The following is a 57256-nucleotide window of genomic DNA, read 5'->3' on the forward strand; positions in this document are numbered from 1 at the left end:
CTGGTGGCGGAAGACTTGAATCCTATCAATGGGCAGTTGGCACCCTGATGCTGCGCTGGCTGGACAAACTGCCGCTCACCTGGCTCGCCCTGTTGGCCGGCTGGCTGGCGGTAGCACCACTGGTTCCCGAGCCGCACTTGGTCGAGAAGCTGCGCATGCTCGGCCACGGCACCTTGGTGCGCCCGCTGGACGTGTTTGACCTGCTCATGCACGCCGTGCCGTTGCTGGTGTTGGTGGCCAAGCTGTGGCGTATGGTGCACTTGCGCAAGAAGCCTTGATTTAATAGTGAAAACGGCCTTGCAGTCCGTGGATATTGCGCGAACAGCTCCTAAATTCATAGTGAATGTGACAACTGTAGGGTGCCAAAGCTAGCCGCCCAAGCGCCCCGCTACCATCAGGCGCATGCCGCATTTTTTCTCCCGCCTGCAAGAGGGCAACCCGCGCAGCATCACCGCCATGCTGCTGGCCGTGGCGTTCTTCTCGGCCATGGATACGCTCATCAAAGCCCTGTCTGCCCACTACCCGCCGCTGCAGATTGCTGCGATGCGCGGTGCCCTCACGCTGCCACTCATTGCGCTGTGGATTCAGTGGCGCGGTGCCTGGGTCGAGGTCTGGCGCGCGCGCTGGCCGCTGCACCTGCTGCGCGGCGCGCTGGTCATTGCCATGCTGGTGCTGTTTACCGTGGGTGTGCGCGGCCTGCCGCTTACCAATGCCTACACCCTGATGTTCTTCGCGCCACTGCTTATCACCGTGCTGGCCTGGCCGGTGTTGGGCGAGCGCGTGCCGCGCGCGCACTGGTGGGCCGTGGGCGGCGGCCTGCTGGGCGTTCTGGTAGCGCTGCGCCCCAGTGCCGAGGGCTTTGCCAGCTGGGCCGGCCTGGCCGTGCTGGGTGCGGCGGTGTGTTACGCCGTGTCGGCCGTGGTTACGCGGCTGGCCAGCCGCACCGATTCGAAAGACAGCCTGGTGCTGTGGGTCATGGTGATATTGACGGTGGTGGCTGGTGCGCTGGCCGCGCCGCAGTGGCTGCCACTGCGTGCCCAAGACCTGGGCCTGTGGGCCGGGCTGGCGGCGTCGGGCTTCCTGGGCCAGCTGGCCATTACCGAGGCCTTCCGCCATGGGCAAGCCAGCGCCGTGGCCCCGTTTGAATACACCGCTTTGGCCTGGAGCCTGGGCATCGATTGGGCGCTATGGCAGCTGCTGCCCGACGGCTTCACGCTGCTGGGTGCCGCCATCATCGTGGGCAGTGGCCTGTATGTGCTGCGGCATGAACAGGTGCACGCCACGGCAGAGCACCCCTAGGTACTAGCCCCTGTCGTGGAACACTGGCGGCAACACTTGCGCAAAGGTTTCATGTAAGTGGCGCCACAGCATGGGCCGTGAACCAGCGGTCATTCTCCGAGTAGGCACTGCCGCACACACCGTTGTAGTTGATGGTTAGTTCCTCGCCAGTCAGGATGGCACACTCTGCCACAAACAGGATGCATTGGTTATCGGCATCCGCCTGATAGCGCAGGTTGGCCGGACTGGCGTGGTTGTAGAGTCCGCCATAGCCCAGCGCAATGGCCTGTCCCTCGTGCACCCCTGTGAGGCCTTTCCAGCTGAATGTGTATTTCTGCAGCAGGGGAGGCAGGTCATAGTGCGAGCAATCAAGCACCAGCACCGGCGCGCGCTCAACCACCTCGCCAACGGCAAAGTCACGGGCAGCAAACACGCCTCGCCCGCGCGGGGTGCCGGTGTCCTGCACCCATACCGGGGCGGCCCCAATCTTCAAGTGCATGCGGGTCCTCCTAAATTCTTATGCCGTGCGTTTCTCACATGGCGCTCTCAGGCAAAGAGGGCGGCAGGGGAATCGGTAAAGGCAGGACAAACTCGGGCCCAGCCTTGGCCGTATCGGCTCCGGCCGTGCTGCGATTCAAAGTGCCTGCCGGTGCCGCCTTGCCGTCGTCGCTAGGTGGTGCTGGATTGGCCCCCTTGGCTTGGTCGCTGCCCTTAGCTTCGTCGTCACCGCGAGGTGCCGCGCCAGAACCTTTGGCCATGTCAGCGCCCTTGGCATCATCACGTGGTGCTGGATTGGCTCCCTTGGCTTGGTCACTGCCCTTGGCGTCGTCGTCACCGCGTGGTGCCGTACCAGAACCTTTAGCTAGATCGGCGCCCTTCGCATCGTCACGTGGCGCGGGAGTGGAGCCCTTGGCTAGGTCAGCACCCTTTGCGTCATCCTCGCCGCGAGGTGCCGTACCAGAACCTTTAGCTAGATCGGCGCCCTTGGCGTCATCTCGTGGCGCGGGAGTGGAGCCCTTGGCTAGGTCAGCACCCTTTGCGCCATCCTCGCCGCGAGGTGCCGCATTGGAGCCTTTTGCCATATCGGCGCCCTTGGCATCGTCGCGCGGCGCGGGAGTGGCACCCTTGGCTTGGTCGCTGCCTTTCGCATCGTCGTCACCACGCGGTGCCGCATTGGAGCCTTTGGCCATGTCAGCGCCCTTGGCATCATCTCGTGGTGCTGGACTGGAGCCTTTGGCTTGGTCACTGCCCTTCGCGTCGTCGTCACCACGCGGTGCCGTACCAGAACCTTTAGCTAGATCGGCGCCCTTCGCATCGTCGTCACCACGCGGTGCCGCATTGGAGCCTTTGGCCATGTCAGCGCCCTTGGCATCATCACGTGGCGCTGGACTGGACCCCTTGGCTTGGTCACTGCCCTTCGCGTCGTCGTCACCACGCGGTGCCGCATTGGAGCCTTTGGCCATGTCAGCGCCCTTGGCATCATCACGTGGTGCTGGACTGGAGCCTTTGGCTTGGTCACTGCCCTTTGCGTCGTCGTCACCACGCGGTGCCGCATTGGAGCCTTTGGCCATGTCAGCGCCCTTGGCATCATCACGTGGTGCTGGACTGGAGCCTTTGGCTTGGTCACTGCCCTTTGCGTCGTCGTCACTCCGAGGCGCCGCGCCAGAACCTTTGGCCATATCGGCGCCCTTGGCATCGTCACGTGGCGCGGGAGTGGCGCCCTTGGCTAGATCAGCACCTTTCGCGTCGTCGTCACCGCGTGGTGCCGCGCCAGAACCTTTGGCCATATCGGCACCCTTAGCATCGTCATCGCCACGCGGTGCCGGATTAGAGCCTTTGGCTTGGTCACTGCCCTTGGCGTCGTCGTCGCGTGGTGCGGGATTGGCACCCTTGGCTAGGTCAGCACCCTTTGCGTCATCCTCGCCGCGAGGTGCCGCGCCAGAACCTTTGGCTTGATCGCTGCCTTTGGCATCATCGTCGCGTGGTGCTGGACTGGAGCCCTTGGCTTGGTCACTGCCCTTCGCGTCATCGTTGTCGCCTGGTGCGGGGGCACCTTTCGCGTCGTCACTACCCTTCGCCGGGTCATTGCCCTTGGCGGAATCGGAGGCGCCCTTGGCCGGGTCGGCGGGTTGCGGCTTCTCGGTGGTCGTGGTCTTGCTGAGGGTCACGTCGGCCTTGATGCCCAGGGCCACATTGGTGTTGCTGTCCTTGACGGCCTTGTTGGTGGTCTGCCCTCCCACCTGTAGCTGGCTACCACCGGCACCCGCGATGCTGGCACTCTCGTTGAGCAGGTTACCACCGGTACGCAGCGTGCTGCTGCCACCGCTGCTGATCGAGACCTTTTCGTTGGTGCTGCTTTCGTTGAGTGCGAAGTCCACGGCACCGCTGAGGTTGGCCTTGGTCGTGGTTTTGGTCTGGGTGGCCGAGTCTTCTTTCTTGCGGTCAAGGCCTACGCCCAGCTGCACGCCGGCCGACACGTTGCTGGCGGTGCTGGTGGCAGCGCGCAGGTTGGTGTTGCCCTTGGCATCGAGTACGGTATTCCCGCCGCTCTGGATGCGCGTGCCTTCCAGGTCGATGTCCGCGCCACTGCGCAGTTGCGTGCCCTGGCCGCTGCGGATGCTGCCGGCGGTCTTGGTATTGCTCTGTGCGGTACTCTGGCTGTAGCCACCCGCAACCTCGAACATGCCACCGGTTTCCTTGCTGCCGTCGGCGCCGGCTTTGCCGCCCGTGCTCATGCCCAGCGTGACGGAGGCGTTGGCGTTGTGCGTGGTCGAACTGCTCTTGTCTTCCGCCGCGAGGATAGAGAGCTTGCCGCCGGCATCGATGCTGGTGCTGCCCGCGGAGTCGATGCTGGTGCCCTTGAGTGTCATGTCCCCGCTGCTCTTGAGGCGGGTGTTGCCGCCGGCTACGATGGCACCGGCCACATCGGTACTGCGGCTGGCTTGGCCCACCGTGGTGTCTGCCGCCACGCTGACACTGCCGCCGACCACGCTTTGTGCATTGACGTTGACGCTGACAACGGCACCCACATTCACGTTGAGCGCGCTGCTGCTCTGCGTGTTTTGGGCAGCCTTGTAGTCCAGGGTCTTGGCGCCAATGTCGACGTCGCCGCCGGCTTGGATGCGCGTGCCCTCCAGCGTGGTGCTGCCGCTGGATTGGCTGCTGAAGTTCTTGCCCACAGTGATGTTGGAGGTGACGGCCTTGCTGGCGTTCTCGCTGGCCATGCTAGTCTGCGAGCTAACGCTGACACGCCCACCGACCGAGGCGTCGTAGCCAGCGCCGGTGCTCACACCCGCATTGGCAGACGCGCCCGCATACATGCCGACCTTGGCCGAGTTGTCCAGCGTGCGGCTGCTGCTGTAGCTGGTATCGCGCGCTGCCAGGGACTCGATCTCGCTAGCCGACTGGGTCATGGAGCCGCCCACCGCGATCTGTGTGCCCACATCGCTGATCTTGCCGGTGGCGGTGCGGTTGAGATCGCCGCCCGCACGGATGCTGGAAGTGACCGCCGTGCTGCTGCCCGAGACGGTGGACTGGTCCACATTGCGCGCCTGGTAGCCCATGCCAATCTCGGCGGAGGCGCCCGCCTTGGCATTGGCCTGTGCTTCGGCGTTGGCACCGCTGCTAGCTTCCAGGTACAGGCCGGCCGAGGTGGTGTTGCGCGTGGAGCTGGTTTCCTTGCGGTCCGCCGCTGCGCTGAAGCGCATGTTCACCGCCTTGAGGTCGACATTGCCGCCGGCTGCAATGTCCGAGCCCTGGACACTGATGTCGGTGGCCGTGATGGCCATGTTGCCACCTGCGCTGATCTGCGACTTGTTGTTGGTCGTGCTCAGGCTGCTGTCGGTGCCAGTCTGCACGCGCAGCAGGTCCAGCGTGTTGCTGGAGCCGGCCGAAGCCGAGGCGCTGGCGGAGGGCAGCAGTGCGCCGGCACCGGCCTGCGCCGCGGCGCCGGCTTCGGCCTTGTTGGTGCTGTTGGCCATGAGGCCGACCTTGGTGTTGGTCGTCGTCGTAGTGCTGGTGGAAATGTTCTCCGAGGTCCGTACGTCCAGCGTCTTGGTCTGCAGGGCTAGGTTGCCACCGGCCGCCAGTGTGCTGCCTTCGAGGGTGACCTTGTCGCTGGCCTGCACGCTGAGATTGCCCCCGCTCTTGAGGCTGGAAGCGCTGTTGCGGATGTTGAGCGAATCGGTGCGCGACTGCGTGCTGTCCACAAAGGCGATGCCGGTCTCGCTATTGGCCGAGGCTGATGCATTGGCACTGCCGTTGACTCCGGCGGCGCCCGTACTGCCGCTGGCGCCCGCGCCCGCGGCCACGCTGTTGTTCGAGCTGGCCATGAGGCCGACGTTGGTCTGCTCGCTGCGGACCGTGCGCGTCTCGATGTCTTTGCCGGCCAGCAGTTCGAGCTGCTTGGCCGCCACAGCCATACTGCCTTTGGCGTCGACGCTGGAGCCCTGGATGGTGATCTTGTCGGTCGCCACCATCTGGGCGTTGCCGCCGATGTTGAGCGCCGAGGCCACGTTCTTCTGCGACAGCGCGTCGGTGCTGGTCTTCTCGGTGGACAGGAAGGCCAGGCCGCCAGCGCCCTGCGCGCCAGCCTGTGCACTGCCGCCGACATCGCCAGACGCGCCGTTGCGTGCGGCCACGCCGGTTGCGCTGCCGCTGGCACTGCTGTTGCTGCTGCCGCTGCCGCCGACAATCTTGAGGATGCTGGTGGTCTCAGTTTCGGTGTGCGTTTCCACGCCCTCCTTGCCGGCCAGGATCTTGATGTTCTGGGCTTTGAGTGCGGCGTCCTTGGCTACGTCGAGCTTGGAGCCCTGCAACGTGATGTCCTTGCCGGCCTGCGCCACCAGGCTGCCGCCTACATTCATGTTGCTGGCAACGTTCTGGCTGACGGTCTCGGTGCTCTTGGTGGTCGAGGTGCCCCACAGGCCGCCGCCAACGAACAGACCTTCTTCCTTGGTCTGCGTTTTGGTTTCGGTGCTGTTGGTGCGGTTGATGATCTGCACATCCTCCTTGGCCAGCAGCACCGCGTCCTTGCCGACTTGGATGTTGGTGCCGGCCAAAGTGATGCTCTTGTCGGACACGATAGCCAGGTTGCCGCCTACGTTGAGGCCGGACTGCACCTGCTCCACCGTGGTGGTTTGGGTGCTGCTCTCCTTGGACCGCAAAAAGCCCTTTTCGGACGACTGGCTGGAACTGGTGGAACGCTTCTCGATGGTGTCAAACACCACGCCGTTGCCCGCTTTGAGCAGTGCGTCGCCGCCGGCATTGACCTGGGCACCGATCACGCTGATCTTGTCGCTGGCGACCAGGGCCAGATCTTTGGTGGCGCTGATGCTAGCCACCGGACCGATGGTGGTTCCATTGCCATTGCGGCTGGACAGGGTCTTGTTGACGATGCTGCCACTCTCCGAAACCAGTGTGACATCGCCGCCCTGGATAGTGCCCGAGAGGTTGACGATGTCCCCCTTGCTGACGATCACCGCCGTCTGGTTACCGCTGATGGTGCCGCCCTTATTGGTCAGGCTGTCAACCTTCATGGCTAGATTGTCGGCTTCAATGACGACACCACGCGCCACGCTGTCGCGCGTCTTGGCCGAAAGGTAGACCACCGGAACCAGCACGCGCTGGCCCTGCACAGTGCTTTCCACCATCCATAGCATGTCGCTCTGCAGTTGGTTGAGCTGGGCCTCGGTCGGCGCCATGCCCAGCACCAGGCCAAGCGACCCGCGCTGTGCGGCCGCGTTGTCCATCAGCTTTTTCATCTGCTCGCTGGTCGAGCTGTTGCCGCGCAACAGCTCCTTGCCGGTCTGCGCCACCAGCTGCTGCTGCACCAGATAGGCCTCGTAGCCAGCGTCGCCCAGGCGCTTGAGGATGGTGTCGGGGCTGTAGCCCAGCTGCTGGGCCAAGTAGTCCGAGCTGACCGAGTTGACCGGGGCGTTGAGGTACCTCGGGTTGGTCTCGATCAGGTAGTTCGCGTTAGGCGTGGGCGAGACGACGAAGCGGCCGTTCGGATTGCTCGGCAGCGTGAAGTTGATGCCACCAAAACTGATGGCGCTGGCCGCGCCGACACTGCCGCCGGACGCATTGCTGCTGCCGCCGACCACACCGTTGACTTGGCTGGTGTTGTCGGTCGGTGCCTGTGAACTGATGGTGCCGTCGCGGCCGGCGTTGACGGTAAAGGCTTGCTTGCTGCCCACCGAGTTCAGCGTGACGGCGACATTGGAAATAATGACCGAGGAATTGCCGTTGCTGCCAAACACGCCCACGCCCGGGGTGGCCGAGGTGCCGCTATTGCTGCTGAGGTGCACATTGCCCAGATTGGCGGCCGAATACATTGCAAAATCCGGGCCCGCACCGCCTTGTCCACCGGCGAAGAAGTTCAGCCAGTGATAGTAGTGATTCCAGTCATCGATGTAGGTTTCGGTAGGTGCAGGAACGTCAGAGTTGACAAAAGTGGCGCCTGCTCCGGCACGGCCTTCGAGTCGCACGGTATTTGCCGAAATGACGGCACGCCGGTTGATTGCAGTGACGAAGTCAAACAGGCGCACGGTGCCACCGGCCAGGATCTGGGGTTTGTAAGGTTGCGCACCGTTGTAGGCCTTGGTGCGCGACCACTGCGCGTTGTTGTCCGCGAGCAGGGTTGTACTGGAGTAGACCCAATCCCAGCCGGCGTCGTTGAACGTGCTGTCCGCCGTGGCGTTGGAGATGTCTTCGGCCTTGACACTAACGTCGCCCAGCGCGCGGATACTGCCGTTGTTGATGAGGCGCTGCGCCTCGATGGCGATGCTGCCGTCGGCATCGATGGTGCCGGTCGCACCGGACAGGGTGCCGAAGTTCTTGACCATGCCCTCCGCATTCAGGAGCAGATTGTGGCCGCTCCAGATGGCGCCCTTGTTGTTGATGTTGCCGACCACGGAGATCTGTGCATCATTGCGTGCCGAAAAGCCGCCTGTAATTTCGTTGGTCACACTGGTGGCCACAAAGTTCAGGTCATTCCCGGAGAAGACCAAGCCTTTGTTGGTCACTGAGTTGTTGATTTGGATATCGGCCAGACCGCTGCCACCTGTGGCGCCCAGTACGCTCGAGCGACTGCCCTTTATGAGCAAGTTGGCGGAGCGTACCGTCAGGTTGCGCTTCGCAGCTAGGCTACCGCCATCTTCGATGCCAAAGCCATTACTGCGGATTGTGACGTCCTGACCCACATTCATGGCGCCATCGCCAATATTCAGGGTGATGTTGTCGCTATCGCTGTAGCCGGCCACGTCCAGCGTGCCCTGGCTCTCGACGCGACTTTTGTTGTAGAACATGGCCAGCGTGTTGGCGCTGCCGCCACGCACCCGGATGTCGCCATTGGCCAGAATGTTGGCATTGGCGTTGTTGTCAATGCGGGTAGTGGCGGTGAGGTCCATGGCGCCGAGCGACTGAATGGTGCCATCGTTGGTGATGGTGTCAGCGACCAGGCCACCGCGGCCGGATGAAGCGGTGGCCAGCGTGATGAAGCCGCCTACATCGTTGTGCAACGTACCGCTGGCGCTAATGACGGAGTTGGCCGAGCCTCCACCCTGGATGTTTCCGGCGTTCTCCACATTTCCAAGGTTCTCCAGCTGCAGGCGATCCGCAGCCACCAGACTACCGGCTTGGTTGCGCATGTGGATTCCCGCACTGTTGAGGCTCAGCGTGGCCTTGCTGTAGACCTTGCCGCTATTGTCAAAGCCATAGCCCGAGGCCGGGTTGCTGCTCAGGGCCAGGCTCAGGTTGCCAGCCGCCCATACCAGTTTTTTGTTCTCCAGGCTGGCAGCCTGCACTGTCGCGTTGCTGGCCGACTGCAGGGTGCCGCTGTTGGTCAATGCGCCACTGAGTGTGAGTGTGTCGCCGCTGCCGGCGCTGTTCGAAAGAATCCAGGTTCCGCTGTTGTCCAAGCTGGCCAGTTGCACATCGCTGGCGCTGTTGGCCTGTATCCAGCCCTTGCTGGGGTCGTTGGCGTTGGCGATATTGCTGGCGCTCGCGGCCCGCAGCCGCAGGTCCCCGTCGGTGTAGAGCGTACCGCTGTTGCTGAAGCTGCCGCTGGCGGCGCCATTGGCATCGGCGATGTCGAGCTGGCTGGCGCCATAGATGTTGCCGCTGTTGGTAAGTCCGTTGCTGCGCAGCGTGGCCGCACCACTGCTGGCCACCAGCGTGCCTTTGTTGTCCAGCGTACCGTTGCTGTTGGCCCGCAGACTGGCGCCCTTGAGGACGGCACCGCTCTCATTGCTCAGGGTGCCACTGCCGGCGTCCAGGCTCAGCGCGGCCGCGCTCTGGATGCGCGCATTGCTGCGGTTGACCAGACCTTGGTCGGTCTGTAGCGTCAGCGCGGCTGCGCCCAGCACCGCACCGCGGTTGTCCACGCTGTTGGCCTGCACTGTGGCAGCGTTGGCCGACTGCAGGGTGCCGCTGTTGGTCAGTGCGCCACTGAGCGTGAGCGTGTCGCCGCTGCCAGCGCTGCTCGAAAGAATCCAGGTGCCGCTGTTGTCCAGGCTGGCCAGTTGCACATCACTGGCGCTGTTGGCCTGTACCCAGCCCTTGCTGGGGTCGTTGGCGTTGGCGATATTGCTGGCGCTCGCGGCCCGCAGCCGCAGGTCTCCGCCGGTGTAAAGCGTACCGCTGTTGCTGAAGCTGCCGCTGGCGGCGCCATTCGCATCGGCGATGTCGAGCTGGCTGGCACCATACATGGTGCCGCTGTTGACCAGGCCATTGCTGCGCACGCGAGTGCGGCCGGCTGCGGCCGTGACCGAGCCCGCGTTATCCACGGCCTGGGCGGCGCGCAGGTCGATATTGCCATTTCGCGAGATCAGCCCTTGGGCGGCATCGGCCTCAGTGCGCAGAGTGCCGGCCGACTCGAGCGTCAGGTCCCCATTGGCGCCGACCTTGGCTTTGCCCAGTTGCATGTTGCCGCTTTGCGTGCGCAGCGTGAGGTTGCCATCCGACAGCAGCTCAGCGCCATTGTTGCCAATGGCCAGCGCGCCCAGGTTTGCAGTGACGCTGCTGACGCCGCGCCACTGCGTGCCGTCGATGCTGCTGTTGCCGCTGGTGTTCAGGTTCAGCGCGCCGCCGGCAAAGCGCAGGTTGTTGTTGCTCTGTGCGGAGTTGCTGGCGTTGTCGCTCAGCATTTGACCGGTCAGCGCCAGTGCGCCACTGGCTACCAGCGCGCCGCCGCTCAAGGCCACGCCGCCTTGGCTGGCTTCCAGCGCAATATCGCGCCCGGCAGTGAGCGCGCTGTCGCTGGCGCTCAGCGCGGTGCTTGCATTGCTGCTGGTGCGTACGTTGAGGTCGCGCTGGGCCGACACGCTGTTGCGCAGCTCGATCGTGCCCGCGGCTGTGAGCGTGAAATCGCCGCTGCTGGCTGCGGCGTCGCCCCGCATGCGCACGCCCACCCCGCTTTCATTGGCGATGAGCTGGATACTGTTGGCATACATGCCGCCCAGGGCGGCCGTGTCGATGGCGTAGCTGGGAGCTGCACCGCTGGGCGTGGTGTTGCCAGTGACCTGGCGCGTGCCGTAGTCCCAGCGCACGGCACCGGTGGCCACCAGCAGGTCTTTGGCATTGACGCTGCTATCCAGCTTGAGATTGCGCGTGACCATGTCCAGCAGAAGCTGGTTGCTGGCATTGAGGCCGGTGCCGTTGACCAGAATGTCGCCCTGGCGTACGTCAAATCCCGCCAGCGATCCGTCCGATCCGAAATTGGGGGTGCCGGTGGTCAGCGTGATGCGGTCGGTGTTGATGAAACCGCAGCCGGTGCAGGTGATGCCGTACGGGTTGGCAACCACCACGTTGGCGCGGCCGCCCAGCACCTCGGTAAACCCGGCCAGCACACTGCGGTTATTGCTGACCACTTCGTTGAGGATGACGCTGGCCTCGCTGCCCAGGTTTTTGTTGGCTGCCACCCAGCCAGCCAGCTGGGACTGGCGCCCGGCCTGGCTGCTGTTGCCGTTGTTGAGCACCAGGCCCTTGGCGTCGACGTTGTACTGCAGGAACTGGTTGTGCGAGAGCCCGGCCGAATTGGCGCGCGCAATGTCCACCACGGTGACGCCGTTGGGTGCAATGTAGCTGCCGGTGGCACTGTTGGCCGTGACCACCGAGCCATCGGCCCAAGTCTGGCCTGGGCCGAAGAAGCCCAAGCTGCCCACCAGTGCGGTGGCGGCAAAGCGGGCGCGGCGTGTGTTGCTGGTGCTGCGGGCATGGCCGCTGCCGTGTTCCGACACGGCAACCCAAGCGTTGCGGCAGCTGTTCCAGACGATGCGGTAGATGTGGTTCATGGTGCGGTCCCTAGATCGAATAGGCAAGGCGCAGCCAGACACTGGCTGGCTCGCGGGTCATGGTGGAGGGCTGGGCCAGGGCCTGGGTGGCCGAGAGGTCGGCTGAAAGGCCGCGCCAGCGCAGCGAGACGCCCAGCGCCATGCCGCTCAGAAAACCGTCGGTGGCGCCGGGTGCGCGGTTGCGCACGGCGCCAAAGTCGTAGCCGACGTACAGACGAGCGGCCAGCGCGGTGCTGCCGCTTCCCAGGCGCACCGGCGTGGCCAGTTCATTGCGCACGTAGTAGCCGTGGTCGCCGCTGAGCGACTGGGTGGTGAAGCCGCGCACCGAGCCCAAGCTGCCAATCAACATTTGCTGCGCGCCGTACAGCGTGGTCAGCCCGTACTGGCCATTGAACTGGCTGCTCCAGCTGAAGTCTCGCCCACCCAGGCGGAAGCTCTGACTGATGGCCAAGTCGGCGCTAAGGCGGCGGAACTGGGCGCGTGGCGCCTCTTCGGCCAAGTCGGCGGCGTCTTTCTGGGCGTCCAGTGCGTCCAGGCCCTGGGCGTAGGCCAGCTGGCCACTGAGCATGCCGTCGCGCAACACCTGGGAACCGCTGGCGCTGAGGTCCGCATAGGCCAGCGTGCGGCTGCTGACGGTCAGGCGCTGGCGTTCCAGGAAGTTGTCTGTGGCAGTGCGGGTGAGCCGCGCCGCGGTGCTGGCGCGGCGGGTCTGGTCGCGGTAGACCACGCGGTCCAGCCCTAGGCTGGTGGTTTCGGTTTCGCCCTCACTGCGCAGGCGGCTGCCGCTGGCGGTGGCGAAGATGTTGAGGTAGCTGGACTTGCTGTAGCTGGCGGTGACCGCCGCATAGCCCAGCGGCAGCCAGAGTTCGAGCGCATCGTTCTCCGAACGGTGGCCGCTGCGCTCGGGCGTGAAGCTTTCGCGGCGGCTGGCCACCAGGCGTTCGTTCCAGCCCAGCGGGCTGTCCAGCGTCAGCGAGAGCAGGGCATTGTGGGTGCCAGTGGATTCGCTGCCCTGGTTGTCGGCCGAGACCAGCAGGTGGGCCGGGCGTTGTGCCTGGTTGCGCACCACCACCACGCTGGCGCCGGGCTCGCTGCCGGGCTCGATGTCCATGCGGGCATTGTTGGAACCCAGCCGGTTGATCTGCTCAATGCCCTGCTCGAGGTCGCGCAGGTTCAGCAGCTCACCGGGCGCGCGCGGGAAGGCGTTGGGCAGGCGGATGCCGGCTTCGTCGCCCTCAATGCGATAGCGCTCGATGCTGCCCTCCAGCACCTGCAGCAACAGGGTGCCGGTCTTGAGATTCTGCGCAGGCAGGTAAACGCGTGTGGTGACGTAGCCGCGCTCCAGGTACTGGCGCGTCAGCGCGCCCAGCAGCGCCTCGATGCCAGCCACGCCTAGGCATTGGCCGACAAACGGCGCGGTGACGGCGCGCACCTGTTCGGCATCCAGTCGATCGGCACCGATCACCCTGACTTCAGCCACCGGGTGGCAGGTTGCGTCTGTCGCGTTCCCGCTGGCCGGGGGCAGGTAGCGCTCCAGATTGGCGCCTTCTTGCGGAGGTAGTTCGCGGCGCGCATCGCGCAAGTCCTGCTGCAAGCGTTCCTGCTGCTGGCGCAGGATCGTTTCACTCTGGCGTGTGCTGGTATCAATGTCGGCGGAGGTCTGCGCCAGCGCGCTCGCTGCCAGGCAGGTGCCGATTAGAAAAATGCCGGATTTCAAAGCCCCGTATCCCATGGTGTGTGTGTTGGCTGGTCCGCGTATGCGGGGCCGGCCGTCAAGAGGTGGCAACCCGTTTCGGGTAGATTCGGGCATCCTAGGTTGGGGGCGTAAGAGCCGCGTAAGAGCGGCCTCTAACGCCAACACCTGCGTGATTGACCTCAAGGAATCGCTTTTCCCTATGCCCGCCCGACAAAATGCAAGCCGCCCCGCTGCTGTGGTGCTGTGCCTGCTCGGATACCCGCGCCTGCTACGTGATGGCGTGGAACTCACCTCCCGCATCAAGTACCGCAAGGGCCTGGCCCTGCTGGCCTACCTGGGGGCGCAACCCGGCGTTTGGTGCACACGCGAGGCACTGGCCGAGCTGCTGTGGCCCGGCCTGGCGCCTGCGGCGGCGCGCACCAACTTGCGCCAGGTGCTCAACAATCTGGCGCAGACGCTGGATGATGGCGGCCAATTCCTGCAAAAGCGTGACGCAGCTGTGCGCCTGGAACCTGGCGCCGCGGCCGACTTGCCCCTGGATATGGCACTGCTGTCGGACGAGGCGCTCAACCGCGTGAAAGAAGAAACTCCGGCCGCGCGCCGCTGGCGCACGCGCATACTGGAGCCCCGTTTGGCGCAGCTGACAGGGCCGTTCTGCGAAGGCTTCGAACTTCCCGACACACCCGATTTTTCCACCTGGTTGCAGGCACGGCGCGGCTACGTACACAGCCGCGTAGAGCTACTGCTGGAGGCCTTGTGCAGCATGCAGCAGCTCGAAGGGCGACTGTCCCAAGCCATTGAGACGGCGCGCCATTTGCTTGGCGTGGCGCCGCACAAGGAGGCGCACCAACACCTGCTGATGACGCTGTTGGCCGCGTCGGGCGAGGCACGCGCGGCGCTCGCGGTGTTCGACACCTACGCGCTGGCGCTGCGGCGCGATTTGGGCGTGGCGCCGAGCGAGCGCCTGCAGGCGCTGCGCGAGGAGATTGGGTGCAAGCTCAAGGACACTGAAACGCTGGCAATAGGCGCCAGCACCCACAGTGCGGAGCTGCGCCAACTCGTGGGCGTGTACTGCCACCCGGCGACCACGGCCAGCGACAGCCTGCGCGCGGGCTTTGTCGCACAAGTCAAGACTGTGGTTGAGCCCTGGGGCGGGCGCGTGGTGTCCACGCTGGGGCGTGGCGTGCTGGCCGTGTTTGGCCTGGAGCGCCAAGCCGAACGTGCCGGGCAGCGCGCATTTCTCGCAGCGCAGGCCTTGCTCGCGCTACCAGCGGAGGGCGGCGTGGCCGTGGGCGTGAGCGCAGGGCAGGTGCTGCTTTATCCGTCCAGCGACCTGCCGCACTGGGGCGGCGACATGCTGGATCTGGCGCGCCTGGTCGGCTGGAGCGCCCAGCCCGGCGAGGTGCTGGCTGATGCGAATGCGGCCCTGCTGGGCGGTGAATGGTTTGACTTCAGCGATGCCGGCCCACGCCTGTTCCCGGGCGCGCAGACGGCCACACCGCTGCTGCGCCTGTGCGGGGCTGCGGCCCTGCCTGGTGGCCACACCACCAGCCCGCTGGTGGGACGTGCGAGTGAGCTTGCGCAGCTGAACCAGGCATGGCACGCGGTGGGGGCCGGCCAGGCACGCATCGTGGTGCTGCGGGCCCCGCCGGGCCTGGGCAAGACCTCGCTGGCCGATGCGTTTGCCACCCAGGTGGAGGCCGGCCAGGGTAGGGTGCGGCGTATCCAGTGTCGGCTGGAGCACCAGCACGAAGCCCTGTTTCCGGTGCTGGTCGAAGCCGGCATTCGCGCCGAGTCAACGCGTTTCGAAGCCTTGTCGAAAAACGATGTGTTTGACGCGCTGATCGCCGACTTCTGTGCGCAGGCCGCCACGCAGCCTACGCTGCTGCTGGTCGATGATCTGCACTGGTCCGACCTGGCCACGCGCGAACTGCTGGGCCAGCTGGTGCATGGCCTGGGTGCACAGCCGCTGCTGCTGCTGGCCACCACCCGACCCGAGATCGAATTGGATTTTCCGGCCGAACGCTGCACCCTGATTGACCTGGCGCCGCTAGACCATGCGGGCTCGCTATCCATGATTGGTGCGCACGACCCGCAGGGCACCATTGCTGCGGCCGAGCGCGAGGGTATTGCCAAGGTCTGCGGCGGCATTCCGCTGTTTGTGGAGCGCCAGGTGAAGGCGCGGTTGCAGGGCGGGCACCACTGGCTGTCGATCAGCACGCTGCTACAGGGTGAGCTCGACAAGCTGGGTCCGTACAAGCCCGTGCTCAATGCGGCGGCCGTGTTGGGCAACCAGTTTGAACGCAGCCACCTGGCCCAGCTGCTGCCCGAGGCGGACATTGCAGCGGCGCTGGCACGCGCCACCCAGCTGCAGCTGATAGAGACCCCCTGGGCCGGCAGCTGCCGCTTCCGTCACGCGCTGATCCGCGACGCGGCCTACGAAAGTCTGCCCGCGCCGCGCCGCCGCGCGTTGCATGAGGCAGCGGCCCGCCTGCTGATGCGGCAGGCCGACAGCCCGGCGGCCGAGCTGGCCGGCCACTTGGAGCGCGCCGACTGTGCGCACGAGGCGGCAGCCTGGTGGACCAAGGCAGGTGAGCAGGACATGCAGAAAGAGTTTGCTGGGGACGCCATGGTGAGTTTTGGCAAGGCCATCGCGTTGCTGGAGGCGCAGAACCGAGAGACCGACCGTTTCTGGCGCAATGCCATCCGCATTCGCCTGGGCTACGCCAGCCAGATGGCGCACGGGCTGGGCGCCACTTCGACCTACGAGCTGTTCTCGGCCATCGTGGCCGAGATACAGGCGCGCCCCGACGAGTGCGAACCCGGCCAGCTGTTTGCAGCACTGAGCGGCTGTTACATGGGCGCGAGCTCACTGACCAAGGAGGAGGGGCTGGCACTGGCGCACCGACTGGAGTCGTTGGCGCGCACCGAGGCCGAGTTGCTGATGGCCAGCTTTGCGCTGGGCAATACGCTGTTCTGGCTGGGCCGGTTTGCCGAGGCGGCGCAGTGGCAGCAGAAGTGCATGGCACTGGCCGAGACGGTGGCCTTCTCCGAGCGCATCCGTTACACCGTGGATGACCCGGCCGTAACCAGCCGCGCGTTGCACGCCTGGACGCTGTGCTACTTGGGCCAAGAAGCGCAGGCCCTGGCCATGGCCGAGGAGGCCGTTGCCCGCGGCCGCCGCGGCCGGCGCGCGCATGCGCTGTGCTTTGCCATGATGTTGGCCACCTGCATGCACTTCAGTCGCAGCGACACGGCGCGCGCGGGCCGGCTGGCCACCGACACCCTGGCGCTGGCGCGCCAGTACCGCTTTCCTTTGTGGGAGGCCGGTGCTGGTCTCCTGCACCTTTGGGCACTGGCCGAGTCCGGTCATCTGACCACGGCCGAAGATCTTCTAAACGCAGCCACTATGTTGCGTCAGGCCATCCCGAGCCGCGCCAACACCTCGCGCTGGTTTGTCATTCGTGCGCTGATGGCACAGGGCGAGCCCATGCCTGCCGAAGAACTGCTGGATGTTGCGCTTCGGGAGGTGGAGACCATGGAGGAGCAGTACTGCTGGGCAGACCTGCTGTGGCTCAAGAGCAGTTGCCTGCGCTTGCGTGGCCAGAACGTCGAAGCCGAGGCCTGCGCCCAGGCAGCACGTTCACTTGCGCATCAGCAGAAGCGCGTAGAACCAGCAGCGTTACAAACTTGTGCTGCCTAGGCAAGCCCACTCCTGAATTGATAGCTGTTTGCGCAGTACCGATCGCATCAAACAGTACTTTTGAATGTCAATCTAGCCCTCTAAGGGTTGACTCTGAGGGCGGGGATTTGTCGCCGTTCTAGGCGCGGTGTGACAAGGTCGTGAGATTTACGCCGCAACTGGTGTTGGCCTCGGCCTCCAGCACCGCAGAACTGTGGAGAGTATTGGCCACTTCACGTCAAGGCAAATCTGCCAGTGTTGATTGCCAGGTCAAATTGATGTGAGTGAACGGCTAGGTAGTGTTCCGGGCCTGAATGTCCAATGGGCGAACCTTTGAATACACCCACAGGCCAATTGCAGAGGCAGAGCCTAAGAATGCAGTGAAAAGCACTGCGAGAAGGACACCCAAAAGTGGGCCCGCAATAAGGCCTGCAACTCCGTACAAGGGTTGCCCATTCCATGTGACTGTTTTGAATCCCAGCATTGCAAAAATGCCGAGCAAGAGTCCAAGGGGAGTCATTGAAACGGTTAACCCGATCAACCAAAGCTTGTAAATGGTCCCGGTGCTAAGCCTCTGGATGGAAATGGTTGTAAACACTGATTGCTGTCCTTGTTTGACTAAAACACCACAGTATTGTGAAGATCACTTCCCGACGTGAACATCCCCCAATCGGGTGAATATTGACAGAAGCCGAACTGCATTTCTGATGCCTTTGCCTATCGTCAATGAGTGGATCTACATATCACGCGGGAGTCCAAGCGTTAAGACGTTTAAAGTTCAACGCGACCAGTCTTTGTGAAAGTTTTGCTGTCGAGGGTTCTTGCAATGCCTACGTCTCCCTTAGAAGTTATTCAACATCAACTGAGCGCCTACAACGCGAAGGACATAGAAGGTCTTTTGGCTACCTATGCGCCCGATGCAGAGCAATACACCTTGCACGGTGAGCGATTGGCCAAAGGGCGGGAGGAAATGCGTACCCGGTTTCTTGCAAGGTTCGCAGAGCCAGACTTGCACGCGCGCCTGCTGTCCCGGACTGTCATGGGCAACGTGGTCGTAGACCTCGAATTGATTACCCGGAATTTCCCTGAAGGTATTGGGACCCTGGAAATGCTTTGCATCTATGAGGTTGCAAATGGCCATATCCAAAAGGTGTCATTCGCGTCGGGTGAGAAGCGGCTGAACTGAGGGCCTGTCGCCAGCACCCGACAGCGGGGTGGCCGCCATCGGGTGCGAGCGGATGTCGCCTTACACCGCCGCCAGCGCTTGGTCCAGGTCGGCCAGCAGGTCGTCAATGTGTTCAATGCCGACCGACAGGCGCACGGCGTCGACCGGCACGCCGGCCTTGGCCAGTTCTTCGGGTGACAGCTGGCGGTGCGTGGTGGACGCGGGGTGCGTGGCTAGCGATTTGGCATCGCCAATGTTCACCAGGCGGGTGAAGAGCTGCAGTGCGTCTAGAAAACGCGCGCCGGCTTCGCGGCCCCGGCCTTCAGGCGCTTTCACGCCAAACGTCAACAGGCCTGAGGCCTTGCCGCCCAGGTACTTTTGCGCCAGCGCATGATCGGGGTGGCCGGGCAGGGCGGCAAAGTTCACCCACGCCACCTTGGCGTGTTTCTGCAGGTGCTGCGCCACCTTGAGCGCGTTGTCGGTGATGCGCTCCATGCGCAGCGCCAGCGTTTCAATGCCTTGCAAAATCAGGAAGGCATTGAACGGCGAGATGGCGGCACCCGTGTTACGCAGTGGCACCACGCGTGCACGGCCAATGTAGGCGGCTGCGCCCAGGGCCTCGGTGTAGACCACGCCGTGGTAGCTGGGGTCGGGCTCGTTCAGGCGTTTGAACTTGGCCTTGTGCTCGGCCCAGGGGAACTTGCCGCTGTCCACAATGGCGCCGCCAATGGTGGTGCCGTGGCCCCCCAAATATTTGGTGAGCGAGTGCACCACGATGTCTGCACCGTGTTCGATGGGGCGCAGCAGGTAAGGGCTGGCCACGGTGTTGTCCACGATGAGCGGAACACCGTGCGCATGTGCAATGTCAGCAATGCGGCGGATGTCCGTCACATTGCCCTGCGGGTTGCCCAATGATTCGACAAAGATCGCCTTGGTCCGCTCGTCAATCAGCGGGGCAAAGCTGTCGGGGTTTTTGTGGTCGGCAAAGCGGGTGGTGATACCGAACTGCGGCAGCGTGTGGGCCAACAGGTTGTAGGTGCCGCCATACAGCGCGGTGCTGCTGATAATGTTGTCGCCCGCTTCGGCAATGGTTTGGATGGCATACGTCACCGCCGCCTGGCCAGACGCCAGGGCCAGCGCCGCAATGCCGCCTTCCAGCGCCGCCACGCGTTTTTCCAGCACGTCTTGCGTGGGGTTCATGATGCGTGTGTAGATGTTGCCCGGCACCTTCAGGTCAAACAAATCAGCGCCATGCTGGGCGCTGTCAAATGCGTAGGCCGCCGTTTGGTAGATGGGCACGGCCACCGCTTTGGTGGTGGGGTCGGGGCTGTAGCCAGCGTGGACGGATTGGGTTTCGAATTTCCAGTTCTCGGACATGGGGCCTCTCCTAGGGTGTTGGCTTTTGCTATAAAAACAGAAGCTGCTCGCGCAGCATCTACGGGCTCTAGGGCCTATTCTTATGCAAATTGGCCGCTAGCCCCAGCGGGGGAACCACGACTCTAAGGTGATGTGACCCAAATTCCAAAGAATTAAAAGTTGGGTCCTTAAGCGGATTTCATCTGATGCCGCGCCGCTGTCGTGTTTGCGTTCAGGCTGGCCAGTACACCCAGGTCGCCACACCGGCCGCCACCACGGCCATGAAGCCAGCCAGCCAGTACCGAATCACCCGGGTCTGCACACAGTCTGTGCAGATGCGGCCATGTTTGTCGGTGCTGCTGGGGGTTGCGCCGCAGGCGTAGCAGCGCCCCGCCCGTATCCATGCGCTGCGCTGTTTGTTGCGCCAGGCAAATACCAACACCAGAACCAGCGCTACCAGCGCCACAAAGTTAAGCCCGAGCTTGCCCATGCCTCAGCGCTCCGCCGCAGCGATAGGGGCGCAGGGCATGGCGAATGGTGTTTGGCGATAAGGGTCTTGGTTCATGGGGGTTCCTGCGGATCGTGGGACTGTAGCGCCTCTGGCACGCGCAGTTCCTGGCTTACAGTGCAAGGGTAGTGCCACTTTCACCCCACACCATGAATAGCTTGTTAGCAGAGCAGCGCGATTTGGAGGCAGACGCACCGTCTGACAATCGCGACGAGGGCCAGGCTGCGGCGGAATCCGCAGGCGGCGGCGCCCAGGAAACGTTTGCGTTTGAGGCCATGAACCTGAAGGTTGGTGACCGCCTGCAAGTGCAGCCGCCGGTGGCGGTGTCTACCGAGCGCAGCCCGGTCAAACTGATTGGGTACTTGCAAGACCACAGCATGTTGATCACCGCGCCCACCACCGGTGGCAGTGTGCCCATGCAAGTGATGCCTGGCGACCAGCTCATCATGCGGGTCTTCTCGGGGCAAAACGCGTTTGGTTTTGCCTGTGATGTACAGCGGGTGTGCAAGGTGCCCTACAGCTACCTGCACATCTCTTTCCCCAAAAAAATCCAGGGAACCTTGATCCGCAAGGCTGCACGTGTCAGAACCAAAATCATTGTGAAGGTGCGTGCCGAAGAGGGCGACACGACCGAACATACCGCCGTCATTTCCAACCTGAGTGCCAACGGTGCCTTGCTGGACGGGCGGCGCACCATGGCCAACATGGGCGACACCTTGCGCCTCAGCTTCAAGCTCAAGCTGCACAACATCGAGGCCGAACTCTCAGTGGCTGCATTGGTGCGCACGGTGTTTGACGATGAAACGCTCAAGCAAAGTGGCACCTCGTTGGCGCACTTTGGCCTGCAATTCGTCGCACTGGACCCCAACGACCAGATGCTGCTGCAGAGCATGGTGTACCAACACATGATCGAGCGCCCCCAGTCGGTGGTGTAGGCGCCAGCCTATCCGGTGGGCTGTGCCTGCCCGTGTCCAAGGAGCCGACATATAAAACTCCTTGCAGCCTCTGCGCTATGAAAATAGGAGCTGTTTGCGCATATTCCACGGGCGACAGAGGCCAATTTGATTACTTTTTGGTGTAGATCTGGTCAAAGCTGGCGCCGTCGGCAAAGTGGTCTTTGTCGGCTTTGTCCCAGCCGCCAAAGGCTTGGTCGATGGTGAACAGGTTCACTTTGGGCAGCTGCTTGGCGTACTTGGCCTGGGCCTTGGCGCTGGTCGGGCGGTAGAAGTTTTTGCCGATGATGTCTTGGGCTTCCTCGGTGTACAGGAACTTCAAGTACTCCTCGGCCACGGCGCGGGTGCCTTTGCGGTCCACGTTTTTGTCCACCACGGTCACCGGGGGCTGGGCCAGGATGCTCAGTGAGGGGTACACAAAGTCCACCTTGTTGCCAAACTCTTTCTCCAGCAGGTAGGCCTCGTTTTCCCACGACAGGAACACGTCACCCTGGTTGCGTTGGGCAAAGGTGATGGCGGAGCCGCGGGCACCGGTGTCCAGCACGGGCACGTTGGCGTAGAGCTTGGCAATGAAGTCTTTGGCCTGTGCGTCGCCACCGTACTTGCGTTTGGCAAATTCCCAAGCGGCCAGATAGTTCCAACGGGCGCCGCCGGAGGTCTTGGGGTTGGGGGTGATCACGCTGATGCCGGGTTTGATCAGGTCGTCCCAGTCTTTGATGCCCTTGGGGTTGCCTGCGCGCACCACCAACACGATGGTGGAGGTGTAAGGGCTGGAGGCCAGGGGCAGGCGTTTTTGCCAATCCTTGGGAATCCAGCCGCCGTTTTTGTGCAGGGCGTCGATGTCACCGGCCAGCGCCAGGGTGGCCACATCCGCTTCCAACCCGTCAATGATGCCGCGGGCTTGTTTGCCCGAACCGCCATGGCTTTGTTTGATGGTCACATCCTGGCCGGTTTTGGCCTTCCAATGTTTCGCAAACGCGGCGTTGAACTCCACGTACAGCTCGCGGGTCGGGTCGTAGGACACATTAAGCAGTTCCACAGGCTTTTGGGCAAAGCTGCTGGCGGCGGTCGCCAGCAGGCCGGTAGCAAGGGCGAAGTTCAAAACAAGACGGCGGTGGACCATGACAACACTCCATAAAAGCAACGCAACAGTGCGATGGGGTGGATACTGGAAGTGGGTCGTTAAAACAGGAAATACTGTTTTTTCAGTTCTTAATTACCCAAACATCTGTAGATCGCCTGCACAGGGCTCGCTAGCAGGCTAAAACCCTCAGGCCAAAGTTCACCAAAATTTCCCAAAACCAATACGTTCTGGCGTGTGTATGGGAAAACCCTAGTGAGTTTGTGCATGGAAATACATGCATTCGTGCCAAAAGTATCAACCCCACAAGGGGGGGGCTCCTACGATTCAGCCCTGTCGATGCATCGCTGGCATTGGCTGACGACCCCGGAATTTCAACAACAGGAGACAGATTCATGAAACTCAAAGCATCTCTCGCTTTGGCCTTTGGTTTGGCGGCTAGCGCTGCCTTTGCGCAGACAGAGCTCGTCGTGGCCACCGTGAACAACGGCCACATGGTCGAAATGCAGAAGCTCAGCAAGAACTTCGAGCAGGCCAACCCCGATATCAAGCTGAAATGGGTGACCCTGGAAGAAGGCGTGCTGCGCCAGCGCGTGACCACCGACATCGCCACCAAGGGTGGCCAGTTCGACGTGATGACCATCGGCATGTACGAAACCCCCATCTGGGGCAAAAAAGGCTGGCTGCAGGAACTGAAGACCGACGCCAAATACGATGCCGACGACATCCTGCCCGCCATGCGCAACGGCCTGTCGGTAGACGGCAAGATGTTTGCTGCGCCTTTCTACGGCGAGTCTTCCATGCTGATGTACCGCAAGGATCTGGCCGACAAGGCCGGCATCAAGGTCGCAGACAAGCCCACCTGGACGGACATCAAGGCCCTGGCCGCCAAGATCCACGACCCCAAGAACGGTGTGTACGGCATCTGCCTGCGTGGCAAACCAGGCTGGGGTGACAACATGGCATTCCTGACCACCCTGGTCAACACCAACGGCGGCCAGTGGTTCGACATGCAGTGGAAGCCCCAGCTGGAAAGCAAGCCCTGGAAGGATTCCATCAACTTCTACGTGGACCTGCTGAAGAACTACGGCCCTCCCGGTTCCGCAGCCAACAGCTTCAACGAAATTCTGGCGCTGTACAACGAAGGCAAGTGCGGCATGTGGATCGATGCGACCATCGCAGCGTCGTTCATCACCGACCCCAAGCAGTCCAAAGTGGCGGACAAGGTGGCTTTTGCACAAGCACCTACCGCTGTGACACCCAAGGGTGCCAACTGGCTGTGGGCATGGGCTTTGGCCATTCCATCGGGCTCCAAGAAAGTGGAAGCTGCCAGCAAGTTCGTGACTTGGGCAACGTCCAAGGAGTACATCGAGCTGGTGGCCAAGACCAACGGCTGGGCCCACGTGCCCACCGGTACCCGCAAGAGTACCTACGCCAACGCCGAATTCCAGAAGGCAGCCAAGTTCGCTGCGGCTGAGAAGGCTGCCATCGACTCTGCCAATCCCAACGACAGCACCTTGCCCAAGAGCCCGTATGTGGGTGTGCAGTTCGCTGCCATCCCCGAGTTCCAAGCGATTGGTGCCACCGTGGGGCAGCAAATGAGCGCAGCCCTGGCTGGCAAGACCACCGTGGATGCAGCCTTGAAGGCTTCTCAAGTCGCGGCTGACCGCGAAATGAAGAAGGCTGGCTACTACAAGTAAGCAACTCTCTCCGGTAGCTTGACTTTAGGCGCGCGGGGCAACCCGCGCGCCCTTTTCCGCACATTTGCCCGCGAGGCTCTCCATGAACCGCTTCATACCCCGTGCCCTCATGGCACCGGCCGTCGTCTCACTCTTTCTGTGGATGATCGTGCCCCTGGTGATGACCATCTATTTCTCGGTCATCCGCTACAACCTGATGCAGCCAGACCAGACGGGCTTTATCGGTCTGGAGAACTTCGAATACTTTGTGACCGACCCGTCCTTTGGCACGGCTGTCATGAACACTCTCTTGCTGCTGGGCAGCGTGATCCTCATTACCGTGGTGTTGGGCACCCTGATTGCGCTGCTGATTGATGAGCCCTTTCCGGGTCGTGGTCTGGTGCGCATCCTGCTCATCTCGCCCTTCTTTGTCATGCCCACGGTGAACGCGCTGCTGTGGAAGCACATGATGATGAACCCCATCTATGGCGTGCTGGCCCAGGTGTGGATGTTCTTTGGCGGCACGCCGGTGGACTGGCTCACCGACTTCCCGCTGTTCAGCGTCATTGTCATCGTGTCCTGGCAATGGCTGCCCTTTGCCACGCTGATCTTCATCACCTCGCTGCAAAGTATGAACCGCGAGCAGCTCGAGGCCTCGCGCATGGACGGCGCCAACTACCTGCAGCAGCTGCGCTACCTCTACCTGCCACACCTGGCCCGCTCGGTGGCCATCGTCGTGATGATTGAAATGATCTTCCTGCTCAGCGTATTTGCCGAGATTTACACCACCACCGGTGGCGGACCCGGCGACGCAAGCACCAACGTGGCCTTCCTGATCTTCAAGCAGGCGCTGCTGAACTTCGACGCTGGTGTGGCTTCTGCAGGCGCCCTGTTCGCCGTCGTGCTGGCCAATATCGCCGCGGTCTTTCTGATCCGCATGGTCGGTAAGAACCTGGACAAGTGAGTACCTCCCCATGACACCCCACAAAACCTTCCCCTGGCTGCTCTGGCTGCGCACGCTCACCGCGTGGGTAGTCACATTCCTGCTGTTCTTCCCGCTGGGTTGGCTGGTGCTCACCGCCTTCAAGACCGAGTTGCAGGCCATCTCCGTGCCACCCCTCGTCCTCTTCACGCCCACGCTGGAGAACTTCGAGATCGTGCAGGAGCGCAGCGACTACATGCTCTATGCCACCAACTCGCTCATCACCAGCGTGGCCTCCACCATACTGGGGCTGGCACTGGCCTTTCCTGCGGCCTACGCCATGGCCTTCTTCAAGGGCAAGTACACCAAGGACATCCTGATGTGGATGCTCTCCACCAAGATGATGCCCGCCGTGGGAGCCCTAGTGCCGGTGTATGTGATGGCACAAACCAGTGGCCTGCTGGACACCCGCACCGGACTGGTGATTGTGTTCACCCTGTCCAACCTGCCCATCATGGTGTGGATGCTGTACTCCTACCTCAAGGAGATTCCGGCTGAAATTCTGGAAGCCTCGCGCATGGACGGTGCTGGCCTGTGGCAAGAGTTCCGCTACGTGTTGTTGCCACTCACCATGGGTGGCTTGGCCTCCACCGGCCTGCTGACTCTGGTGCTGAGTTGGAACGAGGCCTTCTGGTCGCTCAACCTGAGCGCTGCCAAGGCCGGCACCCTGGCCACGCTGATCGCCAGCTACTCCAGCCCCGAGGGCTTGTTCTGGGCCAAGCTGTCCGCCGCCTCGTTCATGGCTATTGCCCCCATTGTGGTGTTTGGCTGGTTCAGCCAAAAGCAACTCGTCCAAGGCCTCACCTTCGGTGCCGTCAAGTAACAAATAAAGATCAGGAGACCTCTTTCATGTCTTACCTCCAACTCAGCGGCGTTGAAAAACTGTTCGGCGAGCACCGTGTCATCAAGGGCATTGACCTGGCTATCAAGCAGGGCGAATTTGTGGTGTTTGTGGGCCCCTCCGGCTGCGGCAAGTCCACACTCTTGCGTCTGATCGCCGGTTTGGAATCCATCGATGGCGGCAGCTTGCAGCTCGATGGCCGTGACATCACCCATTTGCCTTCCAGCAAACGCGACCTGGCCATGGTGTTCCAGAGCTACGCGCTCTACCCGCACATGAGCGTGTTCGAGAACATGAGCTTTGCGCTCAAGCTCGCCAATGTGGACCCAGCCATCATCAAAGACAAGGTGGACCGTGCGGCCAAGATCCTGAACCTCACCAGTTACTTGGAGCGCACGCCCAAGGAATTGTCTGGAGGTCAGCGTCAGCGCGTCGCCATTGGCCGTGCCATCGTGCGGGCACCCAAGGTGTTTTTGTTTGACGAGCCGCTCTCCAACCTCGACGCCGCGCTGCGCGGCCAAACGCGTATCGAGATCGCCAAGCTGCACCGCGACCTGGGCGCCACCACCATTTATGTGACGCACGACCAGGTGGAAGCCATGACCCTGGCCGACCGCGTCGTGGTGCTGCGCGACGGCAACATTGAACAGGTCGGCACACCGTTGGAGCTGTACGACAAGCCCGCTAACCAGTTTGTAGCGCAGTTCATTGGTACGCCGCAAATGAACGTGGTGGATGCCGCCAAGCTACCCCAAATCGCCACGGTGGCGGGTGTTGCCGTACCCGCATTGGGTTCCATTGGTCTGCGGCCTGAAAACATTGCCCTGGTGGCGCCCGGCCTGGGCCAGGTGCAGGCGAAGGTGGAGTTGATCGAAGCGCTGGGCGCCGAGACCCTGATTTATGTGAGCACCGACAGTGGCGCATCGCTGGTGGCTCGCCTCAACACCCGTACCGATCTGCAGGTCGGCTCGGCCGTGGGTGTGAAGATTGACGGAGACTCCGCCCACCTGTTTGACGCCAACGGTCGCGTGGTGGTGGCCCCATGAGCCTCGCATCGACGCTTCCCCTGCAAGGCCAGGTGGCCGCCGTTACCGGGGCCGCATCGGGTATTGGTCTGGCCAGCGCTCGCGCCATGGTGCAAGCCGGTGCCCGCGTGGTGCTGGTGGACCGCGACCAGGCCGCCTTGGACAAAGCCTGCGCCGCACTGGGCCCCAACGCCTTGCCCCTGGTGCTGGACCTGCTGGACGCTAAGCAATGCGCCACGCTGCTGCAGCGGGTGGTCGAGTTGGCGGGGCGGCTCGATGTGTTCCATGCCAACGCTGGCCTTTATGTGGGTGGCGACTTGGTGGAAGCCGACCCCGACGCCATCGACCGCATGCTCAACCTCAACGTCAATGTGGTGATGAAGAACGTGCACAACGTACTGCCCCACATGATCGAACGCGGCACGGGCGACATCATCGTCACCAGCTCACTGGCTGCGCACTTTCCCACGCCTTGGGAGCCGGTCTATGCCTCCTCCAAATGGGCGATCAACTGCTTTGTGCAGACCGTGCGCCGCCAGGTCTTCAAGCACGGCATCCGCGTCGGCTCCATTTCGCCCGGCCCCGTGATTACCTCGTTGCTGGCCGACTGGCCGGCAGACAAGCTCGCAGAAGCCAAGGCCAAAGGCAGCTTGCTGGAGGCCTCGGAAGTGGCCGACGTGGTGCTCTTCATGCTGACCCGCCCGCGTGGCATGACCATCCGCGACGTCGTGATGATGCCCACGCAGTTTGACCTTTGAGCGACAGCCGTCCCCTCCCAGATCCATTCTTTTTACTACGACCATGACCACGATTCTTCACCTCGGACTGGGCTCCTTCCACCGCGCGCACCAGGCGCTCTACATCCACCAGCTGCGCCAGCAGGGCGACATGCGCTGGTCTATCGCCGGTGGCAACCTGCGCCCCGATATGCTGGACACCATGGCCGCGCTGCAGGCCCAGGGCGGCGCCTACACGCTGGAGACCGTCACCCCCCAGGGCGAGCGTAGTTACACGCGTATCGAATCCATCCAGAAAGTCATTCCTTACCAGCCCGATCTGAAGCCCCTGATCACCGTCGGTGCCGAGGCCGACACACGCATCATCTCTTTCACGGTGACCGAAGCCGGCTACTACCTCGACGCCAAAAACCAGCTCGACTGGACCACCTTTGCCGATCTGCGGGCGGACCTGGAGGCTGTCAAGGCCGGCCAGGCCGGGCACACCATCTACGGCGGGCTGGTCAGCATCCTGCGTGCCCGGATGCAAGCGGGTGCAGGCCCGGTCACCTTGATGAACTGCGACAACCTGCGCCATAACGGCGAACGTTCGCGCAGCGGCCTGCTGCAGTTCATCGACGCCTTGGGCGATGCGGAACTCAAAACCTGGGTGGAAGCCAACACCTGCAGTCCCAACGCCATGGTGGACCGCATCACCCCGCGCCCCACGCCCGACGTGGCTGAGCGTGTCAGGGCGGCCACCGGCTGGGACGATCGTGCCGCGCTGATGGGCGAAAGTTTCATCCAGTGGGTGATCGAAGACAACTTCATTGCTGGCCGCCCCGAATGGGAGCGGGTGGGCGTGGAGATGGTGGTCTCGGTGGACGCCTACGAGGAGGCCAAGATTCGCCTGCTCAACGCCACCCACAGCTGCATTGCCTGGGCCGGCACCTTGGTGGGTTACCAGTACATCCACGAAGGCACCCACGACACGGCCATCCGCCGCATGGCCTATGACTACGTGACGGACGACACCATCCCCGTGCTGGACACGCCTGAAAAGCCCAGCCCGCTGGACCTGCGCAAGTACCGCGATGTGGTGCTGGACCGCTTTGGCAACCCCGCCATCCAGGACACCAACCAGCGCGTGGCTATGGACGGCTACTCCAAGATCCCGGGCTTCATTGCCCCCACCATCCGCGAACGCCTGGCGCGCGGTGAGTCCATTGCCAGCGTGGCCATGCTGCCCGCGCTGTTTTTGGCCTACCTGCAGCGCTGGCACAAGGGTGAGATTGCTTACACCTACCAGGACCAGGCCATGGACCCTGCGGCCGCCCACGCCATCTGCGAATCTGCCGACCCGGTGGCTGCGTTTGGGGCCGACCCGGTGCTGTGGGGCCCGCTGGCGTCACGCCCGCAGTTGGTGGACGCCTTGCGTGTGGCCCATGCTCGGGTGCAGCACTTTGTGGAAAACCACCTGGGCTGAAATCACAGGCCAATGCTGGTAATGTCATGACGTCGTTCTGAGGAAATTCGCCATGGTTGCACCCCATTCACCGATCGCACAGCTGGGCAGCCCGGTCAGTCGCCGCCGCGCGCCCGAGCTGGAGGCGGATTACAACCGCAATCCGTCCTTGGGCTACGAGCCGACCGACGAGGTGGGCTTCATCCGCTGCCTGGGGCACGGGTACCCCACGCCGCTGGCACGCTGGCATTGCCATGACGAGTACGAGTTGCACCTCATCACCGCCACCTCTGGCAAGGTATTTGTGGGCGACTGGATTGGCCCCTTTGAGCCCGGCCAGCTGATCTTGTGTGGCCCGCGCTTGCCACACAATTGGATCTCGCTCGACGTGCCCGAAGAAGGTGTGGAAAAACGTGACCTGGTGATTCAGTTCCGCCACGAACCACTGGAGCAGGCTTGCCAGAGCATTCCCGAATTTACGGAGGTGCTGCCGCTGCTGGAGCGGGCGCGCCACGGCATCGAGTTTTTTGGCCTGTCAAGCCAGGCCGAGGCGCACTGGCACGCGGTCAAGGCGTCGCGCGGTCTCAAGCGTTTGGCGGCGTTTTGCGAATTCATGACGGACCTGGCCCGCTGTACCGACTATCGCCTGCTTTCCAATGTGCAGATGCGCGGTGTGGAAAACGATGCCGAGCTGGACCAGATCAACACTATCGTCAACCGCATCACCGAGAACCCCTCGCACTCGCAGACGGCGGCCGAGGTGGCGGCAGAGTTGGCCATGAGCGAGAGCCGCTTCTCGCGCTTTTTCCGCCGCGCTACCGGCAACACCTACACCGACTTTGTGAACCGCGTGCGCATCAACCGCGCCTGCCAACTGCTCATGAGTTCGGACCGGTATGTGACCAACATCTGCTACGACGTGGGCTTTAACAACGTGGCCAACTTCAACCGCCGCTTTCTGGAGCTCAAGGGCATGACGCCGTCGGAGTTCCGCAAGCAGGCTGAGAGCCGCTTTGGTGGTGCGCCGGCTCAGGCGGCCTGAGCACGCGCGCCTTTGCGGTACTCGTCGGGCGTGCTGCCCACCAGCCGCTTGAACATACTGATAAACGCCGAGGCGCTGCCGTAACCCTGGTCCAGCGCAATCGTCTCCACCGTTTGCCCCGCCTCCAGGAGCGGCATGGCGCGCACCACGCGCAAGCGCTGGCGCCATTCCGCCAGGGACATGCCCAGGTCGCGCTGGCAGCGGCGCGTGAGGGTGCGCTCGGTGGTGTGGGCAGCGTGGGCCAGTTCGGGTAGCGAGCGGTTGTCACCCGGGTTGGCCTCCAGCGCCCGCAATACGGAACCCAGCAGCGGGTCCTCTGAGGTGGGCAGGTAGCTGCCCGCGCGGGGCGCGGTCGCCAGTTGGTCCAGCAGCACTTGCAGCAAACGCGTGTGCTGCGGCGTGGCGTCTTGGCCGGGGGGCTGTTGCCGCAGGTGCTCTAGCAGCGCACGCACCAGCGGGCTCACGGTCACCGCGCAAGGTGTGGCGGGCAGGGCGCTGCACAGCTGCGGGCCCACATACAGCGAGCAATGGTGCGCTTCGTAGCGGTTCAACCCGACGTGCTGGAGCTTGGGCGGCAGCCACACGCCGTACTGCGGTGGCGCCAAATAGTGGTGGTCCGCCACCTTCACCTCCATCACCCCACTAAACGAATACACGAACTCCCCCCAGGCGTGCTGGTGCAGCGGGTAGATGCCTTCGGCCGGCGCCACTGCGCTGCGGAACATGATGGGCGCGGGCAGGTTGGGGCTGGAGAGCGGAACCTCCAGCTTGGGTTTGAGGATGGGCATGGCGGTGGCGCGTGACGGTTGGCAGCTTCGCTGGATGGCTTGTCTGGTTTTCACTATATCAATGAAAGACGTCACTTCAATAATCCGCCCATGAACAGCCGAAAACCTCTTGATTCCCCTGCCGTCGCTTGCATGCTGGTGCTGTGCGTGCTGTGGGCCTTGCAGCAAGTCGCTCTCAAGGCCACGGCCGACGACATTGCCCCCATCTTCCTGATTGCACTGCGCTCCGGCGCGGCTGCGGTGCTGGTCGCCCTGTTGATGGTGGTACGCGGCGAGAGTTGGGGCCTGCGTGATGGCAACTGGCGCCCGGGCTTGGTGGTGGGGGGGCTGTTCGGGTTGGAGTTTTTGCTGGTGGGGGAGGGGCTGCGCCACACCAGTGCCTCGCACATGGTGGTGTTTTTGTACACCGCGCCCATCTTCGCGGCGCTGGGCTTGCACTGGCGCCTGCCGTCCGAACGTTTGGGGGCAGTGCAGTGGCTGGGTATTGCGCTGGCGTTTGGTGGCATTGCCATCGCCTTCTTTGGCCGCAGCCAGCCGTCTGCGGCTGTGCCTGGCAATATGCTGTGGGGCGACTTTCTGGGCCTGTTGGCGGGCATGGCCTGGGGCGCCACCACCATGGTGGTGCGTTGCTCACGCCTGTCCAGCGCGCCGGCCACGCAAACGCTGTTGTACCAACTGGTGTGCGCGTTTGTCTTGCTGTTGGCGGCTTCGTTGGCCACGGGCCAGGCCCATTTTGTGCCGGGGCCACGGGTATGGAGCGCCTTGGCGTTTCACACGCTGGTGGTGTCGTTTGCCAGTTTCCTGGTCTGGTTCTGGCTGCTGCGCCACTACCTGGCGTCGCGCCTGGGCGTGTTCTCGTTCATGACGCCGCTGTTTGGCATCGTGCTGGGCGCCTGGCTGTTGGACGAGCCGATTGAACTGAGTTTTGTGCTGGGGGCGGTACCCGTGCTGCTGGGCATTGTGCTGGTCAGTGGGGGCGGCTGGTTGGGCCCGCTGCTGGCACCATGGCGCAAAAAAACAGCCCCTGACTTGCTATGAAATTAGGAGCTGTTTGCGCAGTATCCACGGCCTGGAAGGCCGATTGGGTGCTTAATCCTTGGCGGCCTGGCGTTTGCCGCGGGCGCGGATGTTGAGCGCCTCCACGGCCAAGGAGAAGGCCATGGCAGCGTAGATGTAGCCCTTGGGGATTTCTTGGTCAAACGCTTCGGCGGTCAGCGCCATGCCGACCATCACCAGGAAAGCCAGCGCCAGCACCTTGACGGATGGGTGTTTGTCCACAAACTCGCCAATTGGCTTGGCCGCCACCAGCATCACACCGACCGAAGTCACCACGGCCGCCACCATCACGCTGATCTGGTCCACCATGCCCACGGCGGTGATGACCGAGTCCAGCGAGAACACGATGTCGATGATGGCGATCTGGCCGATGATGGCCCAGAACAGCTTGGCACCTGCGGCCTTGACGGCTGCGTTATCGGTCGCTGCGGGTGCGTGTTGCTCACGCGCTTCCACTTCCACAAAAATCTCGTGCGAGGCCTTGTAGAGCAGGAAAATGCCGCCCAACAGCAGCACCAAATCGCGACCGCTGAAGCCGTGGCCGGCGATGGTGAAGAGGTCGGCCGTCAGGCCCATCACCCAGCTCAGCGAGAACAGCAGCAAGAGCCGTGAAACCATGGCAAAACCCAGGCCCAAGCGGCGCGCCTTGTCGCGCAGCTCGGGGGGGAGCCGACCCACCAGGATGGAGATGAAGATGATGTTGTCGATGCCCAGCACAATCTCCAGGGCTGTCAACATCCCAAAAGCGATCCACACATTGGGGTCAAGCAAAAAATCCATGGTCAGGTTCTCGGTTCAAAGGTCAGTCAAAAATCTCGCTGAGCCATGACTTGTGCTTGCGCTTACCGTAACCACCGTGGTGGTAGTCAGAGTCGGCAAAGTCGGGGCGGCGCGGGGGCGGCTGGTAAGCGGGTTGTACCACCGCTGGCGCGCTCGCGCTACGTTCAATCAGCTTGTCGAGCTCTCCGCGGTCCAGCCAGACGCCTCGGCAGCTGGGGCAGTAGTCAATTTCCACGCCCTGGCGTTCGGTCATGACCAGGGTGACATCGGTGCATTGGGGGCATTTCATGGCGCGGTCCTTTTCATCCGTAGGGCGGCGGATGGTAGGGCCGCAGGCCGCTTTCGGCGAATACTCTGCACGTTCAACCCCGCAAAAAGCGGGGGTTTGTGCCCTGCCCGTGCAGGCGGAACGTGCAGGCCCATGCTCGCTATCATGGCCACAGCAACAGGAGGTTCACGCGATGAAACGCAGGCAATGCCTGGCCGCAGCGGGTTGTGCGGCACTCTGGATCGGTGGCGCACGAGCGCAAGAGGGTCCCGCCAGCCTGGCCACTCTCAAAGCGGGCTACGCACGTCGCATCAAGCGCCTGCTGGCGCAGGGGCATCTGCCCTACATGGATGTCGAGAGCTCATGCAACCCGTCCAAGGTGGACATCGCAGCACTGGCCGCCGAGCTGGACCGCTTGCATATCGGCGCCATGGCCCTGTCCTCCGACATGGGCAGCAACCAGTTCGAGCGCGGCGTGCGCCGCGACCACTTTTCCCGCCAGACTACGGCGCTGTTTCCCGAGCACTTCATCCCAGTGGGCAACGGCGGCCAGCCGCCCTTCACCACCGAAGTCGCCGACGCCTTTTTGCAAGCCCAGGAGGCCGCAGCCCGCGGGGGCGAATGGGCCATGCTGGGTGAGTACGAATTTCGTCATTACCCGTCGCCGCGCCAGGTCAAACGCGGCGCCGATGACCGCGATGTGACTATCCCCCTGGATGGCCCGGTCGGTCACCGCCTGTTTGCCATCAGCGAGAGCACTGGGCTGGCCTTCCAGCTCCATTACGAAATTGAAGACGCCTTGCTACCGGCACTGGAGCAGATGCTGTTGCAGTACCCCATGGCCCGTGTGGTCTGGTGCCATGTGGGGCAAATCCGTTACCAGGAACGCTCCACACGCTACGGCCCTGCGTACCTCGACGGCCTGCTCAGCCGCTGTCCCAATCTGTATCTGGACACCGCCTTTGGCGATGCGCGCTCCATCTACCCCCTGAGCCGCCAGCGCCACTCCCGCGTGTGGGCCGACGATGGCACGCTGCAGCCTGCGTGGCGCGATCTCATGGCCGCACGTGCCAACCGTTTTTTGTCAGCCCTGGATTTGGGCAGTGACCGCCTGGACCGCATTCAGGAGTACGACCAGAAACACCGCTACTTCTTGAGCTGCCTGCCTGCCGAGGTGCGCCAGCAAGTGGCCTTTGGCACCGCGTGGCGGCTGATGTTTGGCGAAGACTTCGCCTAGGGTCAGCGTTCGCCCTTGCGGTAGGGCTTCATCAGCGCCTGCGGGTAGCTTGCCTTGCGCGCCACCAGCACCAGCGCGAGGATGGACAACACATAGGGCAGCATCAGGTACAGCTGGTAGGGCAGCACAGCGCTGCCGCTTTGCTGCAGGCGCAGCTGGATGGCGTCAAAAAAGGCAAACAGCAGCGCGCCCAGCAGCGCCTTGCCGGGCCGCCACGAGGCAAACACCACCAGCGCCACACAAATCCAGCCACGGCCGTTGACCATGTTGAAGAAAAAAGCGTTAAACGCCGACAGCGTGAGAAAGGAGCCCGCCATGGCCATGAGCGCCGAGCCGGCCACGATGGCACCCGTGCGCACTTTGGCCACCGACACACCCTGTCCCTCCGCCGCCTGCGGGTTCTCTCCCACCATGCGCACCGACAGGCCCAGCGGCGTGCGGTACAACACGTAGCCCAGCAGCGGCACCAGCAGCAGGGCCAGCAACGTAAGTGGTGTTTGCTGCGCCAGCACAGGCAGGCCCAGCCAGCCCATCTCGGCAAACGGGGTGATGGTGGGCGGCGTGCTCACCTTGGGGAAACTCACACGGTAGCCGTAATAGCTGAGCGAGGTGGCCAGTAGTGTGATGCCCAGGCCCGACACATGCTGTGACAGCGCCAAGCCCACGGTGAGGAAGGCATGCAGCGAACCCAACACGGCACCGGTACCCGCCGCCACTGCAACCCCGGTCCATAGCGAGGCCCCCGCATACACCGTGAGCCAGCCCGTAAAGGCGCCCGCCACCATGATGCCCTCGATGCCCAGGTTCAAGACCCCGGCCCGCTCGCACAACAGCACCCCCAGCGTGCCCAGGATCAGCGGCGTGGCAATGCGAAACACGGCCACCCAGAACGAGAGGTTGGACAAAATATCCAGCAGCTCCGTCATTTGAACTTCACCTTGAACTGCGTCAGCAGCGTAGCCACCAGCACCGAGATCAGCGAGGTTGCCACGATCACATCGGCAATGTAGGTGGGCACGCCCACGGCGCGGCTCATGCTGTCGGCGCCCACCAGCACCCCCGCTACAAACACACTGGCCACCACCACCCCCAGCGGGTGCAGGCCCGCCAGCATGGCAATCACGATGCCGCTGTAGCCGTAGCCGGGCGACATGTCCAGCGTCAGATAACTGGTGCGTCCTGCGACCTCAATGGCACCTGATAGCCCAGCCAGCGCGCCCGATAGCATGGCAACCAGCACCACCGTGCGTGTGACCGGCACGCCGGCAAATGCCGCGGCGCGCGGGTTGGCGCCCACCGCGCGAATATCAAAGCCCAGCACCGTGTACTTGAGGAGAACCCACACCAGCACCGCCAGTGCGCAGGCGCCCAGCAGGCCGTTGTGCAGCCGGGTCTGAGCAATCAGCTTGCCCAGCTCCAGATCGGCAATAAGCGCCACACTCTGTGGCCAGCCCATGGCGGCAGGGTCCTTCATGGGTCCGTCCAGCATCAGCGACACCAGCAACAGCACAATGAAATTCAGCAGCAGCGTGGTCACCACCTCGTCCACCCCCAGCCGCGCTTTCATGAGTGCCGGGCCCAGCAAGAGCAGCGCGCCTGCCAGCGCCGCGGCCAGCAGCATCAGCACAAACAGCAGCGCGGGCGGTAGGTCGAACCCCGTGCCGCCGTGCATGCCCCCCACGGCCACGGCCGCCAGCGCGCCCACATACAACTGCCCCTCGGCCCCGATATTGAACAGACGCGCCCTGAAGGCCACCGCGGCAGCCAGGCCGGTCAGCATCAGTGGCACGGCGCGCGTCAGCGTCTCGCTGAGCGCAAATACCGAGCCAAAACCGCCCTGCAACAGCAGACCATAGGTCTGCCCTACGGGTGCCCCAGCCCACAGCACCAGCAGTGCACTGATGAGCAAGGTGAAAAGTATGGCGCCAACCGGAGCGAGCACCAGAGCGGCGGGTGAGGACGTATTGCGTTTGACGAGTTGCATGGCCACTTCAATGTTCTGCACCAGCCATGGCCAGGCCAATGGCCTCGCGCGTCCAGTCATCGGTGGGGCGTGCCGCGCTGAGCTGGCCCGCATGCATTACGGCCACACGATCACCCAGCGTCAGGACCTCGTCCAAGTCGTCAGAGATCAGCAGTACGGCCGCGCCTGCATCACGTGCGGCCAGCAACTGGCTTTGCACGTAGCGCACCGCACCAATGTCCAGGCCCCAGGTCGGCTGGTGCGCCACGATAAGGATGGGTGTGTGGCTTTGCGCCTGGCTGTCCGCAGCGTCGGGGTGCAGCAGGGCGCGGCCCAGAATCAACTTTTGCATATTGCCGCCCGACAGCGCCCGCGCCGCGCTGCTGGCGCCACCACCCCGCACGTCAAACGCAGCGATCACGCGTTGGGCGTAGGCTTTGGCCGCTGCGCGGCGTACCCAACCCCAGGTAGAGAAGGCCGCTGTGCGCAGGCGTTCGGACATGGTGTTTTCCCACAGCGGCAAATCGCCCACCACGCCCACACCGTGCCGATCTTCGGGGATGCGGGCGACGCCGCGCCTCACCAAGTCTGCGCAGCTGTGGGGAAGGGGCTGGCCCTGCAGCAAGACTTGGCCCGCCGTGGCCTGTCGTGTGCCGCACAGCAATTCGGCCAGCGCCACCTGGCCGTTGCCCGAGACGCCAGCAATCGCCAGCAGCTCGCCGCTGCGCAGGTCCAGGCTCACGGCCTGCAGGCGCTCGCGCCCGGTGCCGGTGCTCACCTTGGTCAGCTGGCACACCACCATGCTGTCGCCCTCGTCCGAATGGGGGCTGGGGCGGCGTACCGCAGCATCAATGGCGTGTCCCACCATCCACTGCGCCAGCTGGCCTTGGGTGGTGCCTTGGGCAGGAGCCTCAGCCACCAACTTGCCGCCGCGCAGCACAGCCACGCGGTGCGACACCCGCAGCACCTCGCCCAGTTTGTGGCTGATGAAAATGATGGACAAACCCTGTGCCACCATCTGCGCGAGCACGTCAAACAGGGCTTCGCTCTCCTGTGGCGTCAGCACGGCGGTGGGTTCGTCCAGAATCAAAATGCGCGCGCCGCGGTAGAGCGCCTTCAGGATTTCCACCCGCTGGCGCTCGCCGACGGAGAGGCTGCCCACCTGGGCATCTGCATCCACCGCCAGGCCAAAACGTTGTGCCACCTCGGCCAGACGCTGACGCGCCGCGCTGCGGCGGGTGAAGGGCTGCCACCAGGGCTCGGAGCCCATCATCACGTTGTCCAGCACGCTCAGGTTGTCGGCCAGCGTGAAGTGCTGGTGCACCATGCCAATGCCGGCCGCCAGCGCGGCCTTGGGGTCGCCCGCAGGCAGAGGCTGGCCAAAGGCGGTGATGTGGCCGCCGTCTGCCACATAGTGCCCAAACAAAATCGACACCAGCGTGGACTTGCCCGCACCGTTCTCACCCAGCAGTGCCAGCACCTCGCCCGCACCCAGCTGCAGCGAGATGGCATCGTTGGCCACCAAAGTGCCGAAGCGCTTGGTGATGCCAGAGAGAACGAGAACGGGGTCGCTCACGCAGAATTAACCGAGATGGTGTTCCGCCGGCCCGCCCCAAGGTTCACGAAGTGCGGCGAAGCCAGAATCGCGCCCCCTCGGGGGGGCAGCGCAGTACATGCAGTGACAAGCGTGGGGGCTCACGTTATTTAGAGGACTTGGGCTGGTTGTCATCCACTTTGACGGTGAAGCTGCCATCCAGAATGGCTTTTTCTTTCGCCTTCATCTTGGCCACTACCTCCGCAGGCACTTTTTTCTCAAACGTGCCCAGCGGCGCCAGCGACGAACCCTTGTACTTCATCATCGAGTACGGGCCGTAGTCTTCGGCGGTGAACTTGCCTTCTTTCACCATCTTGATGGCGCGGTCGGCCGATGGCTCAAAGTGCCAGAGTGCGGAGGCCACTACGGTGTCGGGGTACTGGGCCTGGGTGTTGATCACGTTGCCAATGGCCAATTTGCCCTTTTCTTTGGCTGCATCACTCACGCCAAAACGCTCGGCGTACATCACGTCGGCGCCCTTGTCGATCATGGCAAAGGCGGCCTCCTTGGCCTTGGGGGGGTCAAACCAGCTGTTGATGAAACTGACACTGAATTCCACCTTGGGGTTCACTTCCTTCGCGCCCGCCATGAAGGCGTTCATCAGGCGGTTGACTTCGGGGATGGGGAAGCCGCCGACCATGCCAATCTTGTTGCTCTTGGTCATGCCACCGGCCACCATGCCCGACAGGTAGGCCGGCTCCTGGATGTAGTTGTCAAACACGCTGAAGTTGGGCGCAGCGGGCTTGCCGCTAGAGCCCATGAGAAAGGCGGTCTTGGGGAAGTCCTTGGCCACCTTGCGCGCAGCGGCTTCCACCGCAAAGGCCTCGCCCACGATGAGCTGGCTGCCGCCGGTCGCGTATTCGCGCATCACGCGCTCGTAGTCGGCATTGCTCACGTTCTCGCTGGCCTTGTATTCGATCTCGCCACGCGCCTCCGCGGCCTTGAGCGCTTGGTGCAGGCGGCCGGCCCATTGCTGCTCGAAGGGCACGGTGTAAATGCCGGCCACTTTGAGTTTGGCCTGGGCCAATGCCAGGCCGGGAGTCAGCGTGGCAAGTGCGGCGGCAAGGGCCAGTGCGCGGCGGCGGGAGGTGAGGTGCATCGACATAATTTCTCCAGGTTAAGAACGCTATGAAATTAGGAGCTGCTCGCGCAAATTCTGCGGAGCTTGGAGGTCTATTTGACCCAAAAACACCAAGCATTTTGTGTGCCAGGCTTCGGCGCTTGTGGCGGCCAGACAGGCAACAGGTGCAGAGGCACGACGCCAGATAAACCCACCCATGCCAGCGATGTACTCCACGATGGCTTGGGTTTAGCGAGCATAGCCGCGGCTGGGGGCACAAGTCCATAAAATCCCGCCATGACCCAAACCCCCACCATCGCCACGCACAGTGGCACCTTCCATGCTGACGACGTGTTTGGCGTGGGCATCCTGATGGGCGTGTTCCCATCGCACACCCTGATCCGTACCCGCAAGCAAGAACTCATTGACGCTGCCGACTTCGCTGTTGACGTGGGCGGTAGCTGGGATGCCGCACGCGGCCGCTTTGACCACCACCAGCGCGGCTTTGACGGCGCACGCCCCGCGCAAGAGCTGGACGGCGCCACCAAGCCCGGCGTGGGCTACGCCAGCGCGGGCCTGGTCTGGTCCGCCTTTGGCACGTCCTATGTGAAAGCCTGGGCCGCCAATGCCGGCCACACGCTGGACGACGCGGCCGTGGCCGAAATCGTGCGCTCCATCGACCACTCGCTGGTGCAATACCTCGACATCGTGGACACCGGCCAGGGCGACGTGTCGCCCGGCATCTTTGGTCTCTCCAGCCTCATCGCTCAGCTCAACACCCACTGGCTCGAAGAGCAGGGGCTGGACCTGGCCGCCAAAGCCGCGCTGCTGGAGACGCGTTTCCGCGAAGCCATCGCCATCACCCGCAAGTTTCTGGACCACGCCATCAGCAAGAAGGTGGCCCAGCTGCGCGCCATGGACACCGTGCGCAACGCGCCGCGCCTGCTGGGCGGCCGCGTGCTGCACCTGCAAGAGGGCGGCATGCCCTGGACGCACGTGGTGGTGCACGAGATGCCCGAGGTGATGTTCGTCATCTACCCCGACTCCGACGGCAACCAGTACCAGATCAAGACCGTGCCGGTGGAAGCCGGGTCGTTTACCGCGCGCATGGATCTGCCCGACGCCTGGGCCGGCCTGCGCGATGCCGAGCTGGCCGCCGTCTCCGGCGTGGCGGACAGCGTGTTTTGCCACCTCAACCTCTTCATCGGCGGCGCCCGCAGCTTTGAGGGCGCCGTGAAGCTCGCCGAACTCGCCCTGGCCGCACGGACTGCGAGCGCGGCCTGATGCGGGCCGACCAGAAACCCACGGCCCTGCAGCAGGTCCGCACGGCGGTGCTGGCCAACATGAAACCGGGGCTGGTGCTCTGGTGCGGGCTGGTGCTGCTTCTGCTGGCTTACCTGTTCAGCCCTGCCGTCGAAAGCGGGCTGCGCCAGTGGGGCGAACTCAAGCAAGCCTGGGGCTACACCGGCTCCTTCGTCACTTACGCCGCCTTTGCAGTGCTGGTGCCCGAATTGCTGGCCTGGGCTGTGCTGCGCCAGCCGGTGCCACGCACCATCGTCAAGGACATGGCCTTTGCCATCGTGGTGTTCGGCCTCATCGGGATGTCGGTGCAAACGCTGTACGACGTGCAGGTCAGCCTGTTTGGCAGCGGCAACGATGCGGCCACCATCATCAAGAAGATGCTGTTCGACCAGTTTGTGTACTCGCCGGTGTCCAACTTCATCATGGTGGGTGTCTTCCTCTGGAAAGACGAGGGCTTTCGCACCAGCACGCTGCGTTACTTCGGCACGCTGGACTTCTGGACCCAGCGCTACCTGCCCGTCATCATCGCGGTGTGGTGCGTGTGGGGCCCGGGCGTGCTGGTCATCTATTTCATGCCCACTGCGCTGCAGTTCCCCGTGGCCTCGCTGATTCTGAGTTTCTGGATCTTGATTTTCAAGTTCATGCGCAAACACTAAAAGGAGACATCCCATGACCGCCCACGCACTCGACGCCTTGCTGGACTCCATGACCCTGGAAGAGCAGGTCGCACTGCTTACCGGAGCTGATTTCTGGTCCACCGTGCCCATTCCCCGCTTGGGCGTACCTGCGGTCAAGGTGAGCGACGGCCCCAACGGCGCGCGTGGCGGCATCTTCAAGGACGGTCCCAGCACCGCCTGCTTTCCCGCCGGCATTGCCCTCGCCGCCACCTGGAACCCTGCGCTGATCCAGCAAACTGGCGCTGCTTTGGGTGAAGAAACCAAGATCAAGGGCGCCCGCGTGCTGCTGGCCCCCACGGTCAACCTGCAGCGCACCACGCTGAACGGCCGCAACTTCGAATGCCATTCCGAAGACCCCTGGTTGTCCTCCGAGATGGCCGTGGCCTATGTGCGCGGTGTGCAGGGCACGGGCGTGGCCGCCACCATCAAGCACTTTGTGGGCAACGAGAGCGAATACCAGCGCATGTCCATGAGCTCGGACATTCCAGAACGCGCACTGCGCGAGCTGTACCTGCTGCCCTTTGAGCGCGCCGTGAAGGAAGCCGGCGTGTGGGCTGTCATGACTGCCTACAACCGCATTGACGGCACCTTTGCTGCTGACCACCGACGCCTGGTCAACGACGTGCTGCGTGAGGAATGGGGTTTTGACGGTTTGGTGATGACCGACTGGTTTGCCAGCCATGACACCGTCCAGGGCGTATTGGCCGGCACCGATCTTGAAATGCCAGGTACCACCCGAGAGCGTGGCCAAAAGCTCGTAGATGCCGTGAACGACGGCCGCCTGCCCGCCCAGGCTGTGCGCGATTGTGCGCGTCGCGTGCTGCTGCTCATGCAACGCGTGGGCAGCTTTGCCGACCCTGTGATCCCCGCTGAGCGCGCCGACGATGTGCCCGCCCACCGACAGCTCATCCGCACCCTGGGTGCCGAGGGCGCTGTGCTGTTGAAGAACAACCAGAACACATTGCCGCTGGCGGCCGACACGTCCCGTCGCGTAGCGGTGATTGGCCTGCCCGCCGTGGTGCCGCAAATCATGGGCGGCGGCAGCGCCACCGTGAACGCGCACTACCGTGTCGCCCCGCTGGATGCGTTGCGCTCACAGTGGCCCAACGCCACGTTCACCCACCACGCGGGGGCCAGCATCCACCGCTGGGTGCCCGTGCTGCGCACGCCCATGCAGTTGGAGTTTTTCAACAGCGCCGACCTCAGCGGCCCCGTGGTCTGCACCCAGACGGTGGACAACACCGAGCAAATCTGGGCCGGCCACGTGCCTGAAGGCGTGCAGCCTGGCACCTTCTCGGTCCGTGCCACGCTGCGCTTTGTGGCCACGCAGGCGGGGGCGCACCAGTTCTCCCTTATCAGCGCGGGCCTGAGCCGCGCCAGCATCAACGGGACGCCCGTCATCGACGCCTGGAGCACCTGGAGCCGCGGTGAGACCTACTTCACCTTTGGCTGCGAAGAAGTGATCCACACCCGCCAGCTGCAGGCCGGCGAGGTGTGCAATATCACCCTGGAATACAGCTCGGCCGCGTTTGAGGAAGTGAACTTCCGCGCACTGCGCTTTGGCGCCGGTCGCGTGCTGGACGCCAGCGACATCGCTGCCGCCGTGGAGGCCGCGCGCACGGCCGATGTGGCCGTGGTGTTTGCCGGCCTGAATGCCGAGTGGGACAACGAGGGCTTGGACCGCGTCAGCATGACCCTGCCGCACCATCAGAATACCCTGATCGCCCAGGTGGCCGCGGCCAACCCGCGCACTGTGGTGGTGTTGCAAACCGGCTCGCCGGTCACCACGCCTTGGCTGGACAACGTGCCCGCCGTGCTGCAGGCCTGGTACCCCGGTCAGGAGTGTGGCAACGCCATTGCCGACGTGCTGCTGGGCGCGGCCGAACCCGGCGGCCGTTTGCCACAAACCTGGCCCTTGCGCCTGGAAGACACCGTCGCCTTTGGCGACCCCGCGCAGTACCCCGGCGTGGACGGCCATGTGCGCTACGGCGAAGACGTGTTCATCGGCTACCGCCACTACCAGCAGAAGCAGCTGGCTGTGCAGTTTCCGTTTGGCCACGGCCTGTCGTACACGTCCTTTGACTACGGCCCCGTGCGTGGCGTGCCAGCCAGCTTTGGTCCGGGCGACACCATCACGCTGGAAGTGGACGTGCGCAACACCGGCAAGCGCGCCGGCCAGACCGTGGTGCAGCTGTATGTGAGTGACGCAGAGGCCAGCGTGGCCCGCCCCGCACGCGAGCTGAAAGCCTTTGCCAAGCTGCACCTGGAGGCAGGCGCCAGCGGCACCGCCAAGCTCACGCTGCCCATGCGCGCCTTTGCCTTCTACGACGTGGAGAAGAAACGCTGGACCGCCGAGGCCGGCAGTTTCGGCCTGCACCTGGGCACCACGGCCGACGACGCCTTTGCCAACCACAGTGTGGTGCTAACGGGCGATTGGCATGGCTGATGTTGCTATCTAATTAGGAGCTGTCTGCGCAGTATCCATAAGGGCCATAGGCTCATTTTGCACATATGCCTGCTGCTGCGCCACAAAGCCGTCAAACGCGGCCAGCAGCGGCTGCCAGCGGGCTGCGTTGCCCTCCAGCTGCGCCAGCGCAGCGCAGGTGGCCTCCAGGGTAGACAGCTGCCCCGGCGCGTGCGCCTTGCGGATGGCGTAGCGGCTCTCGGGCACTGCATCCAGTGCCAGCCGCGGCAGGCGTTGTAGTGCGGGGCTCAGGTGCAGCATCTTGCGGCTCTTGCGCCAGGTGGCGTCCAGCACCACCAAGCGCAGTGCGTGCAGATCGCGCAGATGTGTCGGATCCAGTGCGGCAGGTGCAGCGTGGCCCTCGTAGTCCGTGGGCGGGTACAGCAGCACCGTGGTTTTGTCATCGGGCATCAGCGCCTGCAGCGCTGCGTCGTCCCACGCTTCGCCCACCACCAACCGGCTGCCCGGCAGGCTCAGGTGCAGCAGGCGCGCGCTGTTCTTGGCATGGTGCTCTTCCAGCGGGTGTTGCAGCACCAGCACCTCGCAGGTGGTGGCTGTGGGTGTGGCAAAGCGGCAGATACAGGCCGCCAGCGGGCGCTGGCAGCGCGGGCAGGTGGGGCGGCCCATCAGGCTTCCATGTACGCCTGCAAGCCTTTCAGCAGCGCATCAAAGGTCACCTTGCAGCGCGGTGTGTTGCGCAGGTCTTCGTGCATGGTGAGCCAGGTTTCCAGCGTGAGGCTGAAGTGCTCCGGCAACAAGCGCACCAGCCGTGGCTCGCGCTGCGCCAGCAGGTTCTGGCACACCCCAATGCCGCAGCCCGCACGAATCAGCGCCAGCTGGGCCATGTCGTTGTCAGTGCGCAGCGCAAAGGCCTCGCGTTGCCACAGCGGAAAGTCCTTGCGCGCTGCGCGTATGAAGGCGTTCTCCTCGTCAAAGCCAATCAGCGCGTGCTGGGCCAAATCGTCCAGCGTCTGCGGCGTGCCGCGCCGCTCCAGGTAGCGCGGGTGCGCATGAAAGCCCAGGTGCACCTCGCCCACGCGGCGGGCAATCAGCTGCTCCTGCTTGGGCGGCGTCATGCGCACGGCAATGTCGGCCTCGCGCTGCAGCAGGTCTTGCACGCGGTTGCTCACCACCAGCTCCACTTTCAGGTCAGGGTAGGTTTCTTGCAGCTGCGCCACGATGGGCGGCAGCACTTCCACACCCATCACCTCGCTGGCGGTGATGCGCACCGCCCCGCGTATGCCGCTGCCCTGGCTCTCGGCAGCCCGCCGCAGTGCAGCTGCCGAGCTGTTCATGCTTTGCGCAAAGGGCTGCAGCGCGCGTGCCGCGTCGGTGGGCAGCAGCCCGGTTTGGGAGCGGGTGAACAGCGCCAGGCCCAGCGCCTTCTCCAGCGTGTCAATGTGGCGCCCCACGGTGGGCTGGGCAATGCCCAGTGCGCGAGCCGCGCCCGAGAGCGAACCCTCTTCCAGCACGCCCAAATACGAGCGGTACAGCTCCCACCCAATCTCGGTGTGGTTCTCGGTAGTCATACAGAAATGTATGGCCGCTGGCTCATGTTGGTCAATTGCTTATTAACAGCTGCCCTTGGAGACTTCATCCATCGCAACACGTTGTCTTCAAGGAGTTTTGAGATGAGCAACAACACGGCACTGGGAAACACGGCTTTGGTTCTGGGCGCCACCGGTGGCATTGGTGGCGAGGTCGCACGGCAGTTGGTCAACGCGGGCTGGAAGGTGCGCGCCCTGCGCCGCGGCGGCACGCAATCCGGCGAACAGAAAGGCGGCATCGCCTGGATCACCGGCGACGCCATGCATCGCGCCGACGTGTTGGCCGCTGCGCAGGGCTGCAGCGTCATCGTCCATGCTGTCAACCCACCCGGCTACCGCAACTGGGGCAGCCTGGTGCTGCCCATGGTGGACAACACCATCGCCGCTGCTCAGGCCCAGGGCGCCACCATCGTGCTGCCCGGCACGGTCTACAACTATGGCCCCAGCGCCTTTCCCACGCTGCGTGAAGATTCGCCACAAGAGCCCGTCACCCGCAAAGGCGCCATCCGCGTGCAGATGGAGCAGCGCCTGCAAGCGGCCAGCCGCCAGGGCTGCAAGGTCATCGTGGTGCGCGCGGGCGATTTCTTTGGCCCCAAGCCCGGTAACAGCTGGTTCTCGCAAGGGCTCATCAAGCCTGGTCAGCCGGTGAAGACCATCACACTGCCCGGCGCCCCCGGCGTGGGCCACCAGTGGTCCTACCTGCCTGACGTGGCCCGCACCATGGTGGAGCTGCTGCAGCGCCGCGACGCGCTGGAGCCATTCGCCGCTTTTCACATGCAGGGCCATTGGGACGCCGACGGCACCCAGATGGCGGAGGCCATCCGCCGCGTGGTGAGCAACCGTGGCGGCGCCCACCCCACGTTGACGCCCTTGCCCTGGTGGCTGTTTACCTTGGCTGCCCCGTTTGTGGTCACCCTGCGCGAGCTGCGTGAGATGCGCTACCTGTGGCAACAGCCCGTGCGCATGGACAACGCCAAGCTGCTGGCCACCCTGGGCCATGAGCCGCACACCCCGCTGGACGCGGCGGTAGAAGCGGCGCTGGTGGGCATGGGCTGCCTGCCGGAGCAGACGGCTGCGGCATCGCGGCTCGTGCATTCGGCACAGTGAGCGATAACAATAGGGGCCGCACGCGCAGCCCCGGTTCTGTGCTGCGACCAGGAGACCCCCATGGCAGCACCCGAAAAAGTCAAAGGCCCCGCGTCCTACTTCCCGTCAATTGAGAAGACCTACGGCCACCCCATGGCCCACTGGTTTGCGCTGGTGAAACAGCAGCAGGGCAAGAAGCACATGGAGATCGTGGCCTGGCTCAAGACCGAACACGGCCTTGGGCACGGCCACGCCAATGCCATCGTGGCGCACTGCCTGGCGGCGAAATAAGCAACGGCGATGGGGCCACATCCGTGCCCCATTCTTCACTTATTCCCAGCCCGGCGCTGAGAATTGGCGTTTACCATTGACGTAAGTGGCCAGCGTCTTGAGGGCATCGAGTTGTTGCACCGGTGTGGTGTACGGGTTCCCGTTCACGATTTGCAGATCCGCCCACTTGCCAACTTCCAGCGAGCCCGTTTGATCCTGCAAACGCAGCTGGTAGGCGCCGTTGACCGTCATGGCGCGCAGGGCTTGCTGGGCAGTGATCCCTTGGTCAGCATTCAACAGCAATCCGAGCCCGGACTGGCGAGTTATGGCGGTTTGCATCAACGCGAAACCGTGGGCTGGAAACATGGGGCTGTCGGCGTGAAGGGTGGGGCGCATAGACAAGGCAAATGCACTGCGAATGGGTAGCGTTTGTTGCGCGGCCAGCAGGCCCACCACGGAGTGTGCGAGCGCGTCGCCGTAATACTTGATGTGGTGAATGTGGAAGGACGCGGTGGCGCCCAAGCGTGCCAGAGACTCCACGCTGTCCTGGGGCATGAACACGCCATGCTCCAGTCGCACCACCGGCATAGGCCCTGCCAGAGGCCCCGCATTGTTGATGGCTTGCAGTACTGCACGGTTGGAGGCGTCGCCTTGGCTGTGTATCGCCACTTGCCAACCACCGACCGTGTACTTTTGCAACTTCTCCACAAGCGCAGCTTCCGGGATCATCGCCGCGCCTACCGAGCCCGGCTTGATGCCCAAGGTATGGGCCAGCGGGCTGTCTAGGTATGGCGTGCTGGTGTACATGCTGCCGGTGTAGGGTGAGCCGTCGTGCCACAGTTTGACGCCCATGACCCGGAAGAAACAGTTGCTGGTGTCTGGTGTGTCGGGCAGGTAGTTCAGCTCCTCTTCCACCAGATAGAAATACTGCCGAATGCGCGGGCTGAATTGGCGCGACGCAGCAACACGGGCCATGAGCGGCGGCACGTTGTAGCCCAGCGATGCGACCGAAGTGAAACCGTTGGACAGAAAGTTGTCCAACACATCCACATAGCGGTTGTAGATTTTCCAGGGCGACTTCAAGGCCTTGATCAAGGGCGCCGCAGCCCGGGTTTCGGCCACAAAACCTGTCAACTCACCGTGGGCATCGCGCTGGTAGTACGAGCCCGCCCCAGGGTCTGGGGTGTCTCGATCAATGCCTGCTTCTGCAAACGCACTTGAGTTGGCCCAGAAAGAGTGCAGTGTTTGCGACACCAGCACGAGTGGATTGTCCGGCGCAATGGCGTCCAGTTCTTTGCGGGTGGGAACCTTCAAGTCAGGCGTGAGGATGGCGTCCAACCCCCCGGCGTAAATCCACTGCCCCTTGGGTGCCTGGGCCACTGCGTCGCGCAGCGCCTGCCACACCTCGGCGTTGGTCTTGTACTTGAACCCTGAGAGATTGATAGCGCCGTTGAATACAGCGCTGATGGCCGGGTGTTCGTGGGCGGCGATGAAGCCGGGCATCAAGGTGTTGCCCTGCAGATCGATGACGCGGGTATTGGCGCCTTTGGTGGCGAGAACGCTGTCCGCACTGCCCGCTGCAGTGATGATTCCGTCGCGCACCGCCAATGCCTGCGCAACGTCGTTGTTGGCATTGACGGTCAGCACCGGTCCACCCACAAAGATGGTGTCGGGTGCTGTGGACCAGTTGCAGCCACCCAGAGCCGCGCCAAGGGCCACTGCCAGCAGCAGGCGAAGAAATGCGGGTTTGCGCCCACGCGGTGATGTCAATGTCATGGAAATGTCTGGGTCGAGGTTCAAGTGCTACGCAAGCGGCGCAGGCGCAGACAGCCCCACACGGCGGATGCAACGCCGAATGTATTGAGCAAGGCGCCGCCCCAACGCCAGCGTGGCGTAGACCAGTCCGCAGCGTCCCGCACGAACGCGCCCCAAATCGCAGGCGCAACAGCGATCACGATCACGGCACTGGCGACCCAATACAGGATGGGCCAGCGCATAACGCCCAGCACCAGGGCGATCGACAGGCACACCAAGGCACCCACAGCGAGCCACGAGGCACTAGGCCCGGGCGCAGGCTCACCTTGTGCAAGGCGCCACAGTCCCAACACATTCCAGGCGCACGCCAATAACAAATGCAGCAATTGCAGCGCCAGCGGGGGCGCCATCGTCCGGAGATTGATTTGCAAAGGTGTCTCCCCTTGGGGCTTGCGGTCCGACATCGGACCTTTTTTGTGCTTTGCGGTGCATTGTCAAAGCATTCATTCATGAGAACAATCGCAAAATATGCAAAGATTTATGCAATGCCTGCACCAATAGACCTCCGAAAAGTACAACACGCGCAGTGGCTGGCCCAAGAGCTAAGCTTTTCCAAGGCGGCCGCGCTTGCCAACCTGTCGCAAACCGCATTCAGCCGAAGCATCCAGGTGCTGGAGAGTGAGTTGGGCCTACGCCTGTTTGACCGCGGCACACGCTTCGTCCAAGTGACGAGTGCCGGGGCCAAATGGCTGGAACACGCGGCCGACGTTCTGGCCAAATCCAACACCATGCGCGCCTTGGCCCAGGACTTGGCCGATGGGGACGGTGGTGAGTTGGCCATGGGTGCCAGCCTGTTGGCTGTCAGTGGTGTGCTATCGGGTGTTCTCAATACGTTGCGCCAACAGCGACCCAAACTTCGCCTGCGGGTGGAATGCAGCCAATGGGAGGTCTTGCTGGAGCACCTTCTGGCAGACCGCATCGAGCTTTTTATTGGCTACCCCGCCATGTTGGCGGCAGACCCGCGCTACCGTGTCACGCCACTGGCACCCCAGCCCGTCTCGCTGTACGCGCGCAATGGTCATCCGCTGGCCGCTTGCAGCCAGCTCAGCCCACAACATCTGGTTGCCTACCCTTGGGCTTGTATCCAAATGCCGCCCGAGATTGCCGGCTCACTGCGTCACCTTCTCAGACAGGTGGGCATCTCCGAATTCCCAATTCAGATGGAGTGCGACAACCAAACCCTGCTGCGTGAAGCCCTGCTGTGCAGCGACACCTTGGTCTTGACGTGGGAAAGCTGGCTAGCCGAAGACATCGCACAGGGGCGCGTTGTGGAGTTGGCATCACGTATCCAACCGGCGTTGCCCGCGCACCTGCTGCAACTGCAGTGCGCCATCGTTCAGCACTCGCACCGCACACTGTCTCCCGCAGCGCACCAGCTCATCAACCTGATTGCACCCCAATCCCAGCCAATGCCATGAAATCACCCTTGCCACCCTCTGAAGAATCGCGCCTCAAAGCGTTACCCAAGGCCGAGGTGCACCTGCACCTGGAAGGCTGCTTTGAAGCCGCGCTGATTGCGCAATGGGCCAAGGCGGAGGGCGTGGCCTTGCCGCGTCCGCAGGAAGACCTGTTCAAGTTCTCCGGCCTGGCGGACTTTCTGGGTTTTCTTGATCTGGCCTGCGGCCTGGCCCGCACGCAAGACCGCTTGGTGGAGCTGAGCTACGGCCTGAGCCAGCGCCTAGCGGCCAACGGCACCGGCTATGCCGACGTCATCTTCAACCCGACGCACTGGCACGCATGGCATGGCCGCCTGGGCGCCATGCTCGATGCGATGGAAGCCGGGTTTAGCGCTGCCGAGCAAGACGGCCTGCCTGGCGTGGGCCTGTGCGTCAGCCTGCTGCGCACGCAGTCCGCCATTGAGGCCATCGAGCTGGTGAACACGTTGACGACGCTGCGCCACCCGCGCGTGGTGGCCCTGTCGGTAGACGGCAACGAAGCCACCACCGGCCGCACCGGCCCCCGCTTTGCCGAGGCCTTCCGCCAGGCCGCCACCGCCGGCCTGCGCCGCACTGTGCACGCGGGTGAATCCAGCGGCCCCGAAGGCGTGTGGGACGCCGTGGAACTGCTGGGCGCTGACCGCATCGACCACGGCGTGCGCGCCATCGACGACCCGGCGTTGGTGCAGATGCTGGCGGACCGACAGATCCCGCTGGGCGTGTGCCCTACGTCGAATCTGGTGCTGGGTGTCTATCCGTCCATCGAGGCGCACCCCATCGAACGATTGCGGCAGGCCGGTGTGCGCGTGTCCGTCAATACCGATGACCCGGCGCTGCTGGGTGCGAGTTTGGTGGGAGAGTACGCGTTGTGCCGGCAGGCGTTTGGGTGGACGGACGCGGCGACCGCCGCCGTAGCCCGCACCTCCATCGAGGCCAGCTTTGCCAATGCTGATGTGAAAGCCGGCTTGCTGCGCCAGCTGGACCACTGGCAAGCCGGCGGTAGCCTTCGTTAGCTTGGGAGCTTGCCGTCGAAGTCGCTGGCGTTGTGTCGCTCGCGCAGTTGCTCGGCAGGGTCGCCGGTCATTCGGTTCACCATGCGGCCGCGTTTGACGGCTGGGCGGCTGTAGAGCTGGTCTGCCCAGCGTTGCACGTGCTTGTATTCGTGCACGCTCAAGAACTCGGCAGCGTCGTACGCCCAGCCTTTGACCAGGCCGCCGTACCACGGGAACACCGCCATGTCGGCAATGGTGTACTCACTGCCTGCTAGGTATTCGTGTTCGGCCAGACGGCGGTCCAGCACGTCCAGCTCGCGCTTCACTTCCATGGCAAAGCGGTCAATGGCGTATTCGATTTTGGTGGGCGCATAGGCATAGAAGTGCCCGAAGCCACCACCCAGATAGGGCGCGCTGCCCATTTGCCAGAACAACCAGTTCAGCGTCTCGGTGCGGCCCCCAATGTCTTTGGGCAGAAAGGCGCCGAACTTTTCAGCCAGGTACAGCAGGATGGAGCCCGACTCAAACACGCGCAGGGGGTCCGGCCCGCTGCGGTCCAACAATGCCGGGATTTTGGAGTTGGGGTTCACGTCCACAAAGCCGGAGCTGAACTGGTCGCCGTCCCGGATGTTGATCAGCCAGGCGTCGTACTCGGCTCCTGCGTGCCCCAGTGCCAGCAGTTCTTCGAGCAGGATGGTCACTTTCACGCCATTGGGAGTGCCCAGCGAATACAGCTGCAGCGGGTGCTTGCCCACCGGCAACACCTTGTCGTGCGTAGGGCCGGCAATGGGCCGGTTGATGCTGGCGAACGTGCCGCCATTCTTTTTGTCCCAGGTCCAAACTTTGGGGGGAACGTAGGCGGAGGATTCGATCATGTGGGTTCCAAACGAGGGGTGGATTTTGGAACCCATGATAGAAGTGAAAGTGAATAAATGCTCGCCTCGGCTTCGCATCCTCAATCTCTGTGTGGCGAATGCCCCATGGCTGGAGATGAAACTGGTCCCCCAGCCAATCAAGCCACCCGGAACTGCCCCACGGTTTGTGACAGCGCCACGGCCTGATGGCTCAGTGACTGGGCGGCCGCAAATGCTTCTTCCACCAGTGCGGCGTTCTGCTGCGTGCCTTGGTCCATCTGCGAAATGGCTTGGTTCACTTGGGCGATGCCTGCGCTCTGTTCATTGCTGGCGGCACTGATTTCGGCCACCATGGTGGTGACGCTCTGCACGCCCTGAACCACCTCACGCATGGTGGAGCCCGCTTGTTCCACCAGTTGGGTGCCCACGCCAACCTTGGAGACGGAGTCGTCGATCAGACCCTTGATCTCTTTGGCTGCTGCCGCGCTGCGCCCGGCCAAGGACCGCACTTCGCTGGCCACTACGGCAAAGCCACGGCCCTGTTCGCCTGCGCGAGCGGCTTCAACGGCGGCGTTTAGGGCCAGGATGTTGGTCTGGAAAGCAATGCCGTCGATGACGCTGATGATGTCCACAATCTTGCGCGAAGACTCTTCGATGGAACTCATGGTGCCCACCACCTGCTGCACCACATCACCGCCGCGCACGGCCATCTCCGATGCTGTCCGTGCCAATTCATCGGCCTGCCGTGCATTGGCCGCGTTCTGCTGAACCGTGGAGGTGAGCTCCTCCATGGAGGCGGCAGTTTCTTCCAGTGCGCTGGCTTGCGATTCGGTGCGCGATGAGAGGTCGCTATTGCCTGCAGCGATTTCGGCGGAGGCGGTGTTGATGGAGTCGGTGCTTTCACGCACTTGTTTCACCAGATGCGCCAGGTTGTCGCGCATGGCACGAATGGCGTGCAGGATGCTGGAGGTGTCGCCCGGTAGCGTGTTCACCTCCACTGCCAGGTTGCCTTCGGCGATCTGGGTCACCACTTGGGCCGCATATTGGGGTTCGCCACCCAGTTGCTTCACCAGGGTGCGCAGCATTTGCCAGGCCATTACCACCAGCACCGCCATCAGCGCAGCACTGATGGACAACAAGATGGCCGTGTTGCGCCAGAAGGCGGTTTGGATGTCGTCCACGTAGTCGCCAAAGCCGATGATCCAGTCCCAGGGCTCGAACTTGATGACGGCGTAGAGCTTGTCCACTGGCTCTTTGGCACCGGGACGGGTGCCTGGTGCTGTCACCGTGCCGATGGTCTTGCCCTGCAGCGCATCGCGGTAGCGCACGCCCGCTTCCTTGCCGCCCTTTTCATCGACGATGCCGACCCGCTTGGGGTTGGGGTGCACGTAGTTCACATCATCGGTAAAACCGCGCACGAAGAAGTATTTGTCTTTGTCGACAAAGCTGCCGATGTTGCGCTTGGCTTCTTTTTGCGCGTCTTCGCGCGAGAGGGCGCCGCTCTTTTCCTGCTCATGGGCCTTTTGCGCCGCCGCATGGGCCAGCAGGACCAAGTTGGACAGCTGCGCGGTCCGCTCGTTCATCATCGAGCGGTACAGCGTGGTCAGCGCGACTGCGGAGAGGATGACCAGTCCCAACAGCGTGGCGGCACACAGCCAGAGGATGCGGGTCTTGAGTTTCATGGTGCGGGGCTTTCTCAGAATTCGATGGGGGAAACGGTGTCTAAACCATACACCGGCTTTCCCCGCTCCATCTCGCTCCGTCGGATATTTATGACATATTTATTACAAATATGTGGCGGTCTGTCTCAAGTACCTGCGCGCTCCAACATCGCGTGCAACAACACATTGCATCCCGCGGTAATGTGCTCCGGCTTGGCGTCCTCAATCTCGTTGTGGCTGATGCCGTCTTTGCAGGCGATGGAAACTAAGCCATTGCCACCGGCCATGCCTGCTGCTGCAGGTCCCCCAATAGCCAGCGCGCTCCCAAGCCCAGTGGGCGGAGTCGGTCGTGAATGGCAAAAAGATCAATGGCACGGGGGAGTAAGCCGGGGTCATTGATGTCCAGTCGTATCAGGCGCCCCGCCTCTAGATGCGGCTCCACCAGGTGCAGCGGCATGGTGCACCAGCCAAAGCCCGCCAACAAAAATTCCAGGCGTCGTGCAATGTCCACAAAGCGCCAGACGCGCGGGCTGACCACGCTGAAGCTGGGGCCGGGCATCTGAAGTGGATCGGTCAGGATCAGTTGCACATGTTCGGCCAGGATGTCTCGGGTGATGGGACGGGTTTCGGTGGCGAGAGGGTGGTCGGGGGCCACCACGGGTGCAAGGGTGACTTGGGTGAGTGTCGCTGCCTGCAACTCCTGGATGGTAGATGGCAGCAGGGCGCACAGTCCCAGAATGGCCGAGCCATCGCGCACCCGGCGCTGCGCGGCGCCCATACCTTCCGTGAAGAGCGTGACGGTCAGGTCCGGGTGCTGCGCCTGTAAACCTGCGAGGCTGCGAATCAGGGGCTGGGTGGGTACAAAGCTGTCCACCGCAATCGATAGCTCTGGCTCCAGTCCTGCGCTGATGGACTGGGCAGTTCGCTCAAACATGTCCGCTTGGCGCAAGACCTGCCGCGCCTGGGTGACCAACGCCCGTCCGGCCTCGGTGAACTGTGGTGTGCGCGAGCCACGATCAAACAGTTGCACACCCTGCGTCTCTTCCAGGTTCTGGATGCTGTGGCTGATGGCGGACTGTACCCGCCGTAGCTTGCGCCCCGCAGCAGAAAAACTGCCTGCTTCGGCAATGGCCACTAGCACGCGAAGTTGGTCCAGAGTCAAGTTGCCAATCATGATGTATCTGTCCGAAAGATGGTATTCATCAAAATTTTATCGCTTCCGTGAATATGTGCGTGTCTCTACAGTTCCAACTAGGCGTCTATTCATCAGATGCCGCATCTGAAAAGGACATGACCATGACAACTTCGACTCACACCTCCTCCCGCCCCGGCAAGATTCTTGGCCCTGCGCTCTGGCTTGTCCAAGCATTGCTGGCCCTCTTCTACATTTACGCCGGCATCACCAAGCTGAGCACGCCGCCCGCCGAGTTGGCCAAGATGATGCCTTGGACTGCGGCCCTGCCGCAGTTGGTGACCCTTACGGGCATGGTGGATCTGCTGGGGGGCCTGGGCGTTTTGCTGCCTTCCCTCACCCGCATTCAACCTCGCCTGACCGCGATGGCTGCCTTGGGCACCATCGTCTTGCAGACACTGGCGATGACCTTGCACCTGTCCCGCGGTGAAACCATGGTTGTACCCATGAATTTGGTACTGATCGCCCTGGCCGCCTTTGTGTTTTGGGGTCGTGGCCGCGCGCTGCCGATTGCCAGCCGCTAAGCCCCTTTCTATTTCATTTCAGGATCATGAACATGACCACTTTGCTTGTGACCGGAGCTTCCGGGAAATTCGGCCTCCGTGTATTGCACCATCTGCTGGAAACCCTGCAAATTGCACCCGAGCGCATCATCGCCACTACTCGCAAGCCTGCGACGCTTAGTGCTTTCGCCCAGCGGGGTGTGCGTGTGCGGGCTGCAGACTTTGACGAGCCCGCAAGCCTTCCACTTGCGTTTGCGGGTGCGGACCGATTGTTGATCATCAGTACAGACGCCATCGGCCAGCCAGGACGCAGACTAGAACAGCATGAGCGCGCAATTGCGGCTGCCGAGCAAGCAGGGGTGCAGCACCTGCTCTATACCTCTTGTCCAGAGCCAGAGGGTTCGCCCCTGCATATCGCGCCTGACCACGAGGGCACCGAGCAGGCCATACGCGGCAGCAAATTTACCGGCTGGACGCTTCTTCGCAACCATTGGTACTTTGACAACTTGATGTTCAGTTTGCCTGGGATTGCCGCCCAAGGCGGCAAATGGTTTACCGCTGCGGGCGAGGGCAGGGTGGCAAGCCTGTCGCGCGATGACCTGGCGTACGCGGCTGCAGTGGCCTTGGCGTCCCCAGGCGAAACCGGCAAGACCACCTACACCTTGAGTGGCGACGAAGCCCTGAGCACGGCAGAGCAAGCGGCCATCCTGGCGCGCGAGCTGGGCAAGGCTATCGAAGTGGTGCAGGTGCCGGTGGAAGCCATTGTGCAGGGCATGGTGGGTGCCGGCTTTCCGGAGCCTGTGGCAACAGCGCTGGCATCGTTCGACACCAACACCGCAGCGGGCCGTGTGGCCACCGTGACCGCGGACTTCCGCCGCCTGACGAATCGCCCTCCCCGGCGACTGGCGGACTGGGTGAAAACCAACCGCAGCATGCTGCTTGGGAATTGAGGAAAGCCCATGACTGAAACACGAATGCCTGCCTTTTTCTTGTGCCACGGTGGTGGCCCCTGGCCCTGGATGCAAGGTCCTTTGCGCGAGGGTTTGCGCGGGCTTGAGCGAGGCTTACTGGCTGTGCCCGGTCAATTGCCACAGCGCCCTGACGCGATCGTGGTGGTGTCAGCGCATTGGGAGGCGCGTGCTTTCATGGTCACTTCTGCAGCGGCACCTGGGATGGTGTATGACTATTCGGGCTTCCCCGCCGAGACGTACAGCATCCGCTATCCGAGTCCCGGGCAGCCCGCGCTCGCGGCGCGGATCGTGGATCTGCTCACTGCAGCCGGCTGCCCAGCCGCCGCAGACGCCCAACGCGGTTACGACCACAGTACCTACAGCTTGCTCCAAACCATGTATCCGCAAGCCGATATTCCTGTGGTGCAACTTTCTTTGCACGCAGGGCTGGACCCCGCCCTGCACATCCGGGCCGGGGCAGCATTGGCGCCCCTGCGGGAAGAAAACATCCTCATCATTGGCAGCGGCATGACCTGTCACGAGCGGGGTCCCGAGATGGCGGCATATTCCGGGCCCTTTGATGATTGGGTACACCGGGTGCTGCAAGACAGCGATCAGCAACGCCGGAAGGATGCCCTCACCCACTGGGAGCAAGCGCCATATGCCCGGGCGGTTCACCCCCATGAAGATCATTTCTTGCCCCTGCTGGTGGCGGTAGGCGCAGCCCGTGGAGATACCGCCACCGCCATCTACCGGGAGCGACTAATGGGCTTTATTGCTTCGTCCAGTTACCGCTTTGGCGAGGCTACCCGGGAGCTGGCGGCATGAGCGAGCTCACCACCACGGAAATGAACGCCAAAGGACCGTTTACGCGTCTGATCACCCGGGTCTTTTTCCGGACCGCACAGGTTTCCGATCACGTGCTGTTGGCCCCCTCGCTGCACTACATCACGCTGCAGGGCGAGGCGTTGAAAGGCGTCGCATGGACGGCCGGCGACAAAATCCAGATACGCTTGGGCTCGGGTTTGCAAACCCGCACGTACACCCCCATCCAATGGGACCCATTGCAAGGTAGCACCAGCTTTGTGGCGCAGACCTTGTCACCTGGCCCAGGGAGCGACTGGGTCACCGATGCAAAAAACGGGGCCGTCGTTGAGTTGATGGGCCCTCGCAGCTCACTGGCGCTGGGCGATACTGCAGCCAAGGACGTGATGGTGCTCGGTGATGAGACAGCGTTCGGTTTGACCCTTGCTTGGGGTGCGGGTCGCGCGGTGCTTGAGGTGGCCGCCCCTGAGGTTTGGGGACCCCTGTGTCATGCATGGGGCCAGTCTGCTGCGCTGATTGCCAAACAGGCCGATGACGCTCACTGGTCAAGGATGGAGCAATCGGTGTGGGAGCGCTTTTCGCCGCAGACCCACTTTGTCTTAGCGGGGCGTGCTCGCACGATCCAGCATTTTCTAAAGGCGCTCCGTGCCAAGGGGATCAGCGGGGATCGTATTCGAACCAAGGCCTATTGGGCTGATGGCAAAACCGGACTGGATTGAGCCCGCTCTCAGCCCGACACGAGGTAGTTGCGCGCCCGGTCCAGCAACTGCATGTTGATGCTGTGGCCAAGGTTTTCGGCCACGTCGAGTGTTACGCGGCTCCCTACGGTGTGGAGATTCTGTACGGAGGCGCGAAGCTCTTCCAGCGGAAGCAAGGCATCTTGCGCCCCTGTGAAGAAGTGCAGCGAAGTGCCTGGCACCGGTTTGGCAGCTTCGGGCAGCCTGCCTGAAAAGGCCAATACTTTGGCGGCTAAGCGCTCGTGCACACATGCCAGTGCAAGCGCCACACTTGCGCCTTGCGAGAAGCCGGCCAGCACCGTGTTATGCCACGGCACGCCGGTTTGCATCTGCACTGTGCTGATCCAGGCTGCCATGCGGGGCAATACCGCAGCGATCCGTAGTTGGCGGTTGTGGGGCGTCATGCCTTGCACGTCAAACCATTGCCTTGCGCCTGTG

Annotated in this window: 47 protein-coding genes (1 of these 47 cut by a window edge); 25 read left to right on the plus strand and 22 right to left on the minus strand. The window is 63.2% G+C overall.

The window, feature by feature from the left end; all coding sequences use genetic code 11:
- Both CHU94_RS03250 and CHU94_RS03255 read left to right on the plus strand, forming a co-directional pair.
- Positions 1-278: hypothetical protein (locus tag CHU94_RS03250; protein WP_255033796.1), on the plus strand; the 278-nt coding region annotated here is incomplete at its 5' end.
- Positions 279-402: 124 nt separating this feature from the next.
- Positions 403-1299: a DMT family transporter gene (locus tag CHU94_RS03255; protein ID WP_255033797.1), complete on the plus strand. Its 897-nt coding sequence runs from the start codon at positions 403-405 to the stop codon at positions 1297-1299.
- Between the two features lie 49 nt (positions 1300-1348).
- On the opposite strand, the gene CHU94_RS03260 is transcribed toward CHU94_RS03255, so the two are convergent.
- From CHU94_RS03260 to CHU94_RS18980, 3 genes are read right to left on the minus strand one after another with little or no spacing between them, the layout of a single operon-like run.
- Positions 1349-1777, minus strand: coding sequence for an SET domain-containing protein-lysine N-methyltransferase (locus CHU94_RS03260; protein WP_094476734.1), 429 nt, complete (start codon positions 1775-1777; stop codon positions 1349-1351).
- A 34-nt stretch (positions 1778-1811) separates the two neighbouring features.
- Positions 1812-11570, minus strand: coding sequence for a hemagglutinin repeat-containing protein (locus tag CHU94_RS03265; RefSeq protein WP_094476736.1), 9759 nt, complete (start codon positions 11568-11570; stop codon positions 1812-1814).
- A 10-nt stretch (positions 11571-11580) separates the two neighbouring features.
- Positions 11581-13302, minus strand: a complete 1722-nt coding sequence (locus CHU94_RS18980; protein ID WP_176451909.1) for a ShlB/FhaC/HecB family hemolysin secretion/activation protein — start codon at positions 13300-13302, stop codon at positions 11581-11583.
- A gap of 163 nt (positions 13303-13465) precedes the next feature.
- Between CHU94_RS18980 and CHU94_RS03280 the strand changes: the two genes are divergently transcribed.
- Together CHU94_RS03280 and CHU94_RS03290 are read left to right on the plus strand one after the other, a co-directional pair.
- Complete coding sequence (locus CHU94_RS03280) at positions 13466-16969, plus strand: AAA family ATPase (protein ID WP_176451910.1); 3504 nt, start codon at positions 13466-13468, stop codon at positions 16967-16969.
- Between the two features lie 805 nt (positions 16970-17774).
- The gene (locus CHU94_RS03290) at positions 17775-18134 is read left to right on the plus strand and encodes a nuclear transport factor 2 family protein (RefSeq protein WP_094476744.1); all 360 of its coding nucleotides are present in this window, start codon (positions 17775-17777) and stop codon (positions 18132-18134) included.
- 60 nt (positions 18135-18194) lie between these two features.
- Here the strand turns inward: CHU94_RS03290 and CHU94_RS03295 are convergent, their stop codons facing one another.
- Positions 18195-19490 (minus strand): O-acetylhomoserine aminocarboxypropyltransferase/cysteine synthase family protein, encoded by a 1296-nt coding sequence (locus CHU94_RS03295; RefSeq protein ID WP_094476746.1) that lies wholly within the window; start codon positions 19488-19490, stop codon positions 18195-18197.
- A gap of 211 nt (positions 19491-19701) precedes the next feature.
- On the minus strand, positions 19702-19959 hold the full coding sequence (locus CHU94_RS03300) for a hypothetical protein (protein WP_094476748.1): 258 nt from the start codon (positions 19957-19959) through the stop codon (positions 19702-19704).
- 167 nt (positions 19960-20126) lie between these two features.
- On the opposite strand from CHU94_RS03300, the gene CHU94_RS03305 reads away from it, so the two are divergent.
- The gene (locus tag CHU94_RS03305; RefSeq protein ID WP_094476750.1) at positions 20127-20912 is read left to right on the plus strand and encodes a flagellar brake protein; all 786 of its coding nucleotides are present in this window, start codon (positions 20127-20129) and stop codon (positions 20910-20912) included.
- A 130-nt stretch (positions 20913-21042) separates the two neighbouring features.
- Here the strand turns inward: CHU94_RS03305 and CHU94_RS03310 are convergent, their stop codons facing one another.
- On the minus strand, positions 21043-22053 hold the full coding sequence (locus tag CHU94_RS03310; RefSeq protein WP_094476752.1) for a sulfate ABC transporter substrate-binding protein: 1011 nt from the start codon (positions 22051-22053) through the stop codon (positions 21043-21045).
- 353 nt (positions 22054-22406) lie between these two features.
- Here CHU94_RS03310 and CHU94_RS03315 point away from each other — a divergent pair, with 353 nt between their 5' ends.
- The 7 genes from CHU94_RS03315 to CHU94_RS03345 all read left to right on the plus strand — a co-directional run bounded on the left by CHU94_RS03315 (position 22407) and on the right by CHU94_RS03345 (position 29761).
- On the plus strand, positions 22407-23711 hold the full coding sequence (locus CHU94_RS03315; RefSeq protein WP_094476754.1) for a sugar ABC transporter substrate-binding protein: 1305 nt from the start codon (positions 22407-22409) through the stop codon (positions 23709-23711).
- Positions 23712-23793: 82 nt separating this feature from the next.
- Positions 23794-24654: a carbohydrate ABC transporter permease gene (locus CHU94_RS03320; RefSeq protein WP_094476756.1), complete on the plus strand. Its 861-nt coding sequence runs from the start codon at positions 23794-23796 to the stop codon at positions 24652-24654.
- A 10-nt stretch (positions 24655-24664) separates the two neighbouring features.
- Positions 24665-25495, plus strand: coding sequence for a carbohydrate ABC transporter permease (locus tag CHU94_RS03325; RefSeq protein ID WP_094476758.1), 831 nt, complete (start codon positions 24665-24667; stop codon positions 25493-25495).
- Positions 25496-25521: 26 nt separating this feature from the next.
- Entirely contained in the window at positions 25522-26559 is a 1038-nt protein-coding gene (locus CHU94_RS03330; protein ID WP_094476760.1) for an ABC transporter ATP-binding protein, read from the plus strand.
- A complete protein-coding gene (locus CHU94_RS03335; protein WP_094476762.1) occupies positions 26556-27296 on the plus strand; it encodes an SDR family oxidoreductase in 741 nt (246 codons plus the stop codon). Before CHU94_RS03330 ends, CHU94_RS03335 begins: the two co-directional genes overlap by 4 nt.
- A 43-nt stretch (positions 27297-27339) precedes the next feature.
- Positions 27340-28740, plus strand: coding sequence for a D-arabinitol 4-dehydrogenase (gene dalD, locus CHU94_RS03340; protein WP_094476764.1), 1401 nt, complete (start codon positions 27340-27342; stop codon positions 28738-28740).
- Positions 28741-28792: 52 nt separating this feature from the next.
- Positions 28793-29761: an AraC family transcriptional regulator gene (locus CHU94_RS03345; RefSeq protein ID WP_094476766.1), complete on the plus strand. Its 969-nt coding sequence runs from the start codon at positions 28793-28795 to the stop codon at positions 29759-29761.
- On the opposite strand, the gene CHU94_RS03350 is transcribed toward CHU94_RS03345, so the two are convergent.
- Positions 29749-30549: a helix-turn-helix domain-containing protein gene (locus CHU94_RS03350; RefSeq protein WP_094477065.1), complete on the minus strand. Its 801-nt coding sequence runs from the start codon at positions 30547-30549 to the stop codon at positions 29749-29751. The two genes, CHU94_RS03345 and CHU94_RS03350, sit on opposite strands and share 13 nt — an antisense overlap.
- A gap of 90 nt (positions 30550-30639) precedes the next feature.
- Here CHU94_RS03350 and CHU94_RS03355 point away from each other — a divergent pair, with 90 nt between their 5' ends.
- A complete protein-coding gene (locus tag CHU94_RS03355; protein WP_094476768.1) occupies positions 30640-31587 on the plus strand; it encodes a DMT family transporter in 948 nt (315 codons plus the stop codon).
- Between the two features lie 51 nt (positions 31588-31638).
- Here CHU94_RS03355 and CHU94_RS03360 read toward each other — a convergent pair whose 3' ends face one another.
- Positions 31639-32385 carry a TerC family protein gene (locus CHU94_RS03360; protein WP_094476770.1) on the minus strand — a complete coding sequence of 249 codons (747 nt, stop codon included), beginning with the start codon at positions 32383-32385 and terminating at the stop codon, positions 31639-31641.
- Positions 32386-32407: 22 nt separating this feature from the next.
- Positions 32408-32674 carry a zf-TFIIB domain-containing protein gene (locus CHU94_RS03365; RefSeq protein WP_094476772.1) on the minus strand — a complete coding sequence of 89 codons (267 nt, stop codon included), beginning with the start codon at positions 32672-32674 and terminating at the stop codon, positions 32408-32410.
- A 172-nt stretch (positions 32675-32846) separates the two neighbouring features.
- Between CHU94_RS03365 and CHU94_RS03370 the strand changes: the two genes are divergently transcribed.
- Entirely contained in the window at positions 32847-33890 is a 1044-nt protein-coding gene (locus CHU94_RS03370; RefSeq protein ID WP_094476774.1) for an amidohydrolase family protein, read from the plus strand.
- 2 nt (positions 33891-33892) lie between these two features.
- Here the strand turns inward: CHU94_RS03370 and CHU94_RS03375 are convergent, their stop codons facing one another.
- The 4 genes from CHU94_RS03375 to CHU94_RS03390 all read right to left on the minus strand — a co-directional run bounded on the left by CHU94_RS03375 (position 33893) and on the right by CHU94_RS03390 (position 38546).
- Positions 33893-34816, minus strand: coding sequence for an ABC transporter permease (locus CHU94_RS03375; protein WP_094476776.1), 924 nt, complete (start codon positions 34814-34816; stop codon positions 33893-33895).
- Complete coding sequence (locus tag CHU94_RS03380; protein WP_094477067.1) at positions 34813-35874, minus strand: ABC transporter permease; 1062 nt, start codon at positions 35872-35874, stop codon at positions 34813-34815. Before CHU94_RS03380 ends, CHU94_RS03375 begins: the two co-directional genes overlap by 4 nt.
- A gap of 7 nt (positions 35875-35881) precedes the next feature.
- A complete protein-coding gene (locus CHU94_RS03385; RefSeq protein ID WP_094476778.1) occupies positions 35882-37429 on the minus strand; it encodes an ABC transporter ATP-binding protein in 1548 nt (515 codons plus the stop codon).
- Positions 37430-37553: 124 nt separating this feature from the next.
- Positions 37554-38546 carry a BMP family protein gene (locus tag CHU94_RS03390; RefSeq protein WP_255033800.1) on the minus strand — a complete coding sequence of 331 codons (993 nt, stop codon included), beginning with the start codon at positions 38544-38546 and terminating at the stop codon, positions 37554-37556.
- Between the two features lie 258 nt (positions 38547-38804).
- Between CHU94_RS03390 and CHU94_RS03395 the strand changes: the two genes are divergently transcribed.
- The 3 genes from CHU94_RS03395 to CHU94_RS03405 are packed head-to-tail and all read left to right on the plus strand — an operon-like array spanning position 38805 to position 42932.
- Positions 38805-39791, plus strand: a complete 987-nt coding sequence (locus CHU94_RS03395) for an MYG1 family protein (protein ID WP_094476782.1) — start codon at positions 38805-38807, stop codon at positions 39789-39791.
- Positions 39791-40465 carry a hypothetical protein gene (locus CHU94_RS03400; protein ID WP_094476784.1) on the plus strand — a complete coding sequence of 225 codons (675 nt, stop codon included), beginning with the start codon at positions 39791-39793 and terminating at the stop codon, positions 40463-40465. The genes CHU94_RS03395 and CHU94_RS03400 overlap by 1 nt, the downstream gene beginning before the upstream one ends.
- Before the next feature lie 13 nt (positions 40466-40478).
- Entirely contained in the window at positions 40479-42932 is a 2454-nt protein-coding gene (locus CHU94_RS03405) for a glycoside hydrolase family 3 C-terminal domain-containing protein (RefSeq protein WP_094476786.1), read from the plus strand.
- A gap of 9 nt (positions 42933-42941) precedes the next feature.
- Here CHU94_RS03405 and CHU94_RS03410 read toward each other — a convergent pair whose 3' ends face one another.
- Together CHU94_RS03410 and CHU94_RS03415 are read right to left on the minus strand one after the other, a co-directional pair.
- Complete coding sequence (locus CHU94_RS03410) at positions 42942-43577, minus strand: tRNA-uridine aminocarboxypropyltransferase (protein WP_094476788.1); 636 nt, start codon at positions 43575-43577, stop codon at positions 42942-42944.
- Positions 43577-44479, minus strand: a complete 903-nt coding sequence (locus CHU94_RS03415) for a LysR family transcriptional regulator (RefSeq protein ID WP_094476790.1) — start codon at positions 44477-44479, stop codon at positions 43577-43579. The genes CHU94_RS03410 and CHU94_RS03415 overlap by 1 nt, the downstream gene beginning before the upstream one ends.
- 102 nt (positions 44480-44581) lie before the next feature.
- Between CHU94_RS03415 and CHU94_RS03420 the strand changes: the two genes are divergently transcribed.
- Together CHU94_RS03420 and CHU94_RS03425 are read left to right on the plus strand one after the other, a co-directional pair.
- Complete coding sequence (locus CHU94_RS03420) at positions 44582-45604, plus strand: NAD-dependent epimerase/dehydratase family protein (protein ID WP_094476792.1); 1023 nt, start codon at positions 44582-44584, stop codon at positions 45602-45604.
- 60 nt (positions 45605-45664) lie between these two features.
- Positions 45665-45874, plus strand: a complete 210-nt coding sequence (locus tag CHU94_RS03425) for a DUF4287 domain-containing protein (protein WP_094476794.1) — start codon at positions 45665-45667, stop codon at positions 45872-45874.
- A 39-nt stretch (positions 45875-45913) separates the two neighbouring features.
- Here CHU94_RS03425 and CHU94_RS03430 read toward each other — a convergent pair whose 3' ends face one another.
- Together CHU94_RS03430 and CHU94_RS03435 are read right to left on the minus strand one after the other, a co-directional pair.
- Positions 45914-47629, minus strand: coding sequence for an amidohydrolase (locus CHU94_RS03430; RefSeq protein ID WP_094476796.1), 1716 nt, complete (start codon positions 47627-47629; stop codon positions 45914-45916).
- Positions 47630-47649: 20 nt separating this feature from the next.
- The gene (locus CHU94_RS03435) at positions 47650-48039 is read right to left on the minus strand and encodes a hypothetical protein (protein WP_176451911.1); all 390 of its coding nucleotides are present in this window, start codon (positions 48037-48039) and stop codon (positions 47650-47652) included.
- Positions 48040-48153: 114 nt separating this feature from the next.
- Between CHU94_RS03435 and CHU94_RS03440 the strand changes: the two genes are divergently transcribed.
- Both CHU94_RS03440 and add read left to right on the plus strand, forming a co-directional pair.
- On the plus strand, positions 48154-49086 hold the full coding sequence (locus tag CHU94_RS03440; protein WP_176451912.1) for a LysR family transcriptional regulator: 933 nt from the start codon (positions 48154-48156) through the stop codon (positions 49084-49086).
- On the plus strand, positions 49083-50117 hold the full coding sequence (gene add, locus CHU94_RS03445; RefSeq protein ID WP_094476802.1) for an adenosine deaminase: 1035 nt from the start codon (positions 49083-49085) through the stop codon (positions 50115-50117). Before CHU94_RS03440 ends, add begins: the two co-directional genes overlap by 4 nt.
- Here the strand turns inward: add and yghU are convergent.
- From yghU to CHU94_RS03460, 4 genes are all read right to left on the minus strand, one after another.
- Positions 50114-50971 carry a glutathione-dependent disulfide-bond oxidoreductase gene (yghU, locus tag CHU94_RS03450; RefSeq protein ID WP_094477069.1) on the minus strand — a complete coding sequence of 286 codons (858 nt, stop codon included), beginning with the start codon at positions 50969-50971 and terminating at the stop codon, positions 50114-50116. The genes add and yghU overlap by 4 nt on opposite strands.
- Positions 50972-51108: 137 nt before the next feature.
- Complete coding sequence (locus CHU94_RS03455; RefSeq protein ID WP_094476804.1) at positions 51109-52632, minus strand: methyl-accepting chemotaxis protein; 1524 nt, start codon at positions 52630-52632, stop codon at positions 51109-51111.
- 125 nt (positions 52633-52757) lie between these two features.
- The gene (locus CHU94_RS18985) at positions 52758-52898 is read right to left on the minus strand and encodes a hypothetical protein (RefSeq protein ID WP_255033801.1); all 141 of its coding nucleotides are present in this window, start codon (positions 52896-52898) and stop codon (positions 52758-52760) included.
- Complete coding sequence (locus CHU94_RS03460; protein ID WP_094476806.1) at positions 52877-53785, minus strand: LysR family transcriptional regulator; 909 nt, start codon at positions 53783-53785, stop codon at positions 52877-52879. Before CHU94_RS03460 ends, CHU94_RS18985 begins: the two co-directional genes overlap by 22 nt.
- A gap of 122 nt (positions 53786-53907) precedes the next feature.
- Here CHU94_RS03460 and CHU94_RS03465 point away from each other — a divergent pair, with 122 nt between their 5' ends.
- Genes CHU94_RS03465 through CHU94_RS03480 form a run of 4 tightly spaced genes read left to right on the plus strand, consistent with a single transcriptional unit; the run spans position 53908 to position 56800 of the window.
- The gene (locus CHU94_RS03465) at positions 53908-54327 is read left to right on the plus strand and encodes a DoxX family protein (protein ID WP_094477071.1); all 420 of its coding nucleotides are present in this window, start codon (positions 53908-53910) and stop codon (positions 54325-54327) included.
- A 32-nt stretch (positions 54328-54359) separates the two neighbouring features.
- Positions 54360-55256, plus strand: coding sequence for an SDR family oxidoreductase (locus tag CHU94_RS03470; protein WP_094477073.1), 897 nt, complete (start codon positions 54360-54362; stop codon positions 55254-55256).
- 9 nt (positions 55257-55265) lie between these two features.
- Complete coding sequence (locus CHU94_RS03475) at positions 55266-56084, plus strand: class III extradiol ring-cleavage dioxygenase (protein WP_094476808.1); 819 nt, start codon at positions 55266-55268, stop codon at positions 56082-56084.
- The gene (locus CHU94_RS03480) at positions 56081-56800 is read left to right on the plus strand and encodes a siderophore-interacting protein (RefSeq protein WP_094476810.1); all 720 of its coding nucleotides are present in this window, start codon (positions 56081-56083) and stop codon (positions 56798-56800) included. The genes CHU94_RS03475 and CHU94_RS03480 overlap by 4 nt, the downstream gene beginning before the upstream one ends.
- Positions 56801-56808: 8 nt before the next feature.
- On the opposite strand, the gene CHU94_RS03485 is transcribed toward CHU94_RS03480, so the two are convergent.
- A protein-coding gene (locus CHU94_RS03485) for an esterase (RefSeq protein WP_176451913.1) crosses the window boundary here: on the minus strand, positions 56809-57256 show its 3' portion. 131 nt of this gene lie beyond the right edge of the window; only the last 448 of its 579 coding nucleotides appear in the window; its start codon lies beyond the right edge, outside the window; its stop codon occupies positions 56809-56811.

Origin of the sequence: Rhodoferax sp. TH121 (assembly GCF_002251855.1) — a bacterium.
GTDB lineage: Bacteria > Pseudomonadota > Gammaproteobacteria > Burkholderiales > Burkholderiaceae_C > Allorhodoferax.

Coding starts and splice junctions, on each gene's coding strand:
- CHU94_RS03260 (WP_094476734.1), bottom strand. CDS start 1,777: ATGCACTTGAAGATTGGGGCCGCCCCGGTATGGGTGCAGGACACCGGC.
- add (WP_094476802.1), top strand. CDS start 49,083: ATGAAATCACCCTTGCCACCCTCTGAAGAATCGCGCCTCAAAGCGTTA.
- CHU94_RS03430 (WP_094476796.1), bottom strand. CDS start 47,629: ATGACATTGACATCACCGCGTGGGCGCAAACCCGCATTTCTTCGCCTG.
- CHU94_RS03405 (WP_094476786.1), top strand. CDS start 40,479: ATGACCGCCCACGCACTCGACGCCTTGCTGGACTCCATGACCCTGGAA.
- CHU94_RS18980 (WP_176451909.1), bottom strand. CDS start 13,302: ATGGGATACGGGGCTTTGAAATCCGGCATTTTTCTAATCGGCACCTGC.
- CHU94_RS03365 (WP_094476772.1), bottom strand. CDS start 32,674: ATGAAATGCCCCCAATGCACCGATGTCACCCTGGTCATGACCGAACGC.
- CHU94_RS03255 (WP_255033797.1), top strand. CDS start 403: ATGCCGCATTTTTTCTCCCGCCTGCAAGAGGGCAACCCGCGCAGCATC.
- CHU94_RS03425 (WP_094476794.1), top strand. CDS start 45,665: ATGGCAGCACCCGAAAAAGTCAAAGGCCCCGCGTCCTACTTCCCGTCA.
- CHU94_RS03325 (WP_094476758.1), top strand. CDS start 24,665: ATGACACCCCACAAAACCTTCCCCTGGCTGCTCTGGCTGCGCACGCTC.
- CHU94_RS03380 (WP_094477067.1), bottom strand. CDS start 35,874: ATGCAACTCGTCAAACGCAATACGTCCTCACCCGCCGCTCTGGTGCTC.
- CHU94_RS03465 (WP_094477071.1), top strand. CDS start 53,908: ATGACAACTTCGACTCACACCTCCTCCCGCCCCGGCAAGATTCTTGGC.
- CHU94_RS03375 (WP_094476776.1), bottom strand. CDS start 34,816: ATGACGGAGCTGCTGGATATTTTGTCCAACCTCTCGTTCTGGGTGGCC.
- CHU94_RS03300 (WP_094476748.1), bottom strand. CDS start 19,959: ATGGGCAAGCTCGGGCTTAACTTTGTGGCGCTGGTAGCGCTGGTTCTG.
- yghU (WP_094477069.1), bottom strand. CDS start 50,971: ATGATCGAATCCTCCGCCTACGTTCCCCCCAAAGTTTGGACCTGGGAC.
- CHU94_RS03400 (WP_094476784.1), top strand. CDS start 39,791: ATGCGGGCCGACCAGAAACCCACGGCCCTGCAGCAGGTCCGCACGGCG.
- CHU94_RS03310 (WP_094476752.1), bottom strand. CDS start 22,053: ATGGTCCACCGCCGTCTTGTTTTGAACTTCGCCCTTGCTACCGGCCTG.
- CHU94_RS03455 (WP_094476804.1), bottom strand. CDS start 52,632: ATGAAACTCAAGACCCGCATCCTCTGGCTGTGTGCCGCCACGCTGTTG.
- CHU94_RS03295 (WP_094476746.1), bottom strand. CDS start 19,490: ATGTCCGAGAACTGGAAATTCGAAACCCAATCCGTCCACGCTGGCTAC.
- CHU94_RS03330 (WP_094476760.1), top strand. CDS start 25,522: ATGTCTTACCTCCAACTCAGCGGCGTTGAAAAACTGTTCGGCGAGCAC.
- CHU94_RS03265 (WP_094476736.1), bottom strand. CDS start 11,570: ATGAACCACATCTACCGCATCGTCTGGAACAGCTGCCGCAACGCTTGG.
- CHU94_RS03460 (WP_094476806.1), bottom strand. CDS start 53,785: ATGATTGGCAACTTGACTCTGGACCAACTTCGCGTGCTAGTGGCCATT.
- CHU94_RS03470 (WP_094477073.1), top strand. CDS start 54,360: ATGACCACTTTGCTTGTGACCGGAGCTTCCGGGAAATTCGGCCTCCGT.
- CHU94_RS03390 (WP_255033800.1), bottom strand. CDS start 38,546: ATGCACCTCACCTCCCGCCGCCGCGCACTGGCCCTTGCCGCCGCACTT.
- CHU94_RS03280 (WP_176451910.1), top strand. CDS start 13,466: ATGCCCGCCCGACAAAATGCAAGCCGCCCCGCTGCTGTGGTGCTGTGC.
- CHU94_RS03290 (WP_094476744.1), top strand. CDS start 17,775: ATGCCTACGTCTCCCTTAGAAGTTATTCAACATCAACTGAGCGCCTAC.
- CHU94_RS03415 (WP_094476790.1), bottom strand. CDS start 44,479: ATGACTACCGAGAACCACACCGAGATTGGGTGGGAGCTGTACCGCTCG.
- CHU94_RS03345 (WP_094476766.1), top strand. CDS start 28,793: ATGGTTGCACCCCATTCACCGATCGCACAGCTGGGCAGCCCGGTCAGT.
- CHU94_RS03475 (WP_094476808.1), top strand. CDS start 55,266: ATGACTGAAACACGAATGCCTGCCTTTTTCTTGTGCCACGGTGGTGGC.
- CHU94_RS03355 (WP_094476768.1), top strand. CDS start 30,640: ATGAACAGCCGAAAACCTCTTGATTCCCCTGCCGTCGCTTGCATGCTG.
- CHU94_RS03360 (WP_094476770.1), bottom strand. CDS start 32,385: ATGGATTTTTTGCTTGACCCCAATGTGTGGATCGCTTTTGGGATGTTG.
- CHU94_RS03420 (WP_094476792.1), top strand. CDS start 44,582: ATGAGCAACAACACGGCACTGGGAAACACGGCTTTGGTTCTGGGCGCC.
- CHU94_RS03350 (WP_094477065.1), bottom strand. CDS start 30,549: ATGCCCATCCTCAAACCCAAGCTGGAGGTTCCGCTCTCCAGCCCCAAC.
- CHU94_RS03305 (WP_094476750.1), top strand. CDS start 20,127: ATGAATAGCTTGTTAGCAGAGCAGCGCGATTTGGAGGCAGACGCACCG.
- CHU94_RS03480 (WP_094476810.1), top strand. CDS start 56,081: ATGAGCGAGCTCACCACCACGGAAATGAACGCCAAAGGACCGTTTACG.
- CHU94_RS03395 (WP_094476782.1), top strand. CDS start 38,805: ATGACCCAAACCCCCACCATCGCCACGCACAGTGGCACCTTCCATGCT.
- dalD (WP_094476764.1), top strand. CDS start 27,340: ATGACCACGATTCTTCACCTCGGACTGGGCTCCTTCCACCGCGCGCAC.
- CHU94_RS03370 (WP_094476774.1), top strand. CDS start 32,847: ATGAAACGCAGGCAATGCCTGGCCGCAGCGGGTTGTGCGGCACTCTGG.
- CHU94_RS03410 (WP_094476788.1), bottom strand. CDS start 43,577: ATGGGCCGCCCCACCTGCCCGCGCTGCCAGCGCCCGCTGGCGGCCTGT.
- CHU94_RS03335 (WP_094476762.1), top strand. CDS start 26,556: ATGAGCCTCGCATCGACGCTTCCCCTGCAAGGCCAGGTGGCCGCCGTT.
- CHU94_RS18985 (WP_255033801.1), bottom strand. CDS start 52,898: ATGGCCGGTGGCAATGGCTTAGTTTCCATCGCCTGCAAAGACGGCATC.
- CHU94_RS03440 (WP_176451912.1), top strand. CDS start 48,154: ATGCCTGCACCAATAGACCTCCGAAAAGTACAACACGCGCAGTGGCTG.
- CHU94_RS03320 (WP_094476756.1), top strand. CDS start 23,794: ATGAACCGCTTCATACCCCGTGCCCTCATGGCACCGGCCGTCGTCTCA.
- CHU94_RS03315 (WP_094476754.1), top strand. CDS start 22,407: ATGAAACTCAAAGCATCTCTCGCTTTGGCCTTTGGTTTGGCGGCTAGC.